This window comes from Halopolyspora algeriensis, assembly GCF_003337235.1.
In the GTDB taxonomy this organism is placed as follows: domain Bacteria; phylum Actinomycetota; class Actinomycetes; order Mycobacteriales; family Pseudonocardiaceae; genus Haloactinomyces; species Haloactinomyces algeriensis.
This window is the reverse complement of the sequence record NZ_QPJC01000012.1, coordinates 1-56,791: the sequence shown is the minus strand read 5'-3', so window position 1 is coordinate 56,791 and position 56,791 is coordinate 1. Positions and strand designations below refer to the sequence as shown.

Genomic DNA, 56,791 nt, shown 5'->3' with positions numbered 1-56,791 from the left:
GACGCGGCCCTGGGAGAAGTCGTATTCCTGCCCGGCGTCGCGTATCCGGGCCTGTTCGGCACTCATGCTGCGCACGGAGTCGCGGAAGCTCCTGTCGTTGACGAGTTCGGCGAGTTCGATCCACGCCTCGACTTGCTCGGTCGAGGGGTTGTCGGGCAGGTGCGGCTTGGCCGAGCGCATCCACGCGACGAACTCCGGGTTCACGTTGAGGCCCTCGGTGACCTCGTCCCAGAACTCGTCGATGATCCGGTCGCGTTCTTCGTCGGACATCTTCGCCAGTTCGTGCATGAGTCTCACCTCTTCGGTCGTACTGTCCTGCTTCACGACCGCCCGCAGCACGGCTCGTCGGGTCGTCAGCTGCCGCAGCTGGTTCTCCACCAGGTCCAGGTGCGTTCGGGCGAGATGCCCGAGCGTGGTCCGGCTGGACAGGACGTGGTGGATGTCGTCGAGTCCGGCTCCCAGCTCACGCAGGGTGCGGACCAGTTCGAGCCGGGTGACGGCCTCGATGTCGTAGAGCCGGTAGCCGGAGTGCGTGCGGTCGGTGGGCGGTACCACGCCGCTGTCGGAGTAGAACCGGATCGTCTTGACCGGCAACCCGGTCCGGTGTGCCAGTTCCCCGATCGTGTAGAGCCGGTCCTGGGGCGGTGCGGTGTCGTCCACGGGGTTCACTCTCGGCCCTCCAGCCGCTGGAGACTCAAGCACGATTTTCGGTTCGGTGTTGCGGTGGCGCTCGATCAACCCGATGCGTCCGGTGGGTCGCGGCCGACGGGATGGGATCCTGGGGTGTGACAGCAGTGTCCGGCACGGAGGGCAGATGACGTATACGAAGTCCCGGCATCTTGCGGCTGCCGGGCTGGTCGCGGCGGTGCTGGTTTATTTCGCGGTGCGCATCGACTATGGCGCCCTGCCCGAAATCCCTCTTCTGGCGGGGGCGACCCTGCTGGTGATCGCCGTGGTGGACGCCGTCCTCGCGTGGACGTTGCGCCCGCGGATCCGGCGCAGGGAAGGCACGGAGCCGGTGGATCCGATGACCGCGACACGGGCAGTGGCCCTGGCGAAGGCGTCGTCGATGGCCGGCGCGATCATGGCGGGTGTGTGGCTGGGACTGCTCGGCTATGTGCTGCCGATGTTCGGCGACATCCAGGCGGCCCGATCCGACACGGGGGCGGCCGTGGTCGGGATGGTCAGTGCCGGAGCGCTGATCGCAGCGGGATTGTGGTTGGAATTCTGCCTGCGCAATCCCGATGAACCGGAATCCGACACCGAGGACGAGGAGTAGAGCACGTCCGCGCCGAAAAAACCGCGGATGACCGATGGCATTGCCGGTGCTCGGCGCGTTCGGCCGGAAGTATTCGACGAATCCCTCCAATGGAGCAGTGATCACCCCTCGAGGGGACAGGAGTGCACTGCCTGGGAGAACAATGCGGCCGGGGAGCCTCCCCGCAGATTTCGAACCGATAAATCCGGGTACCGTGTGTCCATGCCCGACCCGAATGGCTCCGAGCCCGCACCCCAGGGCGGTCGCGCGACGGTGCTGTGGGGCGGTGTGCTCGTTCCGGCTGTGGCCGCCACAGCGGTGCTGGTACTCGGCGACAGCGCACGATTGCTGAGACTGGGGTTGGTTGCCGCGCTGTGGGCGACGCTGATCGCGGCGCTCGCGGTCGTGCGGTTGCGCAACCGGGCCGCGGAGCACGACGAGCGCTTGTCCGAACGGCAACGTCTCTACGAGTTGGAACTCGAACGGGAGGTCGCAGCGCGCAGGGAATTCGAGCTCGAGGTCGAAAACGAGACTCGTCGCCGGGTCGCGGAAGAAGCCGACGGTGAGATGGAGTCGTTGCGCGCCGAACTGCGCCACCTTCGCGAGACACTGGAGAGTCTGGTCGGCGGGGACGTGTTGTACGAACGCGTGGCGCTGCACACGGAGTCCACCCGCGTTCGGTCGCTGCCCGATCCGGGAGCTGCCGGGAACGCGCGCGGGCAGGGATATCCGGCGGAGATCCGGACACACGACACCTCGGGCCGTGCAGTGGTGGGGAGTTCGAGCGCCGGCACCGACAGGCACATTTCCCCGGTGGCCACCGAAGCGTCCGGCCGGACCGGTGAAGTGCCTCGGCCGGAGGCCGTGCAGCCTGCGACACGCCAAGCTCCGCATCCCTCACCCGGTGGCGCTCGAGCGCCGCACCCCCCGCCTCCGCCCCCCGCGCCCTCGCCGCCTTCCCGGCCTCGGACGGGTGACGCGGAGGGTGTGTCGCCTTCCCCGCAGGCGCAGGGCGACTTGCCGGGGGCTTCCTCCGCTGCCGGTCCCGTGCACAACCACCCCGCGGGACAGGAACCTCCCGAAGCAGAGGGGACCTCACAGGCCGCGGACGGTGCGCATGCCGAGGGCACTTCGGTGGTCGACTTGCTGGCCGCCTACGGTTCCGCCCGTGACGGCGGGCGCCGTCGCCGCCGCAGCGGTTGAATCGTTGTGAAGGCGCAAGGTCGGATGGTGTTGCCGGTCGGTGCCGCGTTTTAGAGTGCGCGTGTGTCCGAACCTGATCTTTCGGGGGCGCGCAGGCTCCAGGCGCACAAACACCACGCCGTGGGCTGGCCCGTCGCGGGGCTGATCACGCTCGGTATGTGCGGCCTGACGATGCTCGGCATCGCCACCACACGTGTCGGTTACCTGGCGGCCGTGGTCGGCGCGTTGGCAGCGTTGCTTCCGGTCGGTGTGGTCTTCGCCGCCATCGTGTGGATCGACAGGTGGGAACCGGAGCCGCCGCGGCTGTTGCTCGGCGCCTTTCTGTGGGGAGCCGGTGGTGCCACGGCGTGCGCGCTGCTGCTCAACGACGCCATGACCGGGTTCGGGAGCTTCCTGTTCGGGGGGGACGCCACGGTGGTGTTCACCCTGGTCGTGACGGCGCCGCTGATCGAGGAGGCCGCCAAGGCGCTGTTCGTGATGGCGCTGTGGTTCCGGCGCCGCTCGGAGTTCAACGGACTCGTCGACGGCATCGTCTACGCGGCGCTGGCTGCGGCGGGATTCGCCTTCACCGAGAACATCTTCTACTTCGGCCAGGCTTTCGCGCAGGGCGGTGTGGGCAGTGTCGGCGGTGGTGTGATCGCGGTGTTCATTCTGCGCGGGATCCTTTCCCCGTTCTCGCACCCGCTGTTCAGTGCGATGGTGGGAATCAGCATCGGGCTGGCGACACGAACCCGCCGCAGCGGGATGCGCATTGCCTGGCCCGTCCTCGGCTATGTCACCGCCGCCGTACTGCACGCGGCGTGGAACGGGGCGACGCTGCTGGGGGGCACGGAATTCCTCAACATCTACTTCCTGATCATGGTGCCGATCTTCGTGGGCACCGGTTGGCTGGTGGTCTGGCAGCGCAGGCGGGAGCAACGCATCGTCGCCCAGCAGTTGCCCGCATTGCAGCGTGCCGGGTTGATCGCAGCCAGTGAGGTGGACATGCTCGCGAGCCTGTCCGGCCGTCGCGGGTGGCAGCGCAAGGTACGCAGCAGCGCGGGGCCCGAATCCGCCAAGGCGGTGCGCGATTACCAGATCGCCGTGACCGAGTTGGCGTTCCTGCAGCACCGGGCCGCCGAGGGGCGCACCACCAGCGTCGTTCGGCGGGCACGCCGGGAGAAATTGATCGCCGACCTCAAGTCGGCGCGCCGCTCGGCAAGCGGCTCGCAGCACGCCTTCGAGACCGCCCGCATCAAGCTGGCCGAGCTGACACAGATGCACCCGAAATAGTGAGCCCTTTCGGCCGCGGAGCGCCCGCTCACGCCATGCTCGGCACCGGCTAGTGCCGTGATGCGGCGCCGGAAGGGGAACCGGCCCGAGTGCGTGCCGTGGTTCTCGTCACCCGAGTATCACCCTCGCCCGGTTTTCCGGTTACTCTCGCGCCGCTGTCCGGTACCCGGAAGCTGGGACTGGAACGGTTGGGAGGACGACGTGAGCGTGTCTTCTGGGTCTGATGAGCCATGGAGGCCGAGCGGCCCCGTTGATGGTGCGGTGCGCCAGGGCGCGGGCCCCCGGCTGCGCGTCGGGGTGGTCTCCGCGGGGCGGGTCGGCACCGTGCTGGGGGCTGCGCTACAGCGAGCGGGGCACTCCGTCGCGGCCGTGTCCGCGGTGTCGAAGGCCTCGGTGACGCGTGCGGAGGAACTGCTGCCCGGCGTCGCGGTGTGCCCTCCCGACGAGGTGGCCGGACAGGCGGACCTGGTGCTCCTGGCGGTCCCGGACGACGTGCTGGAAGGCATGGTCCGCGGGCTGGTCGCCACCGGATCGCTGCGCTCCGGTCAGATCGTGGTGCACACCTCCGGTGCACACGGTGTGGAGGTGCTCGCCCCCGCAGCCGAAGCCGGTGTCCTGCCCGTCGCGCTGCACCCGGCCATGACCTTCACCGGCCGTGGAGAGGACGTGGAGCGCCTGGCCAGTGCCTGCGTGGCGGTGACCGCACCCGAGCAGAACGAGGCGGCCTGGAACGTCGCCGAGGTGTTGGCGCTGGAACTCGGTGCCGAACCGGTCCGGGTTCCGGAAAGCGCCCGCAAGCTGTACCACGCCGCGCTCACCCACGGAGCCAACCACCTCATCACGCTGATCAACGAGTGTGCGCAGTTGCTGCGCAATGCCGGTGTCGAAGCGGCCGACCGGGTGATGGCGCCGCTCCTGTCGGCCTCTTTGGACAATGCCCTGCGCTACGGCGATCGCGCGATCACGGGCCCGGTTTCGCGAGGTGATGCCGGCACCGTTCGCACTCATCTCGAGGTGCTGGAGCAGGCGGACCCCGCGGTCGTGCCCGGCTATGTCGAGCTGGCCGCCCGCACCGCCGAACGTGCTGTACGGTCCGGAATCCTGCGTACGGAAGACGCCGCCGAGGTACGCGAGGTACTCGACGAGGAGAGACCATGACATCGGCCACGCCGGACAACGTCGGCGCGGGACCCGGTTACACCCCGGGGTCCCTGACCGTGCACCGCTTCCCCGCGGAACTGGCCAAGGTCACTCGAGCACTGCGCGGAACCGGACGCACGATCACGTTGGTGCCCACGATGGGGGCCCTGCACGAGGGGCACCGCGAACTGATCCGTCGCGCTCGCCGCGTGCCGGGCAGCGTGACGGTGGTGTCGATCTTCGTCAACCCGCTGCAGTTCGGCCCGGGTGAGGATTTCGAGCGCTACCCCCGGCCGTTCGACGCCGATGTCGAGATGTGCCGCGAGGAGGGCGTCGAGTTGGTCCTCGCGCCGGAACGGGAGGACGTCTACGGCTCCGATCCGCAGATCACCGTTCATCCCGGGGAACCGGCCGACCAGCTCGAAGGTGCCAGCAGGCCCGGGCACTTCGCCGGGGTGCTCACGATCGTGGCGAAGCTGTTCAACATCGTACGACCCGACCTGGCGCTGTTCGGGGAGAAGGACTACCAGCAGCTCGCGCTGGTGCGCCGGATGTCGCGGGAGCTGAACTTCGACGTGGCCGTCCAGGGCATCCCGTTGATCCGGGAACCGGACGGTCTCGCGCTGTCGTCCCGCAACGCCTACCTCACCGCCGAGCAACGTGAGGCGGCCCTGAGCCTGTCCGCGGCGCTCACGGCGGGGGCGCATGTCGCGACAGGAGGTGCCGGGGCGAGTGCGGTCCTGTCGGCCGCGCGCGAGGTCCTCGACAGCGAACCGCTCGTGCGCGTGGACTATCTGGAGCTGCGTGATCCCGAATTCGGTCCCGCACCGGCCGAGGGGGAGGCCCGGTTGTTGATCGCCGCCACGGTGGGCGAGACCCGGTTGATCGACAATGCGCTGGTCCTGCTCGGTGGTTCCGGGGACGGGTCCCCGCCGGAGGACCCCGCGGGACCGGAGGCGTCATGAGGTGTGGCCGCATCCGTTCCGCAACCGTCCACAGGCAGCACCGAGCCCACCGGGCACATGGTGTCCGTGGCGGGACACCCTCCACCGCGCCGGTGAATCAGAGGATCGAAAAGGAAACCCGCGATGTTCCGTACGATGTTGAAGTCCAAGATCCATCGCGCCACGGTGACCGAGGCGGACCTGCACTACGTCGGTTCGGTGACGGTGGACGCCGCTCTCATGGAGGCCGCGGATCTGCTCGAGGGCGAGCAGGTCACGATCGTGGACGTGACCAACGGGGCGCGGCTGGAAACGTATGTCATCACCGGGGAGCGAGACTCCGGAGTGATCGGCATCAACGGTGCGGCGGCACATCTCGTGTACCCGGGTGATCTGGTGATCCTGATTTCCTACGGAGTGATGGACGAACTGGAGGCGCGGTCGTCGCGGCCGCGGGTGCTGTTCGTCGATGCCGACAACCGCATCGTCGAGCGAGGAGGGGATCCCGGCCACGCTCCGGCCGGTTCGGGGCTGGCGAGCACGGCGGTGTCGGTGGCCTCCACGGTCGACGAGGACGCGTCCTCCGAGACCGACGATGCCGCGCGACTCGATGCCCTGCTGCAACACCCCGAGGCGTGAACGGACAGGTGCATCCGGTGCCCGGAGACGACAGGGGCGCCAGGAGAGGACGGAAAGGAAGGGGCGACGGTGCTGCTCGCCATCGATGTCGGCAACACCAACATCGTGCTGGGGCTCTACGACGATACCGCCGGCGGTACGGAGTCCGATGCCGGTGCGGCCCGCCGTCCCAAGGCCGAAGCGACCCTGGTCCGGAACTGGCGGATGCGGACCGAACCGCGGATGACCGCCGACGAGCTCGCGTTCACCGTACGGGGGTTGCTCGGCGAGTACGCGGGCAAGATCACCGGTATCGCGGCGCTGTCCACGGTTCCCACCCTGCTGCGCGAGTTGCGCGTGATGCTGGGGCGCTATTGGAGTGATGTGCCGCGCGTGGTCGTCGAACCGGGGGTGCGCACGGGCGTCCCGCTGATGGTGGACAACCCCAAGGAGGTCGGCGCCGACCGCGTGATCAACACCCTGGCCGCGCACCACCTGCATTCCAGCAACTGTGTCGTGGTGGACTTCGGTACGTCCACCAATATCGATGCGATCTCGGCGAAGGGCGAGTTCCTGGGCGGCGCGTTCGCGCCCGGCATCGAGATCTCGCTGGATGCTCTCGCCTCCCGTGCTGCGCAGCTGCGCAAGGTCGAGCTGGCCCGGCCGCGTTCGGTGATCGGCAAGAACACCGTCGAATGCCTGCAGTCGGGCATTCTCTACGGCTTCGCCGGCCAGGTGGACGGCTTGGTGCGGCGCATCGTGGCGGATCTGGAGGAGACGCACGGTGGCTCGACCACGGTGCTGGCCACGGGCGGACTGGCACCGCTGATCGTCACCGAGTCGCAGATGATCTCACACCACGTTCCCGAGCTGACTCTGCTCGGTCTACGCCTGGTGTTCGACCGCAACTTCGGATGAAGGGGTGTGCGGGTCGGCTTGCGTCGCGGTGCCGGTGGCGTGCGTGAGGGAGAGCGGTTGGCGCCGCTCCTCTGACGAGCGCAAGCAGCCGAGCAGCCGGACGATGCCGCTCCGGGCCCGCCTTACGGGGACGGCATGCCCCTCCTGCTCCGAGGTGCCCGGAGGGCGATCCGTACCCTGGACAATCGTGACTGACCAGGATCGATCCACCTCCGTTGACGGTGCCGAAAACCTTCCCGAACAGATGCGGGTGCGCCGGGAGAAGCGGAAACGACTGCTGGACGAGGGTGTGGACCCGTACCCCGTGACCCTGCCGGTCACGCACTCCCTCGCCGAGGTGCGCGCCGCCCACCCGGACTTGCCCGCCGATACCGGTACCGGAGATCGCGTCGGTGTGGCCGGGCGCGTGATGTTCCTGCGCAACACCGGGAAATTGTGCTTCGCGACGTTGCGCGGCGGCGACGGCAGCGAGTTGCAGGCCATGCTGAGCCGCAACGAGGTCGGTGCGGACTCGCTGACCGCGTGGAAGTCGGATGTGGATCTCGGCGACCACGTCTTCGTGCACGGCGAGGTCATCACGTCGCGCCGGGGTGAGCTGTCGGTGCTGGCCGACGAGTGGCGGGTCGCGGCCAAGGCGCTGCGCCCGTTGCCGGTGACGCACAAGGACCTCGCCGAGGAAACTCGGGTGCGGCAGCGCTATGTCGATCTGATCGTGCGTGATCAGGCGGCGGAGACGGTGCGCACGCGTGCCGGCGCGTTGCGGTCGCTGCGCGACTCCTTCCACCGGCGGAACTACATCGAGGTGGAGACTCCCATGCTGCAGACATTGCAGGGTGGAGCCTCCGCACGTCCGTTCGTGACGCATTCGCAGGCCTTCGACATGGATCTCTTCCTGCGAATCGCTCCGGAGCTCTATCTCAAGCGTTGCGTGGTCGGCGGGATCGAGAAGGTATTCGAGATCAATCGCAACTTCCGCAACGAGGGGAGTGATTCTTCCCACTCTCCGGAGTTCGCGATGCTCGAGTTTTACGAGGCTTACTCGGATTATGACTCGATGGCCGAGCTGACCCGCGCATTGATCCAGGAAGCCGCGGACTCTTTGTTCGGAACCCAGGTGGTCACCTGGGCCGACGGCACCGAGTACGACCTGTCCGGCCAATGGTCGACACTGACGATGTACGGATCTCTCTCGGAGGCGCTGGGCTCCGAGGTCACTCCCGAAACCTCGGTGCAAACGCTGCGCAAGCACGCCGAGGATGTCGGTTTGACCCAGCTCGATCCCGGCTATGGGCACGGCAAACTGGTCGAGGAACTGTGGGAGCATCTCGTCGGCGACCATCTCTATGCTCCGACCTTCGTTCGGGATTTCCCGGTGGATACAGCCCCATTGACCCGGCAGCATCGCTCCGAGCCGGGGCTGGCGGAGAAATGGGACCTCTACGTCCGGGGAGTCGAACTCGCCACCGGCTACTCCGAACTGGTCGATCCGGTCACCGAGCGGGCGCGCCTGGAGGAACAGGCCCGGCTGGCCGTCGCAGGCGATGAAGAGGCGATGCCGGTGGACGAGGACTTTCTGCGCGCCCTCGAGTACGGAATGCCGCCTTGCGGCGGAGTGGGTATGGGAATCGACCGGTTGTTGATGGCGTTGACCGGCCTCGGTATCCGCGAGACGATCCTCTTCCCACTGGTGCGCCCGGAATGACCTTCCCCTCTCGGGACTCTTCGCCGATCGGGAACAAAGGACACGGCAGCGGGTAAGAGAGAACCCACTCGAGCGGCAACGTCGGTGGGTTTTCTACCCGGTGAGTGCGCAAAGAGCGTTACTGCGCTAACCTGACCGAGAGAATGGTTCGGTGACAGGTTATTCACCTCTTCGGTGACGCTTCGATGTCGGATGAACGCCGGTCTTGGCGATCCCGGCCTCAGGCCCGATGGCCGGAGGAGCGATGACCGGTCACCGTCCCGCTGTGGGAGTACTCGGGAAGGATTTCGAAGATGGCGCAGAAAGTTACGGTCACCCTGGTCGACGACTTGGACGGAGGACAGGCGGACGAGACCGTCGAGTTCGCGTTGGATGGTGTGTCGTACCAGATCGACCTTTCCAACGACAATGCGGCCGAGCTGCGCGATGCCCTGGGTAACTTCGTGTCCAGCGCCCGCCGTGCGGGTGGCCGCAAGAAGCCGGGCCCGAAGAGCGGGTCCTCCTCGCGTGCTTCCAGTGGGCCGACCAGTGCGGATCGTGAGCAGAATCAGGCGATCCGGGAATGGGCCCGGAAGCGGGGGCTGAAGGTCTCCGACCGCGGTCGCATCCCGGCCGACATCGTCGAGCAGTATCACAAGGCACACTGATTCCCGGCCACAGCGGCTGCCCATCCTGCAGCGGGCCGGACGCCTTCTCCGGGCACGGTGCGCTCGAGACGGAAACCTCGAGGCGCACCGTGCCGCTGTCTCACCGAGCCGGATCGACCCCGAATGTGGTGGCGATGTCATCCAGGATCGCGTGGGCGCCGTGCAATCCCACCGAGGTCATCCAGGTGATGTCGTTGACCGTGTGTTTCTCGCCGGTGAGTTTGTTCCAGAGCGGATTCGACCGGAAGGCGTTCCGCGTCTCGGCGGCGTCGCCGGCCTTGTCCGGGTAGACGGTGATGAAGATGTGGTCGGCATCCAGTTCCAGGATTCTTTCCTGACTCAGGTTCACCGCGATGCCGTCGGTGGTGGGTTGTCCCTCCGGGCGGGCGAGACCGGTGTCGCTTTGTACGATTCCGGGGAACGACTCCTTCGTGTAGAGCCGAACCGTGGGTTCTCCGGCAAATCGAACGATGGACATCGTCGGGTTCCGGCCGAGTGCGTTGCGGACGTTGTCACCGACGGTTTTCGCGCGCTGCTCGTAGGCGTCGAGCTTGCGCTCGGCGAGGCCGGCCTTTCCGAGAGCGCGGCCGGTCAGCAGCAGGTTTTCTTTCCAGGTTCCGCCGGTGGTTTGGCTGAACACGGTAGGGGCAATTTCGGAGAGCTGCTCGTAAAGCTGCTCGTGGCGCACCTTCGCCGACAGGATCAGGTCGGGATCGAGCTGGACGATCTTTTCCAGGTTGGGGTTGGACAGACTGCCGACCCACTGCGCTTGCGCTCCGTATGTCTGTCGGTCCTTCCCGAGGTACTCCGGGAGTTCCTTGCGCCCGCCGAAGGTCGTGTATCCGACGACCTGGCTGTCCAGCGCCATGACGGCACTGGTGAACGTGGCGTCCAGAGTGACGATGCGCTGGGGCTTTCCGGTGATCGGAGTCTTGCCCATCGCGTGTTCGACCACGCGCGTGTCACCACCGGACTGTGCCGGTGCCTGTTCTTCCGTGCCGCACGCGGTGACTCCCAGTGTGGCGAGCCCGCACGCCGCCCCGACCGCCATCGCGCGCGTGGCAGCCCTCCGCAGGCGTCCGAATGTGGACATCCGTGTCCCTCCCTGTTTCCGTAGACCTTAGGTTGTCCTAACCTAGGTGGGGCTAACCTAAGTGAACGACGGTGTCCGGCAAAAGGGAGTGCGGTGTGAGTCGCAGTGTCACGGTGGGCGACCCTCACCGGCCGGATGCTGACCGCGCGGATGCGGATCCGCTCGCGGGAACGCCCGACGAGGACGGGATCGCCGCGCGGCGTCGCAGGAGGTTGGCCGGTCTCGGAGCCCTTGCCGCCCTGCTCGTGCTGAGTGCTCTGCTGAGCCTGCTGATCGGGGCGAAGCTCATCCCGCCCGCCGAGGTGTGGACCGCGCTGTGGCACCCGGACACCGCGAACGGGATCGTCATTCACGATTTGCGTCTTCCGCGGACGTGGGCAGGCGTGCTGGCGGGCGCCGCGCTGGGGCTCGCGGGAGCGCTGCTGCAGGGACACACGCGCAACCCGATCGCCGCTCCGAGCATCCTCGGTATCACGCAGGGTGCGGGCCTGGCCGTGGTGCTGGCGGTGTTCACCCTGGGAATCACCACCATGCTCGGCTTCATCTGGTTCAGTTTCGGTGGGGCACTGCTGGCTGCCCTGGCCGTCTTCGCGGTGGGATCCATCGGTCGGGGCGGGGCCACCCCGGTCGCCCTGGCCCTGGCCGGTGCGGCGATCAGTGCCCTGCTGCAGGCCGTCACTTCCGCGCTGGTGCTGCTCGACCGGCAGAGCCTGGACACCTACCGGTTCTGGAAGGTCGGCTCGATCGCCGTCACCGACACCGCGCTCATCTGGCAGGTCCTGCCGTTCCTGCTGTTCGGTCTCGTGCTGGGGCTGGCCAACGCTGCCGGGCTCAACGCCCTCTCGCTCGGCGAGGACGTCGCGCGCTCGCTGGGCCACCACGTGGGGTGGTCCCGGGCAGCGGGTATCGCGGCGATCGCCGTGCTCGTCGGCAGCGCGGTCGCGATGTGCGGGCCGATCGGCTTCGTCGGTCTCATCGTCCCGCACGTCGCCCGCTTCCTCGCCGGCGCGGACCATCGCTGGCTGCTGCCGTTCTCGGCGTTGATGGGGTCGTGCCTGGTGTTGCTGGCCGACATCGTCGGGCGCATCGTCGCCCGGCCCTCGGAGATCCAGGTGGGCGTCATGCTGGCGATGGTCGGTGCGCCCTTCTTCATCGCGCTCGTGCGCCGGAGGAAGTTGGTGCGGTTGTGACCGGGGTCCTGGACACCGCGAAGGGGAATGGCGAGCGCGTGACGGTGCCCACCCGCGCGCCGCTGCGCCTGGGGCCCGTCTCGGGGGTGTTGCGCCTGCGGCCGCTGCTGGTGCTGCTCGGCGGTCTGGTGGTGCTGCTGGTGGGGTTCACCTGCAACCTGGCCCTCGGGGAGTATCCGATCACCCCGCTCGGGGTGCTACGCACCCTGGTCGGGGGTGGTGACGGTGGCGCGCGGATCGTGATCATGCAGTTGCGGTTGCCCCGCTCGCTGACCGGGTTGTTGGTCGGGGCTGCGCTCGGTCTGGCCGGGGCACTGATGCAGGCCGTCATCCGCAATCCGCTGGCCAGCCCGGACCTGCTCGGCATCACCAGCGGGGCGGGAGCCGCGGCCACGGCCGTGATCGTGCTCGGCGGCACCCTGGGCAGCGTCAGCGGTCTGATCGCCTCGGTCGGACTGCCGGTCGTCGCCCTGCTGGGCGGGGTCCTCTCCGGGCTTCTGCTGCACCTGCTGGCCTACCGCAGCGGTGTGGACTCGTTTCGGCTGGTGCTGGTCGGTGTCGGAGTGAACGCGCTGGCCGTCAATACGACCCTCTGGCTGCTCACGCTCGACAACGTGCAGCAAGCGGGCCGGGCGATGGTGTGGCTGACCGGCAGCCTCAACGCGCGGGGCTGGGAGAATGCCGTGCCGGTGGGGCTGGCACTGGCCGTGCTCGTCCCGGTGGTCCTCGTCGGAGCCCACGCTCTCGGCGCGCTGCAGTTCGACGACGACACGATGCGCGGGCTCGGTGTCCGCGTGACCTTTTCCCGCAGCGTGTTCCTGCTGGCCGCGGCCGTGCTGGCCTCGCTGGCCACGGCGGCGGCCGGCCCGATCGCCTTCGTCGCCCTGGCCACGCCGCAGATCGCGCTGCGACTTTCGGGCACGGCACGGCCGCCCCTGCTGGCGTCGATGGTGCTGGGCGCGACGCTGGTGCTCGGTGCCGATGTCATCTCGCGCACGGCGTTCGGCACCCTCGAACTGCCGGTGGGGGTCATCACGGCGGTTCTCGGCGCGCCATACCTGATCTACCTGCTCGTTCACCGGTACCGGGAGGTTCGCACGTGACCGCATCGCACACGTCGAGGCAGACCGTGGCCACAGAGGGCGACGAAGCTCCGGCAGACCCGGGCCACCCCGTCGGATCCTCGGCTCCGGACGAAGCCGCAGCCACGGCGCGGACCGACGTGATCACCCGCGGCAGGTCGGCCGCGGCCGACGACGTCGAGCAGCAGTCGCAGCGCCTGCGGGCCAGAGACCTCCGCCTGTCCTACGGCGAGCAGGTGGTCGTCGACGGCCTGGACCTCGACGTCGTCGACGGCACCATCACCGGTGTCATCGGCCCGAACGGGTGCGGCAAGTCGACCCTGCTGCGCGCGCTGGGCCGCCTGATGCGGCCGGATCGAGGAAGCGTGCTGCTCGACGGCGGACGGATTCACAAGATGTCGAGCAAGGAGGTCGCCCGCACCCTCGGGTTGCTGCCCCAGTCACCGGCGGCTCCCGAGGGGCTCAGCGTCGCCGACCTCGTCGCGCGCGGAAGACACCCTCATCAGGCCTGGTACCGGCAATGGTCCTCGCGGGACGAGACGGCGGTGGCCGAGGCGCTGGCGATGACGGGGATCACGGAATTGGCCGAGCGGGCGGTCGACGAGCTCTCCGGCGGACAGCGCCAGCGAGCGTGGCTGTCGATGGCGCTGGCCCAGGGCACCGACCTGCTCCTGCTCGACGAACCGACGACCTACCTGGATCTGTCCCACCAGGTGGATGTGCTGGACCTCATCGGACGGTTGCACGACGAAATCGGGCGTACCGTGGTGATGGTGCTGCACGATCTGAACCTTGCCGCCCGCTACGTCGACCGGCTGGTGGCGATGAAGGACGGTGCGGTCGTGGCCGAGGGGCGACCGCACGAGGTGCTCACCGAGGAACTGCTCGCCGACGTGTTCGAGCTGCGTGCGCGTGTGATCGCCGATCCCGTGGTGGGCACGCCCATGGTCGTGCCCGTCGGCGGGCGCCGCACGGGCGGGTCCGCGTAACCGGCGGGCAGTACCGGGCCGCCCGGGGCCGCGCCGACCGCCGCCGCCCCGCCACAGCGACCTTTCGCCGTGCGAATCGGGGAAGCAGCCACCCTGTTCGCGCTGGGCGGACAGGGCCCCCTCAGGCGTTCGACGGCGGAATGTCGCAGGTCAGGGCTTTGTTGCACCCGAAGTAATACAACCACGTGAACAGCAGACTGCCAGCCGGAAAGGCCCGGAAGGCCCCGCAGCTACTACAGTGGGCCACAGAGTGCTGAACCCATCGCGGGCATCGGCGTGATCAGGGGCCGTGCCCGGTACGAGACCGCCGGCGCAGCAGTCAGGGAGTGCGAATGTTCGAGAGGTTCACCGACCGCGCGAGGCGGGTGGTCGTCCTGGCCCAGGAAGAGGCCAGGATGCTCAACCACAACTACATCGGCACCGAGCACATTCTCCTGGGTTTGATCCACGAGGGTGAGGGTGTCGCCGCCAAGGCGCTGGAGTCGCTGGGAATCGCCCTGGAAGGCGTGCGCCAGCAGGTCGAGGAGATCATCGGCCAGGGCCAGCAGGCTCCGAGTGGTCATATCCCATTCACCCCGAGGGCCAAGAAGGTGCTGGAGCTGTCGCTGCGTGAAGCGTTGCAGCTCGGCCACAACTACATCGGTACCGAGCACATCCTGCTCGGCCTGATCCGCGAGGGCGAGGGCGTGGCCGCGCAGGTGCTCGTCAAGCTCGGTGCGGACCTCAACCGCGTGCGTCAGCAGGTACTGCAGCTGCTGTCCGGGTACCAGGGCAAGGAGCCGGCCGAGGCCGGTGGCCGTAGCGAGGGCACTCCGTCGTCGTCGCTGGTTCTCGACCAGTTCGGCCGCAACCTGACTCAAGCCGCCCGCGAGACCAAGCTCGACCCGGTCATCGGCCGGGACCAGGAAATCGAGCGGATCATGCAGGTCCTGTCGCGGCGCACCAAGAACAACCCGGTGCTCATCGGCGAGGCCGGTGTCGGCAAGACCGCCGTCGTGGAGGGGCTGGCCCAGAAGGTCGTCAAGGGCGAGGTGCCCGAGACGCTGAAGGAAAAGCAGCTCTACACCCTCGACCTCGGCTCGCTGGTCGCCGGTTCCCGCTACCGCGGTGATTTCGAGGAGCGCCTCAAGAAGGTCCTCAAGGAGATCAAGACCCGCGGTGACATCATCCTGTTCATCGACGAGATCCACACGCTGGTCGGTGCGGGTGCCGCCGAGGGAGCCATCGACGCCGCGAGCATCCTCAAGCCCATGCTGGCCCGTGGTGAGTTGCAGACCATCGGTGCCACCACGCTGGAGGAGTACCGCAAGCACGTCGAGAAGGACGCCGCGCTGGAACGTCGGTTCCAGCCGATCCAGGTGGGTGAGCCCTCCCTGGAGCACGCCATCGAGATCCTCAAGGGTCTGCGGGACCGCTACGAGGCACACCACCGGGTGTCGATCACCGACTCGGCACTGGCGGCCTCGGCGTCGCTGGCGGACCGCTACATCAACGACCGGTACCTGCCGGACAAGGCGATCGACCTGCTCGACGAGGCGGGCGCGCGGATGCGGATCCGTCGGATGACCGCGCCGCCGGACCTGCGCGAGTTCGACGAGAAGATCGCCGAGGTGCGCCGGGACAAGGAATCCTCCATAGACGGGCAGGACTTCGAGCGGGCCGCGCGTCTCCGGGACGAGGAGAAGCAGCTTCTCAACCAGAAGGAGGAGCGCGAGACCCAGTGGAAGGCCGGTGACCTCGACGTCGTCGCCGAGGTCGACGACGAGCAGATCGCCGAGGTGCTGGCGAACTGGACCGGTATTCCGGTGTTCAAGCTCACCGAGGAGGAAACCTCCAGGCTGCTGCGCATGGAGGACGAGCTGCACAAGCGGGTCATCGGCCAGGAGGATGCGGTCAAGGCCGTGTCCCAGGCGATCCGCCGTACGCGTGCGGGCTTGAAGGACCCGAAGCGTCCCTCCGGCTCGTTCATCTTCGCCGGGCCGTCCGGTGTCGGCAAGACCGAGCTGTCCAAGTCGCTGGCGGAGTTCCTGTTCGGTGACGACGACGCGCTCGTGCAGATCGACATGGGTGAGTTCCACGACCGCTATACCGCTTCGCGGCTGTTCGGTGCCCCTCCGGGGTACGTCGGCTACGAAGAGGGTGGCCAGCTCACCGAGAAGGTGCGGCGCAAGCCGTTCTCCGTCGTCCTGTTCGACGAGATCGAGAAGGCGCACCACGAGATCTACAACACGCTTCTGCAGGTGCTGGAGGACGGTCGCCTGACCGATGGTCAGGGCCGTGTCGTGGACTTCAAGAACACGGTGTTGATCTTCACCTCCAACCTCGGCACGGCCGACATCTCGAAGGCCGTGGGTCTGGGCTTCTCCGCGGGTAACGACGCCGAGTCGAACTACGAGCGGATGAAGTCCAAGGTCAACGAGGAGATGAAGAAGCACTTCCGGCCCGAGTTCCTCAACCGGATCGACGACGTCATCGTCTTCCACCAGCTGACCCAGGAAGAGATCGTCCGGATGGTGGACCTGCTCGCCGGGCGTGTGGAGACCGCGCTCAAGAGCAAGGACATGTCCATCGAGCTGACCGACAAGGCCAAGCGCCTGCTGGCCAAGCGGGGCTTCGACCCGGTGCTGGGTGCCCGGCCGCTGCGTCGCACCATCCAGCGGGAGGTCGAGGACAGGCTGTCCGAGAAGATCCTGTTCGGCGAGGTCGAGGCCGGCCAGATCGTCATCGTCGACGTCGAGGGCTGGGAGAACGAGGAAGGCTCGGACGACCAGGCCCAGTTCGTCTTCCGCAGCGAGAGCAAGCCGTCGGTCGTGCCGGACTCGCCGCCGGTCGACCTGGCCGGTTCCTCCGGTGCCTCCGGTTCGGCGGGCTCGGACGAGACGCCGGAGAACCCCGACTCGGAGTGATCCGAACGGGCTGAGCCCCGGTACGTCGGTCGTACGACACAGTGGCCCCCGCATCCCTCGGGTGCGGGGGCCCACTGCTGTTCCGGCGCTGCAGGCACTCCCGTGGCGGATGTTCTCCGGTGCCGGGATGTACCCGAGCCGGTCTCTGCGAAGCTGGTGAGCGTGTCGATGGGCCTGCTGTGGTGATGGAGCTGCCGTGTTGATAGGGGTGCTGGGGCCGTTCCGGCTGCAGACCGGTGACCGCAGCCCGGTGCGCATCGGCGGGCAGCGGGTGCGGATGCTGCTGGCCCGACTCGCCCTGGAACCCAACCGCACCGTGCCCACCGAGGTGCTCATCGAGGAGCTGTGGAGCGGTGATCGGCCCTCGCGGGCACTCAACGCCTTGCAGTCGCTGGTCTCCCGGGCCCGCCGTGCCCTGCCCGAGAAATCCGGGCCTGCTCTGCACTCCGACGGTGCCGGGTATGTGTTGGCGGTGCCGCCCGACGAGATCGATCTGCACCGCTTCGAGCGACTCGCCGCCGAGGGGCATCGCCTGCTGCACGAGGGTGAGACGGGCTCGGCCGCCGCAACCCTGCGCGAGGCACTGGACCTGTGGCGCGGCGCCGCACTGGTCGACTTCGCCGAGGCGCCGTTCGCCGAAGCGGCCTCGGCTCGGCTCGAGGAGCTGCGCCTGTCGGCCTGGGAAGGCCGCATCGAAGCAGACCTGCTGCTCGGGAACGATCACGTGCTCGTGCCCGAACTCGATGCGCTCTGCACGCGGTATCCGCTTCGCGAGCGCTTCACGGCGCTGCGCATCCGCGCGTTGGCCGCCTGTGGCAGGCAGGCCGATGCGCTCACCGCCTACGACGATCTGCGCCGTCGGCTCGCCGAGGAGCTCGGGATGGACCCGTCGCAGCAGCTGCAGGACCTGCATCTGGCGGTGCTGCGCGGAGACCTCGGGACGGATCCCCAGCACATCTCACAGCACTCTCCTCCTCGTGCCCGGCAGGAACAGCACCCCACACCCGCGTGCGGAGTGCCGACGCGATTGAGCAGCTTCATCGGGCGTGAAGCCGAAATCGATCAGACGCGGCAGGCCCTGCGTGGTTCCAGGCTGGTGACTCTGTTCGGTCCCGGTGGCGCGGGCAAGACCCGCCTGGCGACCGAGAGCGCGGCGTGCCTCGAGGGTCTCCGCGTCCTGTTCGTGGAGCTCGCGCCGGTGCGCGAGGATCACGACCTTCCCGCAGCGGTTCTCGGTGCGCTCGGAATTCGGGAGGCGCGGCTGCTGGATGCGCAGCCCACGATCACGGACGTGACCGCGCGGCTGGTCGATGCCCTCTCGCTCGAGCCGACCCTGCTGGTGTTGGACAACTGCGAGCACGTGATCGCAGCGGCAGCCGGGCTGGTCGGTGACCTGGTGTCGCGCTGCCCGCAGTTGCGTGTGCTGGCCACCAGTCGGGAGCCGCTGGCGCTGACCGGTGAGAAAGTGCTTGCCGTGGGTCCGCTGGGCTTGCCCGAAGCCGGTGGGGATCCCGGCGAGGCCGCCGCCGTGCGGCTCTTCGTCGAACGGGCGGCAGCTGTGCGCCCCGATTTCGCCCTCGACGAGCGCAGCACCGATGACGTGGTGGAGGTCTGTCGCCGGCTGGACGGAATGCCCCTGGCGATCGAGCTCGCCGCCGCACGTCTGCGGGCGATGAGCGTGCGCCAGATCGCCGATCGCCTCGAGGACCGGTTCCGGTTGCTGAGCAGCGGCAACCGGGCCGCCATGCCCCGGCACCGCACGCTGCGGGCGGTGGTGGAGTGGAGCTGGGAGCTGCTCGACGAGCCGGAGCGGGCACTGGCCCGGCGCTTGTCGGTGTTCGCCGGTGCCGTGGACGTGGACTCGATCACCGCCGTGTGTGCCGGTGCCGGTCTGGTGGCCGAGGAAGTCGTCTACGTTCTCGCCGCGCTGGTGGAGAAGTCCCTGGTGGAGGCGGTCACCGACGACCGCGGGATGCGGTACCGGATGCTGGAGACGGTGCGTGCCTATTGTGCCGAGCGGCTCGACGAGGCAGGCGAGCATCCCGGAACTCGCCTGGCGCACGCGGAGCACTTCCTGGACCTGGCCGAGGCAGGTGGGGACCGGATCCATCTGGACGACCAGGTGGAGTGGATCACCCGGCTCGACACCGAGCACGACAACATCCTGGCCGCGCTGCACTGGACCGTTGTCTCCGGTGACGCGGACCGCGGTGTCCGGTTCGTCGCCGCGCTGGGGTGGTACTGGTCGATGACCACCCAGCACACCGAGGTGATCACTCGCCTGGACGAGGTGATGGTGCTGCCCGGGCAGGCACCGCCCGAGAGCCGTGCGGTCGTCGACCTGATGCGGGGCTTCTTCAGCACCTCACCGGAATGGGCGAGCGAGCTGCGCCGGGCGGCCGCTCGGGTGCGCGAGACCGACGCGATGAGCCGCTACCGCTATGTCGCGATCATGGAGCCGATGGCGTGGTTGCTGTCCGGCCTGCCGGGCGAGGTCGAATGCAGCGTGCAACGCGCGCGGGCGCACCCGGATCCCTGGGTGAATGCGGCCGGCCTCCATGCGCACGCCGTCAGCGCCGAGCGCAGCGGTGATCCGGTCGGTGGTGAGCGCCGTGCACGGGCGGCGGCGGAAGCGTTCGACAGGGTCGGGGACCGCTGGGGGGTCGCCCAGACCATGACCAGCCTGGCCGGTTTCCGATCGCTGCGGGGCGATCACGCGGGAGCGATCGAAGTGCTCGGGAAAGCGATGACCTCGATCCGGCAGCTGCGCTCCACCGAGGACCTCGTTCCTCTGCTGGCACGGACCGGGTTGGAAAAGCTTCGGGCGGGTGATCTCGAGGGGGCTCGAGAGGGACTGGCCGAGGCCGGTGAGGTCGCGAAGAGCTCGTTTCCGTACCACCGGGTCACCGTGTGGTGCGGACTCGCCGAAATCGCCCGGATCGGCGGGGATCTCGACCGGGCCCGCGAAGACCTGGGGCGAGCCCACGAGGTGGTGGAGGAGTCGTGGCTCGCGCCGCGACCGATGCGGCAGATGCTGCTGGCCTTCGAGGCGCGGTTGTGTCTGGACGAAGGGCGGCTCGACCGGGCACGTGAACGACTCGCCACGGCCGTGGAGATGGGCAGCGGGGCCGGTGACATGCCGATCGCGGCGATGCTGGCCGAGCAGTCGGCGCGGCTGCTGCTCGCCTCCGGCGAGGCCGAGCGGGCGGTCCGCACACTCGGCCTGGCCGTGGCGATGCGCGGGATGCTCGATCACGGCGATCCCGAAGTCCGCGCGCTGCTCGCCGATCTCGATGTCGCTGTCGACCCGCAGGTGTACCGACGCGCCTTCGACAGCGGTTCTGCCCTGGCCGGCGAACACGCACACACGGAACTCGCCCGCACTGTCGGTGTGTGACGGCTACCGCCCGGATCGATTCCGGCGGGATCGTTGACATCCGGCTGTGATCGGCTACCGTCCGGCTCGATCATCGATCGACTCTTCTTGCGGCTGTCCGCGGTCTTGCCGATGCCGGAGAAGAGTCGGACCATCACGGTGGAGCGATTGTCGAGGTATCGGCGCCATGGACGAAGGCCGCAGGGACGGCGACAGCGGAGACGACGTGGGCCCCTCGGGGGTGCCTCCCGAAGAGCCGGGCACGCGCACCGCCGAGCCCGAAAGCGGCGAGGTCGAGGAGCGGACCCGGGTGTCGCGGCGGGCCTGGATCGGTCGCTTCCTCGGGCCGGCGCTGGCCATCGCGGTGTACTTCCTGCTGCCCGGCGGCGAGGGCGGGGTGCCTCCCGAGGCGCGCGGTGTGGCCGCCGTGGGTGCGCTGATGGCGGTCTGGTGGGTGACCGAGGCGCTGCCGCTGGCCGCCACCGCCCTGCTGCCGATCGCACTGTTCCCTCTGCTGGGAGTCGGTGGCATCGAGGACGCCACCGCCCCCTACGCCAACGACATCGTCTTTTTGTTCATGGGCGGGTTCATGCTCGCGCTGGCGATGCAGCGCTGGGGTCTGCACCGCAGGATCGCTCTGCGCACCGTGCTGGCCGTGGGCACCAAACCGGTCCGCGTGATCGGCGGCTTCATGCTGGCCACCGGATTCCTGTCCATGTGGGTCAGCAACACCGCCACCACCGTGGTGATGCTGCCGATCGGGCTGTCGGTGCTGACCCTGGTGTTCGAACGTATGCGCGGCGGCGAGCGAGCGGCCGAGGAGGAACACGTCGCCGACGCCGTGGAAAAGGTCTCCGACCGCGGCGCCGCCAACTTCGCGACCTGCCTGATGCTGGCGATCGCCTACGCGGCCAGCATCGGTTCGCTGGCCACGTTGATCGGCACGCCCCCCAACCTGTTCATGGCCGGATTCCTGTCCGAAACCTACGGCATCGAGATCGGCTTCGGGCAGTGGATGCTGTTCGGTCTGCCGCTGGCGGTCGTGCTGATGGTGGTGGCGTGGCTGCTGCTGACCAAGGTCGTCTACCCCACGACGATGACCGACATTCCCGGCGGCCGGGAACTGTTCCGCAGCGAGCTGGCCAAGCTGGGCCCGATGAGCCGGGGTGAGCGGATCGTGGGAATCGTGTTCATCTGCACGGCACTGCTGTGGATCACGCGGGAACCGATCAGCAACTACGTCCCCGGGTTTTCGGAGCTCTCCGACGCCGGGATCGCCATCCTCGCCGCCCTGGTGCTGTTCGCGGTCCCGGTCGACGCCCGGCGTGGCGTGTTCACGCTCGACTGGACGTCGGCGGCGAAGCTGCCGTGGGGTGTGCTGCTGCTGTTCGGGGGTGGTCTGTCGCTGGCCTCGGCGATCGGCGACAGCGGCCTGGACGCCTTCATCGGCAGGCAGGTGGGCGCGCTGGGCGGTGTCCCGTCCCTGGTGCTCGTCCTGGTCGCCGTCGTCTCGGTGATCTTTTTGACCGAGATGACCAGCAACACCGCCACGGCAGCGACCTTCCTGCCGATCCTGGCGGGGGTGGCGCTGGGCCTCAATGCCGATGTGCTGCTGCTGGTGGTGCCCGCGGCCGTGGCGGCGACCTGCGCGTTCATGCTGCCGGTGGCCACCCCGCCGAACGCGATCGTGTTCGGCTCCGGACATGTCACCATCCCGCAGATGGTCAAGGCCGGATGGTGGCTCAACCTCACCGCGATCGTGCTGATCCCACTGGCCGTCTACACCCTCGGCGGCTGGGCACTGGGCATCGCCCTGAGCTGAGGGAAGCCGGCAACCGAGCGATGAGTCCCCTCGAATGAGCGCCGGTCCCTCCCGCCCCCGACGCGGGAGGGACCGGCGCTCATCTTCGTGCCGCCCGAGTGCTCGACCGGGGGGCAAGCCGGCCATCCGTCTGTTCGGGTCCTGAATTCCCTCAGACGCGGCGACGGTAGGCCCACATCGCCAGCGGGAAGAATACCGCCACGATCACCACCATCCAGATCAGCGTCGCAACCAGTGGCCCGGCCACCGGCCCGCCGATCATGAGACCTCGCGCGGTGTCGGCGAGATGGGACACCGGGTTGACGTTGACCCAGGCCTGCAACCACCCGGGCATGGTCTCGGTCGGGGCGAACACGTTACTGCCCATCGTCAGCGGGAACATGAACGCCATCGCCACGCCCGGCAGTGCCTGCTGGCTGGCCACCAGCATCCCGAGCAGCACCGAGATCCAGCACATGCACAGCGCGAAGGCGACCACGAGCACGATCGCCAGGGCCGTGGGAACCGGCCCGGTCTGGATCCGGAAGCCCATGAGCGCGGCCACGGCCAGCAGGACCGCGATCGAGACGAGGTAGCGGACGACGTCACCGAGCACGGCCCCGATCAGCGGCGCCGACCGGGCCACCGGCAGGCTGCGGAACCGGTCGAACACGCCCTTGGTGACATCGTTGTTGAGCTGCATCCCGGTGCCGAGACTGCCGAAGACCATGTTCATCGCCATCACACCGGGCAATGTGCGCTGCAGGTACTCCCCGGTGTCCCCGGAGATGGCCCCACCGAGCAGGTAGACGAACATGGCCAGGAAGAGAATGGGCTGCAGGGTGACGTCGAGCAGCCCTTCCGGCGACTTGCGGATCTTGAGGATGCTGCGCCCGGCCAGCGTCAACCCGTGCTTGAGCGTGCGTATCGGCCCGATGTGCTCCGGCGCTGCCGCCGCCGGAGTCGGCGGTGTGTCCGAGGGGCGTTCGACTGTCGTGGTGCTCATGCTGCGGTGTCCTCCTCGGGCGTGTCCGCCGGAGCGGCGCCGGCCTTGCCGGTGATGGCCAGGAAGGCCTCGTCGAGACTGGGCAGCCGCAGCGAGAGCTCGTCGGCGGTGATGCCCGCGTCGTCGAGGCGGCGCACCAGTGCCGACATGAGCACCGGATCGTCGACAGGCACCGTCAACAGACCGGTCTCGGTGTTGGTGGTCGGTTGTGTGTCGGTGAGCTCGGTCAGAATCCGGGCCACCTCGGTGACCCGGTCCGGTTCGCTGGGCCGGATCTGCAGGGTCTGCCCGCCGGTGCGGCGCTTGAGCTCGTCGGCGCGCCCCTCGGCCACGACCCGGCCGTGGTCGATCACGCTGATCCGGTCGGCGAGCTGGTCGGCCTCCTCCAGGTACTGGGTGGTCAACAGCACGGTCACGCCCTCGTCGGTCAGTGTGCGCACCATGTCCCACACCTGGTTGCGACTGCGCGGATCCAATCCGGTGGTCGGCTCGTCGAGGTACAGCACCTCGGGACGGCCCATCAGGCTGGCCGCCAGATCCAGCCTGCGTCGCATGCCGCCGGAATACGTCTTGATCGCCCTGTCGCCGGCATCGGCGAGGTCGAACCGCTGCAGCAGCTCCGCCCCGCGTGCCTTCGCACTGCGCCGCGACATCTCCAGCAGCCGCCCGATGAGCAGCAGGTTCTCCGCCCCGGTCAGTTCCTCGTCCACCGAGGCGTACTGGCCGGTCAGGCCGATGCGGCTGCGCACGGCGACGGGCTGGCGCAGGATGTCGTAACCGGCCACCGTGGCCTGTCCGGCGTCGGGCCGCAGCAGTGTGGCCAGGATGCGCACCGACGTCGTCTTGCCCGCGCCGTTGGGGCCGAGAACGCCGAGAATGGAGCCGGTGGGCGCGGCGAGATCGACACCGTCCAGTGCGGTGGTCGATCCGAAGTGTTTGACCAGGCCCTGTGCCTGGACCGCGAGCGACATGCAACCTCCCTCGATGCTTCCTCACCCACCCTCGGGGAAAGCGCTGACAGGCTGCGCACAGCACACTGTCAGGGGCGGTGACCCGGCCGACAGCGACCGGCCGTGCTTGTGGTGTGCTTGCTCCGGGAGCTCTCCCGGGTGGTGCGAGGGATGGGGATGCACGAAGCGACCGAAGTATCGAGAACCGATGCGGCCGAGCCGGCCGGGGAGCGCAGGCATCGCCGACCGGGCGGAACCACGGTGACCGTCCTGCTCTCGCTGTGCGCACTGCCCTACCTCGCGTGGGCGTCACTGCGCCTGGTCGGCCTGGACACCAACCGCTACACGGCCGCCCTGGTGGCGCTGACCCAGTACGCCGTGCCGGTCGGCGCGATCCTTTTCGTGGCCGCGCTGCTGCTGCGCCGGTGGTTGACCACGGTGGCGCTCGGTGTGGTCACCGCGATCCTGGCGTTGTCGGTGGCGCCGAGAGCGATTCCCGACGAGCCGGTCCCGGTACGGGGCGAGCCGGTCACGGTGCTGTCGGTGAACGTGTACTTCGGGAAGGCCGATCCCGCCCGGATCGTGGAACTGGTGCGGCGCCACGGCGTCGACGTGCTCGGCCTGCAGGAACTGACACCGCAACTGGTCACGGCGCTGGACGAGGCCGGGCTGGCGGAGGTGCTGCCGCACCGGGTGTTCGAGATCCGTCCGGACGCGGCCGGCGCAGGCATCGTCTCCCGGTATCCGCTGCGGGAGCTGTCGCTGGTGCGCCGGACCACCATGAGTCAGCCGTCCACGCGAGTGGATCTGCCGGGGCCGCGGGACATGGAGTTCGTGGCCGCGCATCCGACCATCCCGGTCGGCGATGGCACGGCCTCGACGTGGAGACGGGAGATCGCCGCGCTGCCGCCGCCGGTGAGCGGCAGACAGGAACCGGCACGGGTGCTCGCCGGGGACTTCAATGCCACCCTCGATCACAGCCCGCTGCGCAACCTGCTCGGGCGCGGGTACGCCGACGCCGCCGAGGTCACCGGCAACGGCCTGCAGCCGACCTGGCCCATGAACGGGCGCCCGCTCGTGCCGCCGGTGACCATCGATCACGTGCTGGTCAGCGGTGGCACCGTTGTTCGGGGATACCGCACCTTCGCCGTGGACGGCACCGACCACCGCGCGGTGCTGGCCCACCTCGTCGTGCCCCGGTGACGGCGGTATGCCCCCGTCACCGGGCGCTCACGTGGAACCGGACCGCTCACCGCCGCGGGGAGATCACCGATCCCCGCTCGGCCCGGTCACTTCTCCGGCTGGGACCCCAGAACGACCTCGAATTCCATCAGGCTGGCGCCGCTCGAGACCGGCTGCTGGTTCTCCTGCGCGTGGGCTTCCTTGGCCGGGCCGTTGGCCCAGTTGCGGAAGTCCTCCTCCGTTTCCCATCGGGTGTACACGAAATACCGGTTCTCGCCGTTGACCGGGCGCAGGAGTTCGAAACCGAGAAAGCCCGGGGCGTTGTCCACCGCGCCGTGCCGCTGAGCGAACCGCTTCTCGAGTTCCTCACCCTTGCCTTCGGGAACCTCGATCGCATTGATCTTCACAACCGCCATGGCGCCAGCCTACCCACGGTGTGGGATTCGGGGGTGCGGTCGTCGTCACTCGACCTGGGGATGCAGGCGCCGTACGGTCCAGGTGCGTCTGCGCCGTACGGTCAGGCTGGTCAAGACCAGCGCCGCGAGCAGGAAGCCGCCCAGCACAGCCGCGTCCCGGACGAGGTGCTCGGCCGGACCACCCGAGATCGTGATCCGCAACCCGTCCACCAGGTAGGTCATCGGCAGCAGCGGATGGAGCGCCTGGAACGGCACCGGCGTGGTCTCCATCGGGTACAGCCCGCCCGAGGCTGTGAGCTGCACGACCAACAGCACCAGGGACAGGTATCCGCCCGCTGCTGCCAGCCAGGTGCGCAGGAAGTGGGTGATGGCCACGAATGCCGATGCCGCCAGCGCCAGCAGGCCGATGGTGGCCCACAGGTGCCGCGGATCGAGTCCGAGCCCGAGGTCGGCAACGGCGAGCAGGACGAGCGCACCGAGGACACCGAGAACGGCGACCGGCAGCCAGCCGGCGAGCGCGATGGTGGGAGCACTGACCCGCCCGGCCAGTGCGCGCAGGTTGACGGGCTTGAACAGCGGGTAGGCCAGCAACCCGAACAGCCACAGTGCGACGGCGAACCAGAACGGGGCGAGGCCGCGCCCGTAGACGTGCGCGGGGTTGAGGTTGCGTTCGTCGATCGAGGCGGGAGAGCCGAGCACCTCGGCTGCTCGGGCCGCCCGGGTCGGGTCGGTAGGGGGGATCCCGGCGCGGCTGTCGTCGATCAGACCCGCCAGTTGCCGCGCTCCGTCGGTGAGTTGCCCGGACCCGGTCCGCAGTGTCTCGCTGGTGCCGAGCAGCGCGTCCAGCCCACTGGTCAGCGTCTGCGTGCCGCTGGTGAGCTGGGAGGAGCCGTCGCGGAGGGACTCGGCGGACGTGGTGACCGTGCTGATCCGGCTGCGCAGCGCCCCGAGAGTGTCCCGCAGACCCACCGCGCGGCTGTTGGCCTGCCGGGCGGCGCTCAGCGCGCGCTGCGCATCGCGGTCGGCGTCGGCGGCCGCCTCGGCCAGTGCTCGGGCATCACCGAGGACCTGCCGATACACGGGGTCCCGAGTGAGTTCCGGATGTCTGCGTCCGAGCTCGTTCAGCCCGTCGACATTGCCGGTGGCGCGTTCGGCGATGGCCTCGGCCGCGGTACCGGCCGAACGCATGCCGTCCATCGCGGACTCGGTGGCCTCGACCAGGGCGCCTGCGGTCTCGGGCAGTGTCCGGGCGGTGTCGGCGAGGGTATCGAGCCGACTGTCGAGCTGCGCGGCCGTCTCGGTGACCTGCTGCACGCTGCCGGAGATCCGGCGCGAGCTGTCCCGGAGGCCGGCCAGTCCCTCGGTGAGGTTGTCGAGTCCCTGCTCGTTGAGCTCGGTGTCGCGGATCAGCTGCTCGGCCGTGTCGGAGGCGCGTTGCAGTTTCTCCCGGATGGCGTCCACCCCGCTGTAGAACGCACGGGCGTAGGCGGCGTGCGCGGCGGAGTCGACCTGGTTCTGCAGTTCGGCCCGCGCGGTGTCGGCCATGATGCCGGCGAGATAACCGTTGGCGTCGTTCTTGGTGATCGTCAGCGTCGCGCGTTCCGGTGTCCGTTGCGTGGCGGTGGCCAGCTTGGCGCTGAAGTCGGCGGGAATCGAGATCGCGAAGTAGTAGCTCCCCTCGCGCAGGCCGCTGCGGGCTTCGGCGGGGTTCACGAAATGCCAGTCGAACAGTTCGGTGGTCTTGAGCTGCTGTACGAACTGCTCGCCCGCGTTGATGTAGCGCCCCCCGGCGGTGACCGGGCGGTCGGAATTGGTCACGGCCACCGGGACCTCGTGCAGGTTCCCGTAGGGGTTCCAGTGCGACCACAGCCACAGCGAGCCGTACAGCAGCGGGGTCAGCGCGAGAACCACGGGTATCAGCAGCCGTATCCCCCCGCCGCGAAAGCGGCGCAATTCCAGCAGGGCCAGCCTGATCGCCTTCAACGGGAATCCTCGCCCTGCTCGGAGTCCGGTTCGTCCGGCAGTTCGCCGAACGTCAGTGTGGTTTCCCGGGTGTCCTGCCGCGCGTCGGACGGGGTGGCGTCGACCACCGTGAACTGCTCGGTCGTGTTCTGATCGACGCCTTCGACGACCCTGTGCTCGACGGTTTCCGGTTCGGTGCCGCCCGGGGTGGGCAGCCGGATCACCGTCGTGCCGGGGTCGGGGCCGGGCGGGTCCGACGAGCCGGCCACGACGGTCATGCCGGTGCGGGCCACCGTCCGCAGAGCGGTCCAGGCGCGTTTGCGTGCCGCCTGCGGGAGGCCGAGTTCGACGTCGTCGACGAGCAGGCCTGCCGGAGCTCGGGCCGCCCCGAGTGCCACGGCCAGCAGCAATTGCTCACCCGGGTGCAGTTCGTGAACGAGTGTGTCCGGCTTCGGGTCGATACCGACCAGCGCGAATGCCTCTTCGACATCGTTGCGGGTGATGCCGGTGGTGATGCGTCGTTCGGTGACCGTTTCCCGGACCGTCATGCGTCGCTCCAGTTCGAATCCGGGGCGCAATCGGGCCGGAGCCATCAGGCGGCGCACTGCCTTGCCCTGGGCGGGCAAGGTAAGCCCGGACACGGTCAGGTGGCCGGTGATCAACCGCAGCCGCCCGGACAGAGCCAGCAGCAGCGAGGTTCTTCCTGAGCCGGAAGGGCCGGTCACCGCGACGAGGTCGCCGGGATCGACCCGCGCGTGCACGTTTTCGAACACCGTGCCCTCCGGCCCTCGGGCGGTGATGCCGCGTGCGACGATGCCGGCCCCGTCGATGTTCATCGGCCCCCCTCGCGCGGATCGGCTGCTGATCCAACGTGGCCCTTCGCGGGTGCTCGGGCAACTCGAAGGGGCGATGCGCAAGTCGGCGCCGGAGGATCACCGGCGGAAACGCTCACGCGTGGCTGTCGAGCAGCACGTCGATCTCGCCGGTGCGGGTGTCGGTGACCCCGACCGCGGTGACCGCCGCGCGGACCGGTTCGGCCGGGTGCAGCGCCGCGAACCCCGCGGAGAGCTCGCTGCGTGTGATGCCTCGTGCGAGCGTGCAGTGCGGTATCCACGCACCCGGCAGGTAGTACGCGGACGGCTGGGTGACCTTCCCGGTCAGCGCGTCGTGCGCGGCGGAATGCACGGCGAGTATCTCGGTGTCGGTGATCGCACCCAGCAGCAGGACCGACTCCTCAGCGGGGAAGGTTCCCAGTGTGTACAGCCACAGGTCCGGAAGGGACAGTGCTTCGAGTTCGGTGCGTACAGCCTTGCGCGCCGAGGGCGGTATCGACGCACCCATCGCCAGGGTCACGTGCGGGCGGTGCCGCCGGTGTGTGCGGGCGGCCATGCTCGGGATGCCGGCATCGTCCAGCCGCTGCCACAGCGCCCGCACCGCCGCGTCGGCCTCCGCGTCGAAGAAGAGGTCCAGTGCCTGCGCCATGAAGATTCTTCCTGCACATGCCGATCCGTTTGGTTTCTACGACTCGCCGGGGAGGGCGAACCGGCCGTCCTGCGTCTGCTCCATCAGCCCGTCCGTCAGCAAGGAGTCCAGGCACTGATCGCGTTGGCCGGCATCGTTCCAGACCGCATCCAGCTGCTCCCGCGTCACCGGACCGTCGGCACCGCGGAGTACGTCGAGCAGTCGGCCCCGGACCTGCCGGTCGGTACCGGCGAATCGTTGCACCTTCTTCGGCGGCCCCGCATAGGCGGGGCGACCGGCATGCTGCCAGGCACAGTCGTGCGAGATCGGGCAGGCTTCGCAGGCAGGCGAGCGCACGGTGCACACGGTCTGCCCGAGCTCCATCAGTGCGGCCGACATCTTCGCGGCGCGGGCATCGTCGGCGGGTAACAGTGCCTCGACGTCGGCAAGGTCGCGTTTCGGTGCGGGAGGTCCCGCATCTCCCGCACCGTGTACGGCCCGTGCGACGACGCGGCGCACATTGGTGTCGACGACCGGCGCGCGCCTGCCGTAGGCGAAAGCCGCGACCGCGCGGGCGGTGTAGGTGCCGACTCCGGGCAAGGCGAGCAGCGCATCCACCTCGGCCGGGACAACGTCGCCGTGCTCGGTGGCGATGACCGAGGCGGCCTCGTGCAGGCGCAGCGCGCGCCTCGGGTAGCCCAGCTTGCCCCAGGCGCGCAGGACCTCGGCCTGGGTGGCCGCGGCCAGGTCGGACGGCCGTGGCCACCGGGCCATCCACTCTTCCCAGACCGGCTGTACGCGGCGCACCGGTGTCTGCTGCAGCATCGTCTCGCTGACCAGCACACCCCAGCCGGTCGTCGTGGGGGCGCGCCAGGGCAGGTCACGGGCGTGCGCGTCGAACCAGGCGGTCAGCTCGGCGGGGTCCGGTGCCGATGTGCCGGGCATCGAAGTCGTGGTGTTCGTTTCCGAGGAGGTCATGGCGCCGCCGATCCTGCCAGGCGTGGTCGTCCGGCGGTGCGGGAGGGCTGTGCGAGGGACCCGCGAGGTCTTTTTCCCGGCTGCTGTCAGACGTAGCGCTCCGCGAGGGAGGATTCGGCCAGGCGCGACAGCCCTTCCCGGACGAGCCGTGCACGGGGCTCGCCGACCGTGTCGACCTCGCACAGATCGTCGGCGGTGGCGGCCAGCAGATTCTGCAGGGACCCGAAATGCTCGACCAGTTGCCTGCGCACTGTGGCCGGCAGTCGCGGGACCCGTGCGAGCAGTCGGTACCCGCGCGGGGCGAGGTGCCGTTCCAGCGCTTCCGGAGTACCCGGGTAGCCGAACGATTCCGCGATCGTGGTGAGGTCCAGCAGGTCGGTGCTGTTCAGGGTGTCCAGCGCCGCGGCGATCTGATCTCCCGTGGGCATCCCTCCCTGGGTCGGCAGGTACTCCTGCACGATCAATTCGCGGTCCACGGCAATGCCGCCGACCAGTTCGTCGAGCTGGAGCTCGATCAGGCGCCCGTCCACACCGAGCTCCACGACACAGCCCTCGATCTCGTCGGCGATCCGACGCACCATCTCCAGTCGTTGCACGACGGTCAGGACATCCCGCAGCGTCACGTAGTCCTCGATCTCCAGCGCCGACAGTGTCTGGGCCACTTCGGACAACCGGGTGGTGTAGCGGCTCAGGGTGGCCAGCGCCTGGTTCGCGCGGGACAACAGTTCCGGCGAGCCGGTCAGCACGTGCCGGTGCCCTTCGATGTACACGCTGGCGATGCTCATCGACTGGCTGACCGACACCACCGGATACCCCGTGTGGATGGCGGTGCGCTCGGCGGAGCGGTGGCGGGTGCCGGACTCGTCGGTGGGGATGCGGGCGTCGGGGACGAGTTGCACGTTGGCCCGCACGATGTGGCTCGCGTCGGTGGACAGCACAACGGCGCCATCCATCTTGGACAGCTCTCGCAGCCGGGTGGCACTGAACTCGACATCGAGGGAAAAGCCGCCGTCGCAGAGGGACTCGACCGTCTCGTCGTGGCCCAGCACGATCAGCGCCCCGGTGCGCCCGCGCAGGATGCGTTCGAGGGCATCGCGCAGTGCGGTGCCCGGAGCGAGCCACGCGAGTGTGGCTCGCAGCTTTTCGGGATGTGCCCGCTCACTCACCCTTCCTCCCCTTCGGAGAAACTTCTCGGCTCGATGCGGTGCGCGGTCGGCAGGCGGAGCCGGTTACCGCTCGCGAAGCGCTCGCAGCGCCGAACGGAGGTCGCGCACCTCGGTGGCCCGGATCCCCTGGGGAACGGGGCCACAGTCCGGCGGTATCAGGGCACGGTCGAAGCCGAGCCGTGCTGCCTCGGCAAGCCTGCGGCCGACGGCGTTGACCCGGCGGATCTCACCCGCCAGGCCGACCTCACCGACCGCGATCACGTTCGACGGCAACGGTAAATCCATCTTGGACGAAGCTACGGCCAGTGCGATCGCGAGGTCCGCGGCGGGCTCGGTGACCTTCATACCCCCTACGGTCGCCGCGAAGACCTCCTGGTCCCCGGTGGTGATGTTGCCGCGCTTGTCCAGTACCGCCAGCATCATCGAGACCCTGGCCGAGTCCAGGCCGCTCACGGCGCGGCGGGGGATGGTCATCTGCGTCGGGGTCACCAGGGCCTGCACCTCGGCCAGCAGCGGGCGCTTGCCCTCCACCATGACCGTCACCGCGGTACCGGGTACCTGCGTTTCCTGCCGATTGACGAACAGGCCCGACGGGTCGGTGATCTCGATGATGCCCTCGTCGCCCTGCTCGAAGCAGCCGACCTCGTCGGCGGGGCCGAAACGGTTCTTGATGCCGCGCAGCATGCGCAGGGACGAATGGCGGTCGCCTTCGAACTGCAGCACCACGTCCACGAGATGCTCGAGCACCCGAGGGCCTGCCACCGCGCCGTCCTTGGTCACGTGACCGACGAGGACCACGGGCAGGCCGCGCTCCTTGGCCAGCGCCACCAGCGCGGTCGTCACGGCTCGAACCTGGGTGACCCCGCCCGGGCTGCCCTCTGCCTCGGCCGACTGCACCGTCTGCACCGAGTCGACGATCAGCAGACCGGGCTTCACCGCGTCGACATGGCCGAGCACGGAGGGCAGGTCGCTTTCGGCGCCCAGGTACAGCTCGGGATGCAGCGAGTCGGTGCGCTCGGCACGCAACCGGACCTGGCCTGCCGACTCCTCGCCGGTGACGTACAGCGACGGCCCTCCGGAACCGCCCGCAGCCCAGCGATGTGCGACTTCCAGCAGCAACGTCGACTTGCCGACTCCCGGTTCACCGGCGAGCAGGGCGACCGCGCCGGGCACGATTCCGCCGCCCAGGACGCGATCGAGTTCGTCGATGCCGGTGGAGATCGCCCGGGCGGAGTCCAGGTCCACCTCGGCGATCGGGCGTGCCGGGGTGGCAGGAGCTCCCGCGGCGACCTTGGACAGTGCGGGGCGAGCCGGGGCGGCTTCCTCGACGGTGTTCCATGCCTGGCACGACGGGCACTTGCCGACCCATTTGGCGACCTCGTGACCGCATTCGGTGCAGCGGTAACCGGGCCGGTTCGCCGTTCGTGCGGTGCGGGCGTTCTTCTGAGGCACAGCGTGAGGCTATCCGGCCACGGTGACACTGCCGGCCGTGGTGACCCCTGCCGCCGCGCGTGTCGGCTCACCCGCGCGGGGTGGAAGATCAGCCGCCGTGGCCCTGCCCCGAGCCCTGGCCCGGCTCCTGGATCTGTTCCGCGGTGTCGGGGCTGCCCTGCTCGGGGCGCGGTTCGGGGCTGGGGCCGATCGGCACCTGCGCCGTCACCGAGCCGGCCTGGGCGAAGGTGAAGGTGACCGGGATGGTCACACCCGGACGGATGGGCTGGGTGAAGCCGACCAGCCGGATCTCGACCCGCTTCTTCTGAACCGGCCCGTTCTGCGCGAACTGGGTCTGCGTGTCGGGCTGCCCAGTGGTGGCTGTCTCCCTGCCCACGTACAGCCTGGTTCCGCCGGGGATCACCGTGGGTTCACCGATCTCGGTGGAGTTGGCGTAGGGGCTGCTGACGCTGAGCAACCGGTCCTGCTGGGGTTTCTGGTTGATCAGGACGGCCTGCACCGGAGCTGTCGACCCCGCGGGATAGACCGGCTCACCTTCGGGATAGGCCAGCGTGGCATCGCGAACGTACATGTTCTGCGTGCTGACGTTGTCGCCGTAGACGGTGGCGGTTTCGTCGGCGGTCTCTGCCTGCTTGCCTGCGGCGCAACCGGTCAGTGTGACGACGGCGCCGAGCGCGATCGCGACCGGTGCCAACCGCAGGCGACCTGCCTTGCTGTGCTGTGGGCGGCTCACGGTTGCAGTGTCCTTCCTGATTGCCGGACAACCGGTCATGAGCCTAATGGGTCCGCATGCAGGTTCGTGCCGGACCCCTGGCGTGCTCCGCTCGCCACTCCACCGAACGGGCGATACCGCGTCTACAGTGGAGTCCACTGATCGGGTGGCAGGGCGAGGTGATCCCTCGCCGCGCGTCTTCTCCATGGCATGGACGTATTGGTTTGTCAACCCCCAGTCTGCCCTCTGACCTGCGACGAAGGGGAGAGCCTCTCGAGATTGCGCTGTGGGCCATGCTAGAGTGGAAGGCAGCGAAAGGGGCAGAGGACACATGGTTTTCAAGGTCGGAGAGACCGTCGTCTACCCGCATCACGGCGCAGCGCTCATCGAGGCGATCGAGACTCGCGTGATCAAGGGTGAGGAAAAACAGTACCTCGTCCTTCGGGTTGCGCAAGGTGACCTGACCGTGCGCGTTCCCGCCGACAATGCCGAGCGCGTCGGGGTTCGGGACGTCGTCGGCCAAGAGGGTCTTGATCACGTTTTCGACGTGCTGCGTTCGTCCCACACCGAGGAGCCGACGAACTGGTCCCGGCGGTACAAGGCCAACCTGGAAAAACTCGCCTCGGGCGATGTGAACAAGGTGGCCGAAGTGGTGCGTGATCTCTGGCGGCGCGAGCAGGATCGTGGTCTGTCCGCAGGTGAGAAGCGCATGCTGGCCAAGGCGCGGCAAATACTGGTCAGCGAACTTGCGCTCGCGGAAGGCACCGACGAGGACAAAGCGGAGACCCTGCTGGACGAGGTCCTCGCAACGACGGTCTGACCGGCGCGAACCGAGAACGTGGACGTCGTTGCGCTCGTTCCCGCCGCCGGGCGCGGGGAGCGGTTGGGTTACGGCATGCCCAAGGCACTGGTTCCGGTCCTGGGTGAGCCGCTGCTGCTGCGGGCTGTCCGTGGGCTGATCGGCTCGGGCTGTGTGCACCACGCCATCGTTGCCGCGCCGCCGGACGCGGTCGAGGAAGTCCGTGCCGCGGTCGCTCCCGCAGGCGGTGCGGTGCATGTGGTCCCCGGTGGCTCACAGCGTACGGAATCGGTCCGCTGCGCGCTGGCCGAGTCCGCGCGCGTGGTCCCGGACGCCGCCGTCGTCCTCGTGCACGATGCCGCCCGCGCGTTCACCCCGGCTTCCGTGATTCGCGAAGTGGTGTGCGCCGTGCGCGACGGTGCGGATGCCGTGGTGCCGGTGCTTCCGGTCGCCGACACGATCAAGCAGGTCGATGCCGATGACCGGGTGACGGTGACGGTGGACCGTGCCCGGCTGCGGAGCGTGCAGACACCGCAGGGTTTCACCCCGGAGGTGCTGCACGAGGCCTATGCGGCGGTGGGGGACGCGGCCACCGATGATGCCGGACTCGTGGAGCGCCTCGGCAGGACGGTGGCCACCGTGTCCGGTCACCCGCAGGCGCTGAAGATCACGACGGCGTTCGATCTGGCCATTGCCGAAGCGGTTCTGGCCGAGCCCTTCCCCGGACGTGACCGCCCATGAGCGGAATCGAGTTGCCTCGCGTGGGCCAAGGGGTGGACGTGCACCCGGTGCGTTCGGGACGCGACTGCTGGATGGCGGGTCTGTACTGGCCCGGCCTCGACGGGTGCGCCGGGCATTCGGACGGCGATGTGGCCGCGCACGCCTTGTGCGATGCCCTCCTGGCCGCGGCGGGCCTGGGTGATCTGGGCGGGCTCTTCGGTACCGGCGACGAGCGCTGGTCGGGGGCGCACGGCGTGGACTTCCTCGCGGAGGTGCGTGCGCGCGTCGTGGCGGCCGGGTTCCGGGTCGGCAATGCCTCGGTGCAGGTGATCGGTAACGCCCCTCGAATCGGTACTCGCCGTGACGAGGCGCAGCGGGTCCTGTCCGAGCCCCTCGGGGCGCCGGTGTCGGTGTCCGGCACGACCAGCGACGGGCTCGGGCTCACCGGCCGCGGTGAGGGGATCGCCGCGATCGCCACGGCACTGGTGGCGGCAGCGGACTGAGCCGCCGGACGGGGAGTCGTCAGACACCGAGTACCGTCACCGCGGTTTCCAGCCCGACGAAGTCCTTCGGGTTCCGGGTGATCAACGGAAGCTGATTCACTCCGGCGACGGCGGCGATCATCAGGTCCATTCGACGTGGTCTCGGGTCACGCCCGAGCTTGCGGACCAGGCCCGCCAGGGCTCCGTAGAGATGGGCGCAGTGCTCGTCGAACGGCAGGATGTCGAAGGTCGAACGTACTTGGACGTACCGCTCCTGGCGCCGGCTGTTCTCGACGACGTCGGGCGTATGCATCCCGTAAGCCAGCTCGGCCAGCGTGACCGACGAGATCGAGTGGGCGGCGGCGTGCTCGTTCACAGCCTCGGCGGGAAAGTCGATGACCACAGATGTGTCCAGCAGGGACGTCGAATAGTGGCTCATGAGTCGTCCCGGCTTTCCCGTTCCCGCTCGGCCTTTTTGTACGTCTCTCGTTCCCAGGGATCCGCGATGTCGTCATCATCGCCGAACCACGCGTCCATCTCGGCGATGTTGCGCTTCCAGGCTTCGGCGTCGACCGGTGTCCGGGCGAACATGTCGGCGATCTCGGCGGTGGGTACTGCGCGCCGCTTGGTGGAGGGACGGTGCGGCACCAGGTCCGCGACCGGTTCCCCGTTGCGGGTGACGATGAAGCTCTCGCCCGCCTCGACACGGCGAACGATCTCCGCGTTGTCGTTGCGGAGCTCTCGCTGTCCGATGGTCTGCATAGCACAACTGTAGCGCAAGTGGAGCACCTGTGGTATCGCTCGAACGAGAGTTTCCCGTTGGTGAGCTTCACCGCAGGGCCACGACGGAAAGATCCGATCCCCGTACTGTGGTGGACGTGACCGTGCGCGCCGTACTCTTCGACTTCTCCGGCACCCTTTTCCGACTCGAACAGGACGAATCCTGGCTCGACGACCTCACCGACGACTTCGGGTACGGGTGGGACCCGGAGGCCCAGGCCGAGCTGATGCGCCGGATGACCGCTCCGGTGGGGCAGGTCGCCGAGTTGCCCGCCGAGTACCAGGACGCCTGGGAGCGGCGCGATCTCGATCCCCGCCTGCACCGCAAGGTCTACCTCGAGGTCCTGCGTCGGTCCGGCGTCACCGAGCAGCAGGCCGAGAGCCTGTACGGGCGGTTGGTCGACCCGGACTGCTGGACGCCGTATCCCGACACCGTCGAGGTGCTGCGCCGCCTGCACGCGGCGGGCATCCGGATCGCGGTGATCAGCAACATCGCCTTCGACATCCGCCCGGCCTTCGAGCGCCTGGGGGTGGCCGAGCTGATCGACGAGGTCGTGATGTCCTACGTCGAAGGCGCGATCAAGCCCGATCCGAAGCTGTTCCTGCGGGCCTGCGAGCGGCTGGAGGTGGCCCCCGAGCAGGCCCTCATGGTCGGGGACAGCCGGGAAGCCGACGGCGGAGCCGCCGACGTCGGCTGCCGGGTCGGCATCGTCGACCCGACGCCGACGTCCGAACGTCCCGATGCGCTGCTGTCGGTGCTGGCCGATCACGACATCCGGGTGTGACACGCGGGACGGACCCGACGGTGCGTGCGCGCACACCCGTACCATCGCAGTGTGAGCCTGCACCTGTATGACACCGCGACCCGTACGACGCGTGAATTCCACCCGTCCCGCGACGGCGTGGCCTCGATCTACGTCTGTGGTGCCACCGTGCAGGGGCCGCCGCACGTCGGGCATGTGCGCAGCGGGCTGAACTTCGACGTGCTCCGGCGCTGGCTGCAGCACAGCGGCTACGACGTGCGCCTGATCCGCAACGTCACCGACATCGAGGACAAGATCCTCACCAAGGCCGCCGAGGCCGGGCGCCCCTGGTGGGAATGGGCCGCCACGTACGAGCGCGCCTTCGAGAGCGCCTATGACCGGCTCGGCTGCCTGCCGCCGTCGGCGACGCCGCGCGCCACCGGGCACATCACGCAGATGGTCGAGCTGATCACCCGGCTGATCGAGCGTGGGCACGCCTACGCCGCAGGCGGGGACGTGTACTTCTCGGTTGCCTCGTTCGCCCAGCAGTACGGCCGCCTGTCCGGGCAGCGCCCCGAGGAGGTGCAGCAGGGCGAAGGGGCGTTGGCGGGCAAGCGCGATCCGCGGGACTTCACGTTGTGGAAAGCGGCGAAGCCGGGCGAGCCGAGCTGGCCCACGCCGTGGGGAGAGGGCCGCCCGGGCTGGCACCTGGAGTGCTCGGCGATGGCCACCACGTACCTGGGTGGCGAGTTCGACATCCACGGGGGCGGGCTGGATCTGGTGTTCCCGCACCACGAGAACGAGCGTGCCCAGTCGGCTGCGGCCGGTGACGGCTTCGCCCGGTACTGGATGCACAACGCCTGGGTGACGGCCAGTGGCGAGAAGATGTCGAAGTCGCTGGGCAACACCCTGACGATCGAGTCGCTGCTGCAGCGGGTCCGTCCCGCCGAACTGCGCTACTACCTGGTCACGCCGCACTACCGATCCACGGTGGAGTTCTCCGATGCGGGGATGGACGAGGCGATCGCGACCTACCGGCGCATCGAGTCGTTCCTGCGGCGCGTGGTACAGCGCACCGGCCACGTCGGGTACGGGACGGTGCCCGGGGAGTTCGCCGCGGCGATGGACGACGACCTGTCCACACCCCAGGCGATCGCCGCCGTGCACACCATCGTCCGCGAGGGCAACACCGCGCTCGACGAGGGTGACGACGCGGCCGCTCGAGAAGCGGCGGCGTCGGTGCGGACGATGACCGATCTGTTCGGGCTGGACCCGCTGTCCGAGCAGTGGTCCGAGGAGACGGGGACCGGAGACGCTGCTCATCGGGCGTTGAAGCAGCTGGTGGACAACCTGCTGGAGCAGCGCCAGAAGGCGCGCGCCGAGCGGGACTTCGCCACCGCGGACCTGGTGCGGGACCGGCTGCTGGAAGCCGGCGTCGCCGTCGAGGACACTCCCGACGGCCCGATGTGGACATTGAAGGACGGATAGCACGTGGCGGGCAACGACAGGCGCCGTGGAGCGGTGCGCAAGCAGGGCACCAAGAAGGGCATGACCGTCGGTTCCGGCGGACAGCGGCGCAAGGGCCTGGAGGGCAAGGGGCCGACGCCGAAGGCGGAGAACCGTGTCGCGCACCCGGCCAAGCGCCGTGCGGATGCGCGCAAGCAGGCCGAGGAGCAGCGGCAGAAGCGGCGCAAGGCTGCCGAGAACGCCCCGGAGATGGTGGCCGGACGCAATCCTGTCTCCGAGTGCATTCGGGCGGGTGTGCCCGCCACCGGGATGTACGTGGCGCAGGGCATCGACGCCGACGAGCGCGTCACCGAGGCCGTCGAGCGGGCCACCGATCAGGGGATCTCCGTGGTGGAGGTACCGCGCTCCGAACTCGACCGGATGACCGGTGGCGCCTTGCACCAGGGGATGGCGCTGCAGGTGTCGCCGTACGACTACGCGCATCCGGAAGATGTGCTCACCAAGGCGCACAACTCCGGGATGGCACCGCTGCTGGTGGCACTCGACGGTGTGACGGACCCGCGCAATCTCGGCGCGGTGGTGCGCTCGGCAGCGGCCTTCGGTGCGCACGGGGTGCTGCTTCCCCAGCGCCGCAGCGCCGGGATGACGGCGGTCGCCTGGCGTACGAGTGCCGGTACCGCGGCCAGGATCCCGGTGGCCAGGGCCGCCAACCTGACTCGCACCTTGAGTGACCTGAAGTCGCGAGGACTGATGGTCGTCGGTCTGGATGCCGATTCCGATATCGACTCCGACGATCTCGAACTCGCCACCGAGCCTCTGGTGGTCGTGGTCGGCTCCGAGGGACGCGGCTTGTCCCGGCTGATTCGTCAGACCTGTGATCAGACGGTGTCCATCCCGATGGCCGGCGGGGTCGAGTCGCTGAACGCGTCGGTCGCCGCCGGCGTCGTGCTGTCCGAGGTGGCCCGCAGGCGCCGTCTGCGCTGATTCCGCGGGATCGCGCGGTGCTGTTGCGGGTATGTCGCGTAGGTTCAATCGATCGAGAGGGAGTCATGATTTTCATCACGGCGAAGTTCCGCGTGCGCCCCGAGTACGCCGACCGGTGGATCGAGATCGCCGACGATTTCACCCGGGCCACCCGCGACGAGCCGGGATGCCTGTGGTTCGACTGGTCCCGCAGTGTCACGGATCCGACGGAGTACGTGCTGGTCGAGGCGTTCCGCGATGAGGAGGCCGGGGCCGCGCACGTGCAGTCCGACCACTTCAAGGAGGCGCAGCAGACGCTGCCGCCGCACCTCGTTGAGACACCGCGGGTCGTCAACGCGAACGTCCCGCAGGACGGCTGGTCCGAGCTCGGTGAGATGGCGGTGCCCCAGCAGGGCTGATGCCTGTCGGTGAGTGGTTCGCCGGGCGGCGAACCACTCCCTCGGTGCCGCTTTCTCCCGTATGGCCGGTTCTGCAGACGGATACCCGTCTCGGGAACCCCGCGGAGCAGCCGGGCCGTACGACAGGCTCGCGGGCGTTCAGCGAACGCCGACCAGGACGTGGTCGTTGCCGGACTGCCATACGATACCGACCTCGGCGAACCCGGCCTTGCGCAGGAGTGCGCCGTGGTCGTCGGCGGAGAATCCGTTTTCGTCGCTGTGCCGGATCGCCCGCTGGGACCGTTCGTCCACCAGTGGTGCGAGAACCCGGTCGGCCGACACGGCCTTCCACCGGGTGAAGGCGGCGGCATTCCGCGAGCGCCGCACGACCGGGTCCTGACCGTCACGCGGCGGCAGGCGCCGGGGCCCTGCTGTCGAATCGCCGGAGGCGTGCCGATCCGATAGCGCGGCAGACGAGGTAGATGGCGAACGAGATCACCGTGACGAACGCGCTGACCGGTACTCCCGGTGCCAGTGACAGCACGATCCCGCCCAGAACGGCAGCCTCGGCGAAGATCACCGACAGCACTGTTGCCGTGACCGGGCTCGCCGTCACCCTGCTCGCTGCCGCCCCCGGGGTCACCATCAGCGCCATGACGAGCAAGGCGCCGACGACATGGACACCCAGTGCGGTGGCGATGCCGACCAGCAGGGAGAACACCGGGGCCAGGATGCGAGCGGGGACGCCGCGTGCCGCCGCGACATCCGGGTCGACGCTGGCGAACAGCAACGGCCGGTAGAGGAACGCCATCGCCACGAGCACCAGGGCAGCGCACACGGTCAGCAGTGTGACGTCCGCCGAGTCGACCCCGACGATCTGACCCACCAGCAGGCTGAACTTGTTCGCTGTGCGCTCCGGGTTCATCCACAGCAGCAGCGCGCCGATGCCGAGCCCGAACGACAGGACCGCGCCGATCACCGAGTCCCGCTCGGTGTCCCGCTGCCCGAGCAGGCCCAGCAGCAGTGCCGCCACGACCGCCCCGGCCAGGGCTCCCGCTTCGGCGCTGACGCCGAGCAGGAGTGCTGCGGCTGCCCCGGTGAACGCGAGCTCGGCCGTGCCGTGCACGGCGAAGGACATCTTGCGGGTGACCACAAGCGGTGTGAGTACGCCGGAAACGAGCCCGAGCGCCGCCGCGGCGAGCAGCGCCTGCTGGACGAACGGATAGCCGAGCAGGTCCGCCGTGACCCCGAAGTCGAGCATGTTGCTCAGCGCTTCGATCAGCCGGTTCATGCCTGCTCCCCCTCGTGGACGTGGTGCTCGTGCCCGCTGTCGAACTCGGTGCCTGCGACGACGAGTCGGCCTCCGACGCGGGCGACCTCGACGTCCGTGCCGTACAACTCGGACAGCGTCGCCGAGTTCATCACCTCATCGGGTGTTCCGATCCGGAATCGCCCGTCGACCAGGTAGAGGACCCGGTCGACGAGGGGCAGCACGGGGTTGATCTCGTGGGTGACGAACAACACGGCCGCCTGTGACTCCGCGGCCTGCTGGGCGATCAATCGGCTCACCCGGCGCTGGTGGGAGATGTCCAGCGACAGCAGGGGCTCGTCGCACAGCAGCACGTCGGGATCGCCGACCAGGGCCTGGGCGACACGAAGGCGTTGTTGCTCACCCCCGGAAAGAAGGCCGAGAGGTGTCTTCGCGTAGCCGGTGGCCCCGACGGCCCGGAGGGCCCGCTGGACCCTATGCCTGCGCTCGGAACGCTGCCGGAGCCCGATCCCCCAGTGGTGGCCGTCCAGGCCGAGGCCGACCAGATCGTTGCCCCGCAGGGTGAGGGTGGCTTCCAGGGCACGTTGTTGCGGGATGTAGCCGATCCTGCTGTTGCCGCGGTGCGTGGGTGCTCCTGCGATCTCGACCGTGCCCGCGCTCAGCGGTTGCAGTCCGAGAAGCACGCGTAGCAGGCTCGTCTTGCCCGATCCGTTCGGTCCGAGAATCGCGAGGAACTCGCCCGGATCGACATCGAGGTCCAGGCCGTCCCAGAGCGTGCGCGGGCCGTAGGAGAGACGTGCCCGGCGCAGCCGCACGGCCGGGGAGCGCTGTTGCCACGTCTCGGTGCGCGGTGCTGCGGAGGTGGGGTGCGTGGTCATGGCGGGTCAGTGGTCCTGTCGGTGTCGGCCCGGCGGCGGCTGCCGCCTCGTGGGTTGCTGTCGAGTGCGGTTTCCAGATCCGAGATCTGGGCTCGCATCCACTCGGAATACGTGCGATTCGCGGGCAGCATTCCGGTCATCGTGATCACCGGTATCCCGTTGCGCTGCGCCCGGGTGCGGAGCCATTCGGTCAGTGGGGAGGCGGTCTGCGGATTGTGGATCACCACGGAGGGCTGCCGTGCGTCCACGAGATCCTGAAGCCTGGCGATCGATGCCGCCGCGGGGGCATTGCCCGATTCGACGGCCTGCACGAAGGGCCGTGGCGTGATGTCGTTCAGCCCGGCTCGCTCGATGAGCAGGTCGGCCACCGGGGCGGTGGCGATGACTTTCTCGCCCCGGTGGTTCGCCGCGATCCGGGCGAGGCGTTCCTCCAGGTGGCGGAGCTCGGTGTTGAACTCGGCCGCCGCCTGGAGGAAGACGTGCCGCTTGTCCGGCTGGAGCCGAGTCAACTCGTCGGCGATCCGATCGGCGACGTCGCCGACGGTGGGCAGGTCGTACCAGACGTGCTCGTTGCCGGCGGAGTGGTGCCCGTGGTCGGGATGGTGGTGGTCTCCCCCGGAAGGGGGCTCACCCGGGTGCCGCTCGTGCTCGCCCGCGATCCGGAACGCTTCCACAACCGGCTGGTCCCCGCCGCCTGCGGACAGTATCTGGCGGATGAACGGATCGAATCCGCCACCGTTGAACACCACGAGGTCGGCATTGTCGACCTTCACGGCGTCGCGCGGGGTGCTCTCGTAGGAGTGCGGGTCGGCTTCGGCATTGTCGATGATGGCTTCGACATCGATGGAGTCACCGCCGACGGCCCGCGCGACGCTGCCCCACACGCTCGTGGAAGCGACCACCGTCGGCTTTCCCGTGGCGCTGCCGGACTCCGGCCTCTCGCCGATACCGCATGCGGTCACCACCAGGGCTGCCGCGAGGAGCCCGGCCGTGGCGACCGCGGTCCTGCCGCGGTGGAGACGCCGATGACGGTGAGCCCTCACGAGGCCTCCTCCCAGGCAGGATCGCATCGCTCGGAAGGGCGATCTCGATCGAGAATGGTAATCATTGTCGAGAGTAGTATACGCACCGCGCACACCGGATTGCACTCGACCGGGGGACTCGTCTCTCGGATGCGCGGATGCCTGTTCGCGCGGGCAAGCGTGGGATCCGTGACATTCGGGCTTCACCCCGGCCTACTGAACCGTTACGGTTCCTGCATGGTGCGGTCAATGAACGTGCGGCGGCCCGCGACCCTCGCTTCGCTCGCGGCGGAGTTGGGGGTTTCCCGGACGACCGTGTCGAATGCATACAACCGGCCGGATCAGCTCTCCCCCGAGCTGCGCAAGAGAGTGCTCGACACCGCTCGCAGACTCGGCTATCCGGGCCCGGACCCGGTGGCGCGGTCCTTGCGGACCCGCAAGGCGGGTGCCGTCGGCCTCCTGCTCACGGAGAACCTCTCCTACGCGTTCCGGGACCCCGCCGCGGTGGGATTCCTGGAAGGGCTCGCACTGGCGTGCGAGGACGCGGGCAGTGGTCTGTTGCTCATCCCGGCGAACCCCGAACGCGAGGACGTGGCCTCGGTGCACCGTGCGGGGGTCGACGGCTTCGTCGTCTACTCGGTCCCCGACGACGACCCCCACCTGGCTGCGGTGCTGGAGCGGCCGGTGCCCGCAGTGGTGTGCGACCAGCCGAGCATCGAAAACCTCGATCGCGTCGGCATCGACGACTCCCGGGCCATCAAGACCATGGCCGAGCACCTGATCGGGCTCGGGCATCGCAAGATCGGTGTGCTGTGCATGCGGCTGGCCCGGGCCCGCAACGACGGGCCTGCCTCGGTGCAGCGGCAGGAGAACGCGAGTTTCCACGTGCAGAAGAAGCGGTTGACCGCACTGGCCGAGGCTTTCGAGGCCATCGGGATCGATTGGGAACAGGTTCCCGTCGTCGAGCGCTTCGACCACACGATCGCCTCGGGTGAATCGGCCGCGGGCCAGCTCCTGGAGTCCAACCCCGAGATCACGGCGATCATGTGCACCTCGGACATTCTCGCGCTGGGCGCGTTGAACGAGACACGCAATCGTGGTCGCCGCGTTCCCGAGGACCTGTCGATCACCGGATTCGACGGCATCACCGAAGCCGAGCGGGTCGGGCTGACCACGGTGCGCCAGCCGATGCTGGAGAAGGGCCGCGCAGCCGGGAGGCTGCTGCTGGACGCCGGCGAGCCGGGGCGCCCACGTGAGGTCCGGTTGGATACGCAGCTGGTGACGGGGTCGACAGCGGCTTCCCCGCGCTCCGTGGAGGAGCGGTGGTTCGGGCCGTGATGCGGCTGCTCGGCTCTTCGGCTGCGAGGCGCAGCCGGAGGTTTCGCCACCGCACCGCTACGCGAGCCGGCTCGAAAGCACTCCTCAGTAGTTCCGCCAGGCACCGCGGGAGTACTCCAGGATCGTCGGGTGCATGAGGGTGGAAGCCTCCACTCCCGGGATTCGATCCCGGTCCGGCGGAAATACCGCCGCCGCCCGCAGCGTGGCCGGATCCAGCGAGCGCAGCGGGGGAGCGTCCGCGGGCAGCCGCAACGCGGGAGGAGACGCTCCCTTCCGGGCCAGCTGGAAGCCCCACTGCCCGAAACTGGGCACCGATACGGAATACGGCACCGTGGCCAGGCCCGCCCGGCGCATCGTCGCCTCGATGCACCAGAAGGCCTCCGGGGCGAAGTAGGGCGAACCCGACTGCACGATGAGGCGGGCCCCTTCGGCCATCACGTGGCCGACGAGGGCGTAGAACTCCGTCGAGTACAGCTTGGCCGTCGCGGTCGAGTCCGGATCGGGCATGTCGACCAGCACGACGTCGTAGCGCTGCTTGCTCTGCCGCAGCCAGCTGAACGCGTCCGCTGCGATCGTGTTCACCCGGGGATCGTCGAAGGCGTTCTCGTTCAGCGAGGTCAGCAGCGGGTTCGTGCGGGCCAGTTTCAGCACCGCCGGGTCCATCTCGACGAGAGTGACCTGCTCGACGTCGGGGTACCGCAGGACCTCGCGCAGGGCGAGCCCGTCGCCGCCGCCGAGAATCAGTACGCGGGAGTGCTCACCGGCCATCGCCGGATGCACCAGTGCCTCGTGGTAGCGGGGCTCGTCCACGGAACTGAACTGCAGGTCCCCGTTGAGGAACAGGCGGGTGTCCGCAGTGCCCGTCAGAGACATCGACCGCGTGAGCACGATCTCCTGATACTGGGTGCGCTGTGCATACACGACCGGATCGGCGTACAGCGCCTGCCGGGCGGTCACCTCGAACTCGTCGGCGAGTGCATAGGCGCCGCCCAAGGTCCCGCCCGCCAGCAGCGAGGCCACCACGAGCAGCAGCGTGATCCGCTTGGTCAGTTCGCGGCGGTAGACCGTGAGCACCAGGCCGAGCCCGGCGGCGGCGTTGAGCATGCCGACCAACAGCGCGCCCTGGATCTGGCCGAACAGCGGCAGCAGCAGGAACGGGAAGGCCAGCCCGCCGATCAGCGCCCCCACGTAGTCGGCGGCGAACAGGTCGGCGACCGCGGAGCCCGCTTCCTGCCGCCGGATCCGCTGCAGCAGCACCATCAGCAGCGGAATCTCGGCACCGATCAGCGTGCCCAGCACGAGCGCCGTGACGATCAGTGCGGGCATGTACAGACTCAGCCACGCGAACGCGGCGTAGAGCCCCAGGACGCTGAGTCCGCCCAGGAGTGCCAGGAGGATCTCGACGGCGGCGAACGCGGTGGCCGCCCACCGCTGGAGAGGTTTGGCGGCCAGCGCCCCGATCCCCATCGCGAACACCATCAGGGACAGCACGATCGAGGCCTGGCCCACGGTGTCACCGATCAGATAGCTGCCGAGGGCGACCAGGGCGAGTTCGTACACCAGTCCACAGGCGGCGCAGACGAACACCGCCACCAGGACCGTGGCCCGAGCCAACCGCCTGCGCGGTGCCGTGGAGCCCGCGCTGTCGCTGCCCGGCGGTGTGGCGGTGCTCGTTTCCTGCTCCGGGCCACGATGCTGCCCCGGCTCCTCGGTGCTGGTGGACATGGTGGGCAGTGTTCAGGTTGTGGGTGCGGGGACGGGAAGCGGGTCCTTTCGGCGGGCGGCGACCGTCACCAGATGGCAGCGGCGATGATCGTGGCGATCACCACGTGCGCGCCCGCCGACACCCAGGTTCCCGGGTGCACCTGCGGGGCGGACAGTTCATCGCCCAGCTTGCCGGGGGTGAACGCGTCGATGAGCAGGAACGACACGCTCATCAGGATGAGACCGAGCAGTCCGTAGGCGAGTGTGCCGATCAGGCCGGCGACCAGATCGTTGGAGCTCGCGGCGATCGCCGTGGTCAGGATGATGCCCACACCGGTCAGACCGGACACGAGCAGGAGTGCGGCATTCGGATTGCGATGTACCCAGATCAGCTCGCTGAGCTTTCCGGGTGTGGCGAGGTCGACCAGGATGTAGCCGAGGACCATCATTCCCACGCCGATCACGCCATAGGCGACTGCGGCGGACAGACCGATGAGCAATTGCAGGAACAAGGTGGGTGCCTTTCGGAGAGGTCGCGAGTCGGGCTGGACGGGTCAGTGCCGGCCGGGTGTGGGTGGTGCGCCCGGCTGTGGCGGTTGCCGAGGGGGCGGCCCCGGCGGGAAGCCCTGAGGTGGCGAGCTGCCGGGTGGGGGACCCGGTGGTGGCCCCGGGGGCCCGGCAGGCGTGGTCGGCACGGGTTTGCGGTGTGCACGCGCACGGAATCCCAGGACGGTGGCGGAGACGGTCAGCAGGCCGAGGAAGCCGAGCCAGAGCCAGGTCCCCAGGCCCCTCATACCACTGCTCGCAGGGGGGAGTGGCTGTGGCGGAGCATCGGAGCTTGCCCGAACCGGTTTCGGGTCGAGCGTGCCGTTCTCCGTCATCAGCAGCGGCAGGGCCAGAGCAGCATGCCCGGTGGTGGTGACCGGCTGGTCGATGAACGTCTCGGCGTCGATGCCCAGATCGGCGAAGCTGTTGTTGTCGAACGGCAGTTCGTAGGATTCGAAATTGTCGGAACCCGCCACTTCGAGCTCGACGCCGCTCCAGTCCTCGCTGGACTCGGAGGTGTAGGCGACGGTGACCCGTGCCTCGACCCACCGTGGGCACGTACTGGCCGGTGTGGTCGGACCCCGGCTGGATCCCCGGTCGAAGCTGGACGGCGGGTCCGACTCGGCTTCCTGGCCGGAGTCGGGATCGTAGCTTCCCGCGGCGTCCTTGCTGCCATCGGTGAGTTTCCAGCCGAAGCAGATCCCGTAGCGCTCCTCGGAGTCGGACAGGGCCTGGGAGAGTCTCCGGGAGTCCGCGGCGCTGAAGCGCGGTATCGGTTGCCCCGTGTAGGTGCGGTACTCGGAATAGCGGTCGCTTTCGTCGCCGTAGAACTGCGTGTCGCTTCCGAGCCCGAAGCCGTCGGTGGCCCCGAAGACGATCACGTAGAGCACGAACATGATGCCGATTGCCAGACCACAGCCGTGCCCGTTCTTCTGCTGGGCGGTCTTGCTCACTTGCCCGACCCCGGCCCTCGTCCGCGGAAATCCTCCCCGCGGGGGCTGCTCCAGCCCCAGAATCCGGCTACCACGCCGTGGTAGTGCCGGTAGGCCTCGTCGATCTCCATCACGTGGATCACCGACCCGTCCCGGCGTGGTTGGATGATCACGCCGTCGTCGGCGTAGCGCAGGTAGACGCCGGAGCCTTCGACGCGCTGGGCGATCGGATCCCAGGCGGAGGTGATCTCCCGGGAGACCACACTGGGTGCTTTCCGGCTCGTGTAGGCACGGTTGTCGTCGTCGCCGCGGATGTCCAGGTGTGCGGCGCGGGTGTAGTTCTTCGCCACGTAGCTGCGGGGACCGGTACCGGTCGAGAAGATCGACACCAGGGCGATGATCAGCGCAAGCGCGGCCGCCATGGCCGCGATGACGAACCAGAATCTGGGTTTCATCGAAGGTCGCTCCGACCCCTCTCGTCAAGCCGAAGCCGGGTAGATACGTACGTCGTAGCGGCTGAGTTCCTCGCCCTGACTGGCCTCCCAGTCGGCGTCGCCGTACGCCTCGAAGCCCAGCAGCGAACCGTCCTCGGCTTCGTAGTCGTGGTAGCGAACCATGCCCTGCGGCTGCAGTCCGGTGGTGGCCTCGCTGCGATAGTGGGCCGAGCCGGATTCCTCCGAGGTGTAGGTACGGCCGCGGAACTCGATCCTCGAGGCGCCGGGTCGGAGCTCGCCGGAGTCGCCGGGAGAGTCCTCCAGCGGCGACCACAGCGACAGGGACAACTCGGGGTCCTCTTCGACACCGAGCCAGACCTGGGTGCCCTTGGCATCGTCGAGGAGGTGTTCGGCCCAGGTCCACCCGCCCTCGGACAGTCGCAGGCTGCCGCGCACCGTGTAGGTCGTGCCGCGCAGTTCGACGATGTCACCGGCCTGGAGACTCCGCGGGTCCCCCCACAGCGAATCCTGGTCACCGGTGTGGAACGGGTCCACGGGTTCCTGCCCGGTCGGTTGCCGATGTTGCGACCGGTACCGCCGTACCAGACTGATCACAATGACAGCGGCCACGATCACCAGCAGCACGACGAGGATGATCGGTACTACGTTGCTCACGCCGTATGCCTCTCACCTGAGCTTGACGATCTCCGGTGAAGCGTATCGGTTACCGCGGCATCGCATGCGGGGAATGGGACACATCACGGTCAAATTCCCGTGACTCCGGCCACGACAACGACCCGTGGCCAGGCGGGGGCGCTCGCCGACGAAGCGCCCCCGCACCCGGCGGGAGAGCGGCCCGGGCAGGTGAAAGCGCTACTCCGACAGCAGCTGCGCGCAGCGGATCAAGCCGAGATGCGAGTACGCCTGCGGATGATTGCCGAGTGAGCGCTCGGCGATCGGGTCGTACTCCTCGGCCAGCAGCCCCGTCGGGCCGGTGTTGTCCACGAGCTGCTGGAACAGCTCCTCGGCCTCGGTGCGCCGGCCGGTCAGCAGGTACGCCTCGACCAGCCATGCCGCACACAGGTGGAAACCGCCCTCGGTGCCGGGCAAGCCGTCGTCGCGCCGATACCGGTACACGGTCGACCCGCTGCGCAATTCGGACTCGATCGCCGTGACGGTCGCCCGGAATCGCTCGTCGGAGGGGTCGATCAGCCCGGACAGTCCGACGTGCAGCGACGCGGCGTCCAGGTCCGATCCCTCGTAGGCGGTGGTGAACGCCTGCACGTCGGCATGCCAACCGTTCTTGATGACGTCCTGGGCGATCTCCTCCCGCAATGGTGCCCAGCTCGACTCGGGAGTGCGCTCGTACGTCTCGGCCAGCTGCAACGCACGGTCCAGCGTGACCCAGCACATCACCTTCGAGTACACGTGGTGGCGCGGTACGTCGCGCTCTTCCCAGATCCCGTGGTCGGGCTCGAACCAGCGCCGGGAAACCGCCTCGGCCATCCCCTTGACCAGTTCCCAATCCCCGTCGCGCAGGACGCCGGTGGCTTGCGACAGGTGCATCGCCAGCTCGACGACCGGGCCGAAGACGTCGAGCTGAACCTGCTGATCGGCGAGGTTGCCGACCCGCACCGGCCGGGAGCCGGCATAGCCGGGCAGGGTGTCGATGACGGCCTCCGGACCGAGGGAGGTACCGGCCAGCGAATACAGCGGGTGCAACCGTTCCGGCCCGGGCAGGTTCTCCATCACCTTGTGCAGCCAGTCCATGAAGGCCTCGGCCTCTGTGGTCGACCCCAGCGACACGAGAGCCCGTGCGCTCATCGCCCCGTCGCGCAACCAGCAGTAGCGGTAGTCCCAGTTGCGCACGCCGCCGATCTCCTCCGGCAGCGAGGTCGTTCCGGCGGCCATGATGCCGCCGGTGTCGGCGTTGCACAGCCCCCGCAGGGTCAGAGCCGAGCGTGCGACCAGATCGGGTGCCACCTCGGGCAGGGTCAGCGTTCCCAGCCATTCCGACCAGTACCTGTTCGCGTTCGAACGGCGCTGCGTCTCGGTCTCCTCGCGCGGCCCGATTTCCTCGGTACCGCACCGCAGTTCGAGCACCACCGGAGAATCCTCGGAAATCTCGACCACGGCACTCGCGGATTCGTGCATGCCGTCCGAGCTGATGTCCCACTGCACGCCGGGGGAGTACAGCACCATCGGCTCCGAGGTCCCCAGCACCCGCAACCCTCCGCGCTCGGGAGCCAGTCGCACCGCGACCTGCCCGAACTCCGGGCGCGGGACGAAGTCGATGTGGGCCCGGGTGCTGCCGGTGATGACCCGGGTGAGGTCGGTGCGGTGCGCCTCGATGTCGTGTTCCAGGTAATCCGTGATCAACAGCCGGGACCATCGCGTCTCGACCGTCATGGTGCCGGGCACGTAGCGCTGCCCGAGCGGCAGGACACTGCGGGACGTCCCGTTGCCGCTGTCGGGATACTCCGGACGGATGGAGAAGTGCCCGGCGCTGGTTCCCCCCAGCAGGTCGGCGAACACGGCGGCCGAGTCCGGGCCGGGATGACACATCCACGTCACCCGGGCATCGGGAGTGAGCAGCGCGATGGTGCGCTCGTTGGAGAGCATGGTCAGCCGCTCGATCGCCGGGGCCTGCTCCCCGTACAGCCAGGTGCGCCGTTCCTCCATGAGCAGCGCCAGTACCGTGGCGACCTCGGTCGTGTCCCGCACACGGTGTGCGGCGAGACTCTCGCCCTCGCCGACCTTGAGTCCCAGGTCCGGTCCCTGCAGCCGGGCGAAAGCCTTCTCGTCGGTGACGTCGTCACCGAGGAAGATCGCCGCGGTCGCCCCGACCTGGTGGCGCAGCGACTCCAGCGCATTGCCCTTGTCGGTTTCCACCACGCCCAGTTCGATGACGGACTTGCCCTCGGTGACCTCGACGCCTTCCCACGTGGCCGGGCCCGAGCGGATCGCGTCGAGCACTTGCTCGCTGACCTGCTGATCGGCGCGGCGGACGTGGATGGCGACGCTGGCCGGTTTGGCCTCCAGCGTGACGCCGGGGTGGTCCCGGGCGATCTCCTGCGCCGTGCGCTGCAGGCGAGTGCGCAGCTGTGTGGCTTCCGGTTCGAGTTCGTGGACGAATCCGACGTCGAGCTCCGAACCGTGGCTGCCCACCAGGTGCACCTCGGAGGGCAATCGGGACAGGGTGGCGAGGTCACGCAGGGCTCTGCCGGAGATCACCGCGGTGGTCGTGGCGGGCAGTGCTGCCAGGGCACGCATCGCATGTACCGATTCCGGCAGCGGCTTGGCCTGACTCGGGTCCGCCACGATCGGTGCGAGCGTCCCGTCGTAGTCACAGGCGACCAGCAGCCGAGGTGTGCGCGCAAGTTGGACGATCATGCGGCGAAGCTCGGCGGGGAGGGCTTCGACGGTCAACGCCATACTCCTGGAGAGGTCGTCGGGATGGTCTTGGCAATCGGCCTTGCGGGTCGTGTCGAGCCGGTCCACGTGGTGTCCGGAGACGTCGACCATAGGCCGATCGGTGCGTCGATGCAGATGTCGGGATTCGCGTCGTCGACGCTAGGCCACCAGAGAGGTACCCAGTGCCTCGAGGAAAGACCGCGCCCAGCGATCGACGTCGTGCGTGAGCACCTGCCTTCGCAATGCGCGCATCCTACGGCGCCCCTCCGCCTCGTCGAGGTCGAGGGCGGCGAGCAAGGAATCCTTCACCCCATCCAGGTTATGCGGATTGACCAGAAATGCACTCGTGAGCTCGGCAGCGGCTCCCGCGAATTCACTGAGGACGAGGGAACCGCCCAGGTCGTTGCGGCAGGCGACGTACTCCTTGGCCACCAGGTTCATTCCGTCGCGCACCGGGGTGACGACCATGACGTCGGCGGCGCAGTAGAAGGCGGCCAGGTCCTTGCGGTCCACCGACGTGTGCAAATAATGCACGGCCGGATGACCGACACGTCCGAACTCGCCGTTGATGCGGCCGACCTCCCGTTCGATCTCCTCGCGCATCTGCTTGTAGTGCTCGACACGTTCCCGGCTGGGTGTGGCGACCTGGATCATGGCCACGTCCTCCACCGTGATCTGCCCATCGGCCAGCAGTTCGTGTATGGCGTTGAGGCGGACGTCGATGCCCTTGGTGTAGTCGAGCCGGTCCACGCCGAGCATGATCCTGCGCGGATTGCCGAGTTCGGAGCGGATCGCCTTGGCACGCTGCTGCACCTCCTTGGTCCGGGCGAGCTGGTCGAGTTCGGCGGAGGCGATCGAGATCGGGAACGCACCGACCCGCACCGTGCGGTCGCCGACTCGCACCACGCCGGGACGGGACCGGACTCCGACCTGGGCACGGCTCGGTTCGAAGCCGGCCAGTCGCCGTGCCAGCCACAGGAAGTTCTGCGCACCTCCGGGCCGGTGGAACCCGACCAGGTCCGCGCCGAGCAGTCCCCGCACGATCTCGGTACGCCACGGCAACTGCATGAACAGCTCCACCGGCGGGAACGGGATGTGCAGGAAGAACCCGATGCGCAGGTCCGGCCGCAGCTCACGCAGCATCGCGGGGACGAGCTGCAACTGGTAGTCCTGCACCCACACGGTCGCGCCTTCGGCACTGACCTCGGCAGCGGCTTCGGCGAATCGCTGGTTCACCCGCCGGTAGTTCTCCCACCAGGAGCGGTCGAATACCGGCGGTGCGACGACGTCGTGGTACAGCGGCCACAGGGTCGCGTTGGCGAACCCCTCGTAGTACTGGCGGATATCGGTCGAGGACAGGTGCACCGGATGCAGGTGCAGATCCCCGTCGCTGAACGGGTCGACGTCGACGTCGGCGACGCCCGGCCAGCCGACCCAGGCCCCTTCACGGGCCCGCAGAAAAGGTTCCAGTGCCGTGACCAGTCCACCCGGGCTGTGCTTCCAGCGCTCGGTGCCATCCTCGAAGCGCTCCAAGTCCACAGGCAGCCGGTTGGCCACGACGACGAAGTCCGCACGTGCCTTACTCACCGGAGTGCCTCCTTGATCGGCCCGAACACTTGCTTACCCGCGGGCGAGGTTAGTCAATCGTGATCGCCTCCGCGTGGTTCGTGTGGTGCAACACAGTCGGGGCTCAGTCCAGGCGGCGGCGGGTGGGCCGCAACGGCCCGGACATGCGCGGCCTGGCCATGCGCCGCTCCAGGCGGCCGAGCCGGGTGCGGACGGGCTGCGTCAGGTATTCGCCGAGCACCACGCCGGCCCCCAGGGCCAGACCGGTGGCCGCGGCCAGCATGAGCGTGGACAGCCCGCCCGGATCACCTTGCACGGACAGCTGGTACAGGCCGCGGTAGGTGGCCAGACCGGGCAGCAGCGGCGCCACACCGGACACGGCGACCACCAGGGCGGGGATACGCAGGCGGCGGGCGATGATCCCGCCGAGAAACCCGACGACCGTGGTCGCCATCGCCGAGGCGAGGATGGTGTTGAGCCCGGCCAGGCTGGTGGCCACCGCGTACACCGAGGCCGTCATCGCCCCGCCCGCACCGGCGACGATCAGCGGCCTCGGTTGCGAATAGCCGGCCAGAGCGAAGCACGCGGCGGCGGAGGCACCGGCGATGGCCTGCACGGGGATGTACAGCACCGAGTAGCCGACTTCCGCGCTGCCGATGTCCTCCACCGCGATACCGCCTCCGATGCTGTCCGCCCCCAGGATCTGTGTGGTCGAGTACAGGGCGAGTACGACTCCGGCGATCAGTCCCGCGGAGGTCAGGGCGATTTCGGCGATGCGTCCCGCGGCCGTCACGTTGTAGCCGGTGATGGCGTCCTGCATGGAACCGACCACGGTCATTCCCGACAGCAGCACGATGATGCTGGCGGCCACGGCCAGGGCCGCATTGGGAAGCCACCCCGCGGCCACGCTGGTCAGTGCGATGCTCGTGGCGATCGCCCCGCCCACCGTCTGCTGGAAGAAGCCGGGCAGCGCACGCTGGTTGAGCAGGCGCCCGACCCGGTCGACCAGTGCCGTGGCTCCGGCCGCGACCAGCGGCAGCATCGGAGGTGCATTACCACCACCGAGCAGTACCGACAGGGAGGCGGCCATGCCCGCCCACGCGAGCGTGGCGACCCACCGTGGGAAGGGGTGCTGGGCAGCGGTGATCCGGTCCAGTTCGGCGTAGGCATCGGAAGCACTGATCGAGCTTTCCGTGATCCGACGGACCAGGGCCTCCACCTCCGCCAGGCGGGTGTAGTCGAGCGAACGATTGCGCACCACGCGCAGCGACGTGATCGGCAGGAACTCGGTTCCGCGATAGCAGGAGACGGTGATGGACGTGTAGATCACGTCCACCTCGCAGTGGGGGATACCGTAGGCGCCGGTGACCGCCGTGATCGTGGCGCTGACGTCGGAAGCGCCCGCGCCGCTGGCCATCTGGACTTCGCCGATGCGCAGGCCGAGGTCCATGACCAGGTGAACTGTTGACTCGTCGGGCAGTTCCGGACCATAGACGACGTTGCGAGTCCCGGCCGTTTCGGTGGAGTCGCGCCGCCGCAGCACACCACGGGCGCGCTGCGTGAATCCCACTGTTGTCCTACCCCCTTGTTTCGCGGTCCGCTTGGCGGGGCCGGATTCTTGGCTCTCTCCCGGGGCATCGGCATTCACATACGCACCGTTGCACCCATGCCCAGTGGCGTCCATCACCACTGCGGCCGTGCCGTGATGCGGAGCGGGCCGGAGTCGCTCCACGGGCCATCCTTGCAGGTGAGTGGGATAGCGAAGAATGCCGAAAGCGTTTCGGGAACGGCCGCCCGTTCGGGGCCGCTTGCCGGACTTCTCGAAAGGAGTGCCGAGGGCGGCGGCACCGATACCCCGGCTGCTTCACAGGGCGCGCGATCGAACGCTTACGATGTCCCCGTGCGCCGAGCAAGGCGCATGCCGCTGTAGCTCAGTTGGTAGAGCGCCCGCCTTGTAAGCGGAAGGTCAGGGGTTCGAGTCCCCTCAGCGGCTCCACGGGTGACCAGGGAAACCCCCGGCGAGCGACCCGCCAGGGATTTGTTCTGCAGCAACGGCTGTAGCAACCGGTTCGTTCAAGGTGGTTCTTCAGCTTGTCGAGGGCTTGCCGTTGTTCCTCCAGCGAGGCATGCGCGTAGATGCCATCGTCACGCGCGTATCCGAGTGCCCGATGATCCGAGTCACGATGTGCGGCGATGCTCCGATGTCGAGCAGCATGCTCACGCACGAGCGCCGGAGATCGTGGAAGCGGGTTTCCTGGTGACCGATCGCCTTCCGCAGGGCGTACCAACTACGCCGCAGGTTGTCCGGCTCGATCGGTGTCCCGATCGTGCTGGTGAACACGAGCCCGGATTCCATCCAAGCCGCGGCCTCTGCCTGTTCCCGCTGCTGTTGAGCCAGGTGGGTTACCAGAGCTCGAACACAAATACCCGGAAGAGGGACAGTGCACTCCGAGGTCCCGGTCTTGGTGGGGACGAACTGGAGTTCGCCCTTGACCCGCTGCAGGGTTTGGGTGAGATGAAACCCGCTGTGCGCAAGGTCCGGGGCATACCCCGCGCCATGCACGATCGCCGCCGTTTCTAGCAGGTCCGCATCGCTGCCTGACACAGCGCTGAGACTGCGTGCCTGACGAGCAACACCCTGCACGTGTGCCCCCCGACGCCCTCTGTGGTGTCCGCATCAGCCCTTCGCTCATTGAGATTTTTACCGGGTCAGGCATGTGAGGACACCGCAGGCCCAGCTCACACTCCGGTTGCCTTCCAGCTGCGCCATGCGCGGTTGGGTTAGTGAAACCTCGACGCGGCAAGTGTGCGGGTCAATTCGCGGAAGGTGCGTTCACCGGGGCCGGTGAAGTCGCGAACCGGTAAGAACCCAGCCCGATGGCACAAGGCCAAGGATCGCGCGTTGAACACTGCGACGGCGCAGCGCAGCGTCGGCGTAACCTGGCTCGCACTGACCTGCGCCACGATGAAGCTGAGCAGCTCGGTGCCAATCCCGAGGCTGGTCAGGTCGGGGCGAACGCCGAGCCCCACGTCGAGAGTGTCGGCTGCTGGTTCTTGCCCACGTACGCGCGCCTCCACGCCGAACACGGCAAATGCGACGAGCGCCCCGTGCTGGTCGACGGCCGGGTAGTAGCCCTCCCCTGCGGCGGTGCGCGTCAGAAACAGCTCGGGATGGTCAGGATTCCCGTTGTAGAGATCGAACGGAGGCGCGTACGACCACGCCGCAACCTCGCGTGCTTCGGCCTTGAAGAAGGTTCTGCTCAGCAACGCCACCGTTGGCTGATCTCCTGACCCTGTCACGGGCACCTGCCTACCACGAACCTGTTTGCTCAACAATTCTCTGTCGCCACGTGGTCAGTCAGTGCACTGCACAAGGAAGTCCACATTGGGTGAAGCCGTCATTTGGGGCGTATCGCGCCGGGTGTGCGAAGTTGAGGACGTGACGAAGGTGGGCCCGTTAGAGTCCTCGCGGCGTGATCCGCACTGAGCTGGAGTCCGTGATGGTCGAACTGGCCGAGAAACCCCGGGTCTACGACCCGGATGAGACCGACGTGCTGCCTGCGCAGCTGTACCTCGCCTGCCGCCCGGACGAGGCGAGCGGCGGGCTGATGCTGGAGACCAGGGAGTTGTCCGGACAATTGGTGGTGCTGGGGTATTCGACGTTGGACACGTTCCTCGCCGGATGTGGAGCGGACCAGCCGTGGACCCTGCTTCCCACCACCAAGGTTCGCGAGATCGCCTGCGTCCGAGAGGGCTCGGCGATGGCACCACCGACTTTCCGGTTCAGCGTGGCGGTCGATGCACCGGTACCACCTGAGATGAATGATTCCGTGAAGCTGGTGTTAGTGGTCGTAGGCGATTAGTGATCGTTTGCGGGGTGTGTCGGTGGCCCAGTTGTGCCAGATGCCGGC

At 68.6% G+C, this 56,791-nt stretch carries 53 protein-coding genes and 1 tRNA gene (1 of these 54 cut by a window edge); 26 read left to right on the top strand and 28 right to left on the bottom strand.

The features are described from left to right. Positions 1 to 660, bottom strand: partial view of a MerR family transcriptional regulator gene (locus tag DFQ14_RS16920; protein WP_114454375.1) — the 5' portion only. The gene continues 300 nt to the left of window position 1, outside the view; 660 of the gene's 960 nt are visible here — the first part of the coding sequence; the start codon lies at positions 658 to 660; the stop codon falls past the left edge of the window. Positions 661 to 814: 154 nt separating this feature from the next. Between DFQ14_RS16920 and DFQ14_RS16915 the strand changes: the two genes are divergently transcribed. The 9 genes from DFQ14_RS16915 to DFQ14_RS16875 all read left to right on the top strand — a co-directional run bounded on the left by DFQ14_RS16915 (position 815) and on the right by DFQ14_RS16875 (position 9,702). Then, positions 815 to 1,279, top strand: coding sequence for a DUF3180 domain-containing protein (locus tag DFQ14_RS16915; protein ID WP_114454284.1), 465 nt, complete (start codon positions 815 to 817; stop codon positions 1,277 to 1,279). 201 nt (positions 1,280 to 1,480) lie between these two features. Further along, positions 1,481 to 2,461 carry a DUF6779 domain-containing protein gene (locus DFQ14_RS16910; protein ID WP_114454283.1) on the top strand — a complete coding sequence of 327 codons (981 nt, stop codon included), beginning with the start codon at positions 1,481 to 1,483 and terminating at the stop codon, positions 2,459 to 2,461. Positions 2,462 to 2,524: 63 nt separating this feature from the next. Then, complete coding sequence (locus tag DFQ14_RS16905; RefSeq protein ID WP_246195852.1) at positions 2,525 to 3,733, top strand: PrsW family intramembrane metalloprotease; 1,209 nt, start codon at positions 2,525 to 2,527, stop codon at positions 3,731 to 3,733. 261 nt (positions 3,734 to 3,994) lie between these two features. Continuing rightward, complete coding sequence (locus DFQ14_RS16900; protein ID WP_246195853.1) at positions 3,995 to 4,891, top strand: Rossmann-like and DUF2520 domain-containing protein; 897 nt, start codon at positions 3,995 to 3,997, stop codon at positions 4,889 to 4,891. Continuing rightward, on the top strand, positions 4,888 to 5,838 hold the full coding sequence (gene panC / locus DFQ14_RS16895) for a pantoate--beta-alanine ligase (RefSeq protein ID WP_114454281.1): 951 nt from the start codon (positions 4,888 to 4,890) through the stop codon (positions 5,836 to 5,838). Before DFQ14_RS16900 ends, panC begins: the two co-directional genes overlap by 4 nt. A gap of 123 nt (positions 5,839 to 5,961) precedes the next feature. After that, positions 5,962 to 6,456 (top strand): aspartate 1-decarboxylase, encoded by a 495-nt coding sequence (panD, locus tag DFQ14_RS16890; RefSeq protein ID WP_114454280.1) that lies wholly within the window; start codon positions 5,962 to 5,964, stop codon positions 6,454 to 6,456. A 69-nt stretch (positions 6,457 to 6,525) separates the two neighbouring features. After that, positions 6,526 to 7,353 (top strand): type III pantothenate kinase, encoded by an 828-nt coding sequence (locus tag DFQ14_RS16885; RefSeq protein ID WP_114454279.1) that lies wholly within the window; start codon positions 6,526 to 6,528, stop codon positions 7,351 to 7,353. Positions 7,354 to 7,597: 244 nt separating this feature from the next. Continuing rightward, positions 7,598 to 9,055, top strand: a complete 1,458-nt coding sequence (gene lysS / locus DFQ14_RS16880) for a lysine--tRNA ligase (RefSeq protein ID WP_246195862.1) — start codon at positions 7,598 to 7,600, stop codon at positions 9,053 to 9,055. A 293-nt stretch (positions 9,056 to 9,348) separates the two neighbouring features. Further along, positions 9,349 to 9,702 carry a histone-like nucleoid-structuring protein Lsr2 gene (locus DFQ14_RS16875; RefSeq protein WP_114454277.1) on the top strand — a complete coding sequence of 118 codons (354 nt, stop codon included), beginning with the start codon at positions 9,349 to 9,351 and terminating at the stop codon, positions 9,700 to 9,702. A gap of 100 nt (positions 9,703 to 9,802) precedes the next feature. Here the strand turns inward: DFQ14_RS16875 and DFQ14_RS16870 are convergent, their stop codons facing one another. Then, positions 9,803 to 10,795 carry an ABC transporter substrate-binding protein gene (locus tag DFQ14_RS16870; RefSeq protein WP_114454276.1) on the bottom strand — a complete coding sequence of 331 codons (993 nt, stop codon included), beginning with the start codon at positions 10,793 to 10,795 and terminating at the stop codon, positions 9,803 to 9,805. A 95-nt stretch (positions 10,796 to 10,890) separates the two neighbouring features. Between DFQ14_RS16870 and DFQ14_RS16865 the strand changes: the two genes are divergently transcribed. The 6 genes from DFQ14_RS16865 (at position 10,891) to DFQ14_RS16840 (ending at position 22,160) form a co-directional block, all read left to right on the top strand. After that, a complete protein-coding gene (locus DFQ14_RS16865; RefSeq protein ID WP_246195854.1) occupies positions 10,891 to 11,985 on the top strand; it encodes a FecCD family ABC transporter permease in 1,095 nt (364 codons plus the stop codon). Next, positions 11,982 to 13,088, top strand: a complete 1,107-nt coding sequence (locus DFQ14_RS16860) for a FecCD family ABC transporter permease (protein WP_114454275.1) — start codon at positions 11,982 to 11,984, stop codon at positions 13,086 to 13,088. Before DFQ14_RS16865 ends, DFQ14_RS16860 begins: the two co-directional genes overlap by 4 nt. Before the next feature lie 119 nt (positions 13,089 to 13,207). Beyond that, positions 13,208 to 14,056, top strand: a complete 849-nt coding sequence (locus DFQ14_RS16855; protein ID WP_114454372.1) for an ABC transporter ATP-binding protein — start codon at positions 13,208 to 13,210, stop codon at positions 14,054 to 14,056. Between the two features lie 332 nt (positions 14,057 to 14,388). Beyond that, positions 14,389 to 16,962 (top strand): ATP-dependent Clp protease ATP-binding subunit, encoded by a 2,574-nt coding sequence (locus tag DFQ14_RS16850; RefSeq protein WP_114454274.1) that lies wholly within the window; start codon positions 14,389 to 14,391, stop codon positions 16,960 to 16,962. Between the two features lie 196 nt (positions 16,963 to 17,158). After that, positions 17,159 to 20,359, top strand: coding sequence for an ATP-binding protein (locus DFQ14_RS16845; RefSeq protein WP_141921412.1), 3,201 nt, complete (start codon positions 17,159 to 17,161; stop codon positions 20,357 to 20,359). A gap of 166 nt (positions 20,360 to 20,525) precedes the next feature. Continuing rightward, entirely contained in the window at positions 20,526 to 22,160 is a 1,635-nt protein-coding gene (locus DFQ14_RS16840; RefSeq protein ID WP_114454272.1) for an SLC13 family permease, read from the top strand. 151 nt (positions 22,161 to 22,311) lie between these two features. Here the strand turns inward: DFQ14_RS16840 and DFQ14_RS16835 are convergent, their stop codons facing one another. Both DFQ14_RS16835 and DFQ14_RS16830 read right to left on the bottom strand, forming a co-directional pair. Continuing rightward, positions 22,312 to 23,145: an ABC transporter permease gene (locus tag DFQ14_RS16835; RefSeq protein WP_114454271.1), complete on the bottom strand. Its 834-nt coding sequence runs from the start codon at positions 23,143 to 23,145 to the stop codon at positions 22,312 to 22,314. Further along, positions 23,142 to 24,116, bottom strand: a complete 975-nt coding sequence (locus DFQ14_RS16830) for an ATP-binding cassette domain-containing protein (protein ID WP_114454270.1) — start codon at positions 24,114 to 24,116, stop codon at positions 23,142 to 23,144. Before DFQ14_RS16830 ends, DFQ14_RS16835 begins: the two co-directional genes overlap by 4 nt. A gap of 156 nt (positions 24,117 to 24,272) precedes the next feature. Between DFQ14_RS16830 and DFQ14_RS16825 the strand changes: the two genes are divergently transcribed. Next, on the top strand, positions 24,273 to 25,298 hold the full coding sequence (locus DFQ14_RS16825; protein WP_114454269.1) for an endonuclease/exonuclease/phosphatase family protein: 1,026 nt from the start codon (positions 24,273 to 24,275) through the stop codon (positions 25,296 to 25,298). An 86-nt stretch (positions 25,299 to 25,384) separates the two neighbouring features. Here the strand turns inward: DFQ14_RS16825 and DFQ14_RS16820 are convergent, their stop codons facing one another. The 8 genes from DFQ14_RS16820 to DFQ14_RS16785 all read right to left on the bottom strand — a co-directional run bounded on the left by DFQ14_RS16820 (position 25,385) and on the right by DFQ14_RS16785 (position 33,445). Beyond that, positions 25,385 to 25,693 carry an antibiotic biosynthesis monooxygenase family protein gene (locus DFQ14_RS16820; protein WP_114454268.1) on the bottom strand — a complete coding sequence of 103 codons (309 nt, stop codon included), beginning with the start codon at positions 25,691 to 25,693 and terminating at the stop codon, positions 25,385 to 25,387. A 45-nt stretch (positions 25,694 to 25,738) separates the two neighbouring features. Next, positions 25,739 to 27,676 (bottom strand): YhgE/Pip domain-containing protein, encoded by a 1,938-nt coding sequence (locus DFQ14_RS16815; protein ID WP_114454267.1) that lies wholly within the window; start codon positions 27,674 to 27,676, stop codon positions 25,739 to 25,741. Next, complete coding sequence (locus DFQ14_RS16810) at positions 27,673 to 28,491, bottom strand: ATP-binding cassette domain-containing protein (RefSeq protein ID WP_114454266.1); 819 nt, start codon at positions 28,489 to 28,491, stop codon at positions 27,673 to 27,675. Before DFQ14_RS16810 ends, DFQ14_RS16815 begins: the two co-directional genes overlap by 4 nt. Positions 28,492 to 28,603: 112 nt before the next feature. Continuing rightward, complete coding sequence (locus DFQ14_RS16805; RefSeq protein WP_114454265.1) at positions 28,604 to 29,137, bottom strand: 2'-5' RNA ligase family protein; 534 nt, start codon at positions 29,135 to 29,137, stop codon at positions 28,604 to 28,606. Between the two features lie 36 nt (positions 29,138 to 29,173). After that, entirely contained in the window at positions 29,174 to 30,061 is an 888-nt protein-coding gene (locus DFQ14_RS16800) for an HhH-GPD family protein (protein WP_114454371.1), read from the bottom strand. A gap of 119 nt (positions 30,062 to 30,180) precedes the next feature. Further along, complete coding sequence (gene disA, locus DFQ14_RS16795) at positions 30,181 to 31,260, bottom strand: DNA integrity scanning diadenylate cyclase DisA (RefSeq protein ID WP_114454264.1); 1,080 nt, start codon at positions 31,258 to 31,260, stop codon at positions 30,181 to 30,183. A 63-nt stretch (positions 31,261 to 31,323) separates the two neighbouring features. Further along, a complete protein-coding gene (gene radA / locus DFQ14_RS16790) occupies positions 31,324 to 32,712 on the bottom strand; it encodes a DNA repair protein RadA (RefSeq protein WP_114454263.1) in 1,389 nt (462 codons plus the stop codon). A gap of 88 nt (positions 32,713 to 32,800) precedes the next feature. Further along, positions 32,801 to 33,445, bottom strand: a complete 645-nt coding sequence (locus DFQ14_RS16785) for a copper chaperone PCu(A)C domain-containing protein (protein WP_114454262.1) — start codon at positions 33,443 to 33,445, stop codon at positions 32,801 to 32,803. A 310-nt stretch (positions 33,446 to 33,755) separates the two neighbouring features. On the opposite strand from DFQ14_RS16785, the gene DFQ14_RS16780 reads away from it, so the two are divergent. Genes DFQ14_RS16780 through ispF form a run of 3 tightly spaced genes read left to right on the top strand, consistent with a single transcriptional unit; the run spans position 33,756 to position 35,446 of the window. After that, on the top strand, positions 33,756 to 34,244 hold the full coding sequence (locus DFQ14_RS16780; RefSeq protein WP_114454261.1) for a CarD family transcriptional regulator: 489 nt from the start codon (positions 33,756 to 33,758) through the stop codon (positions 34,242 to 34,244). Positions 34,245 to 34,262: 18 nt separating this feature from the next. Further along, positions 34,263 to 34,964 (top strand): 2-C-methyl-D-erythritol 4-phosphate cytidylyltransferase, encoded by a 702-nt coding sequence (gene ispD / locus DFQ14_RS16775; protein WP_114454260.1) that lies wholly within the window; start codon positions 34,263 to 34,265, stop codon positions 34,962 to 34,964. Beyond that, positions 34,961 to 35,446 carry a 2-C-methyl-D-erythritol 2,4-cyclodiphosphate synthase gene (gene ispF / locus DFQ14_RS16770; RefSeq protein ID WP_114454259.1) on the top strand — a complete coding sequence of 162 codons (486 nt, stop codon included), beginning with the start codon at positions 34,961 to 34,963 and terminating at the stop codon, positions 35,444 to 35,446. The genes ispD and ispF overlap by 4 nt, the downstream gene beginning before the upstream one ends. 19 nt (positions 35,447 to 35,465) lie before the next feature. Here ispF and DFQ14_RS16765 read toward each other — a convergent pair whose 3' ends face one another. Beyond that, entirely contained in the window at positions 35,466 to 35,864 is a 399-nt protein-coding gene (locus DFQ14_RS16765) for a type II toxin-antitoxin system VapC family toxin (protein ID WP_114454258.1), read from the bottom strand. Then, positions 35,861 to 36,187: a type II toxin-antitoxin system Phd/YefM family antitoxin gene (locus tag DFQ14_RS16760; RefSeq protein WP_114454257.1), complete on the bottom strand. Its 327-nt coding sequence runs from the start codon at positions 36,185 to 36,187 to the stop codon at positions 35,861 to 35,863. Before DFQ14_RS16760 ends, DFQ14_RS16765 begins: the two co-directional genes overlap by 4 nt. Positions 36,188 to 36,303: 116 nt before the next feature. Between DFQ14_RS16760 and DFQ14_RS16755 the strand changes: the two genes are divergently transcribed. From DFQ14_RS16755 to DFQ14_RS16740, 4 genes are all read left to right on the top strand, one after another. Further along, a complete protein-coding gene (locus tag DFQ14_RS16755; protein WP_114454370.1) occupies positions 36,304 to 36,990 on the top strand; it encodes an HAD family hydrolase in 687 nt (228 codons plus the stop codon). Positions 36,991 to 37,041: 51 nt separating this feature from the next. Next, entirely contained in the window at positions 37,042 to 38,436 is a 1,395-nt protein-coding gene (cysS, locus tag DFQ14_RS16750; protein WP_114454256.1) for a cysteine--tRNA ligase, read from the top strand. A 3-nt stretch (positions 38,437 to 38,439) separates the two neighbouring features. Continuing rightward, entirely contained in the window at positions 38,440 to 39,399 is a 960-nt protein-coding gene (gene rlmB / locus DFQ14_RS16745) for a 23S rRNA (guanosine(2251)-2'-O)-methyltransferase RlmB (protein WP_114454255.1), read from the top strand. A 65-nt stretch (positions 39,400 to 39,464) separates the two neighbouring features. Continuing rightward, the gene (locus tag DFQ14_RS16740) at positions 39,465 to 39,797 is read left to right on the top strand and encodes a putative quinol monooxygenase (RefSeq protein WP_114454254.1); all 333 of its coding nucleotides are present in this window, start codon (positions 39,465 to 39,467) and stop codon (positions 39,795 to 39,797) included. Positions 39,798 to 39,935: 138 nt separating this feature from the next. Here DFQ14_RS16740 and DFQ14_RS16735 read toward each other — a convergent pair whose 3' ends face one another. The 4 genes from DFQ14_RS16735 to DFQ14_RS16720 are packed head-to-tail and all read right to left on the bottom strand — an operon-like array spanning position 39,936 to position 42,967. Further along, positions 39,936 to 40,163 (bottom strand): hypothetical protein, encoded by a 228-nt coding sequence (locus tag DFQ14_RS16735; RefSeq protein ID WP_114454253.1) that lies wholly within the window; start codon positions 40,161 to 40,163, stop codon positions 39,936 to 39,938. Between the two features lie 16 nt (positions 40,164 to 40,179). Then, entirely contained in the window at positions 40,180 to 41,067 is an 888-nt protein-coding gene (locus tag DFQ14_RS16730) for a metal ABC transporter permease (protein ID WP_114454252.1), read from the bottom strand. Continuing rightward, on the bottom strand, positions 41,064 to 41,924 hold the full coding sequence (locus DFQ14_RS16725) for a metal ABC transporter ATP-binding protein (RefSeq protein ID WP_114454251.1): 861 nt from the start codon (positions 41,922 to 41,924) through the stop codon (positions 41,064 to 41,066). The genes DFQ14_RS16730 and DFQ14_RS16725 overlap by 4 nt, the downstream gene beginning before the upstream one ends. Beyond that, positions 41,921 to 42,967 (bottom strand): metal ABC transporter solute-binding protein, Zn/Mn family, encoded by a 1,047-nt coding sequence (locus tag DFQ14_RS16720; RefSeq protein WP_246195855.1) that lies wholly within the window; start codon positions 42,965 to 42,967, stop codon positions 41,921 to 41,923. Before DFQ14_RS16720 ends, DFQ14_RS16725 begins: the two co-directional genes overlap by 4 nt. A gap of 216 nt (positions 42,968 to 43,183) precedes the next feature. On the opposite strand from DFQ14_RS16720, the gene DFQ14_RS16715 reads away from it, so the two are divergent. Next, positions 43,184 to 44,284, top strand: coding sequence for a LacI family DNA-binding transcriptional regulator (locus tag DFQ14_RS16715; RefSeq protein ID WP_114454249.1), 1,101 nt, complete (start codon positions 43,184 to 43,186; stop codon positions 44,282 to 44,284). Positions 44,285 to 44,368: 84 nt separating this feature from the next. Here the strand turns inward: DFQ14_RS16715 and DFQ14_RS16710 are convergent, their stop codons facing one another. The 8 genes from DFQ14_RS16710 to DFQ14_RS16675 form a co-directional block, all read right to left on the bottom strand. Beyond that, a complete protein-coding gene (locus DFQ14_RS16710; protein WP_114454248.1) occupies positions 44,369 to 46,009 on the bottom strand; it encodes a polyamine aminopropyltransferase in 1,641 nt (546 codons plus the stop codon). Positions 46,010 to 46,074: 65 nt separating this feature from the next. Further along, a complete protein-coding gene (locus tag DFQ14_RS16705; RefSeq protein WP_114454247.1) occupies positions 46,075 to 46,500 on the bottom strand; it encodes a DUF350 domain-containing protein in 426 nt (141 codons plus the stop codon). 42 nt (positions 46,501 to 46,542) lie between these two features. After that, complete coding sequence (locus tag DFQ14_RS16700) at positions 46,543 to 47,487, bottom strand: hypothetical protein (protein ID WP_114454246.1); 945 nt, start codon at positions 47,485 to 47,487, stop codon at positions 46,543 to 46,545. After that, positions 47,484 to 47,921, bottom strand: coding sequence for a DUF4247 domain-containing protein (locus DFQ14_RS16695; RefSeq protein WP_114454245.1), 438 nt, complete (start codon positions 47,919 to 47,921; stop codon positions 47,484 to 47,486). Before DFQ14_RS16695 ends, DFQ14_RS16700 begins: the two co-directional genes overlap by 4 nt. Positions 47,922 to 47,945: 24 nt before the next feature. Further along, positions 47,946 to 48,575, bottom strand: a complete 630-nt coding sequence (locus DFQ14_RS16690) for a DUF4178 domain-containing protein (protein WP_114454244.1) — start codon at positions 48,573 to 48,575, stop codon at positions 47,946 to 47,948. Positions 48,576 to 48,773: 198 nt separating this feature from the next. Further along, on the bottom strand, positions 48,774 to 51,335 hold the full coding sequence (gene otsB, locus DFQ14_RS16685) for a trehalose-phosphatase (protein WP_179951605.1): 2,562 nt from the start codon (positions 51,333 to 51,335) through the stop codon (positions 48,774 to 48,776). A 138-nt stretch (positions 51,336 to 51,473) separates the two neighbouring features. Next, complete coding sequence (locus DFQ14_RS16680) at positions 51,474 to 52,901, bottom strand: alpha,alpha-trehalose-phosphate synthase (UDP-forming) (protein ID WP_114454243.1); 1,428 nt, start codon at positions 52,899 to 52,901, stop codon at positions 51,474 to 51,476. A 103-nt stretch (positions 52,902 to 53,004) separates the two neighbouring features. Continuing rightward, complete coding sequence (locus tag DFQ14_RS16675; RefSeq protein WP_246195856.1) at positions 53,005 to 54,450, bottom strand: threonine/serine exporter family protein; 1,446 nt, start codon at positions 54,448 to 54,450, stop codon at positions 53,005 to 53,007. Between the two features lie 350 nt (positions 54,451 to 54,800). Between DFQ14_RS16675 and DFQ14_RS16670 the strand changes: the two genes are divergently transcribed. Continuing rightward, positions 54,801 to 54,876, top strand: a tRNA-Thr gene (locus DFQ14_RS16670). 90 nt (positions 54,877 to 54,966) lie between these two features. Here the strand turns inward: DFQ14_RS16670 and DFQ14_RS16665 are convergent. After that, positions 54,967 to 55,485, bottom strand: coding sequence for a tyrosine-type recombinase/integrase (locus DFQ14_RS16665; RefSeq protein WP_158546714.1), 519 nt, complete (start codon positions 55,483 to 55,485; stop codon positions 54,967 to 54,969). 176 nt (positions 55,486 to 55,661) lie between these two features. Continuing rightward, entirely contained in the window at positions 55,662 to 56,153 is a 492-nt protein-coding gene (locus DFQ14_RS16660; RefSeq protein ID WP_158546713.1) for a GNAT family N-acetyltransferase, read from the bottom strand. A gap of 200 nt (positions 56,154 to 56,353) precedes the next feature. Between DFQ14_RS16660 and DFQ14_RS16655 the strand changes: the two genes are divergently transcribed. Next, positions 56,354 to 56,743 carry an SAV_915 family protein gene (locus tag DFQ14_RS16655; RefSeq protein ID WP_114454240.1) on the top strand — a complete coding sequence of 130 codons (390 nt, stop codon included), beginning with the start codon at positions 56,354 to 56,356 and terminating at the stop codon, positions 56,741 to 56,743. Positions 56,744 to 56,791: the final 48 nt, after the last annotated feature.

Excerpts from the sequence above, each read along its gene's own strand:
- DFQ14_RS16910 (WP_114454283.1), top strand. The coding sequence starts at position 1,481 with ATGCCCGACCCGAATGGCTCCGAGCCCGCACCCCAGGGCGGTCGCGCG.
- ispF (WP_114454259.1), top strand. The coding sequence starts at position 34,961 with ATGAGCGGAATCGAGTTGCCTCGCGTGGGCCAAGGGGTGGACGTGCAC.
- DFQ14_RS16810 (WP_114454266.1), bottom strand. The coding sequence starts at position 28,491 with ATGAACATCGACGGGGCCGGCATCGTCGCACGCGGCATCACCGCCCGA.
- DFQ14_RS16830 (WP_114454270.1), bottom strand. The coding sequence starts at position 24,116 with ATGTCGCTCGCGGTCCAGGCACAGGGCCTGGTCAAACACTTCGGATCG.
- panD (WP_114454280.1), top strand. The coding sequence starts at position 5,962 with ATGTTCCGTACGATGTTGAAGTCCAAGATCCATCGCGCCACGGTGACC.
- DFQ14_RS16765 (WP_114454258.1), bottom strand. The coding sequence starts at position 35,864 with ATGAGCCACTATTCGACGTCCCTGCTGGACACATCTGTGGTCATCGAC.
- DFQ14_RS16850 (WP_114454274.1), top strand. The coding sequence starts at position 14,389 with ATGTTCGAGAGGTTCACCGACCGCGCGAGGCGGGTGGTCGTCCTGGCC.
- DFQ14_RS16730 (WP_114454252.1), bottom strand. The coding sequence starts at position 41,067 with ATGAACCGGCTGATCGAAGCGCTGAGCAACATGCTCGACTTCGGGGTC.
- DFQ14_RS16800 (WP_114454371.1), bottom strand. The coding sequence starts at position 30,061 with ATGCCCGGCACATCGGCACCGGACCCCGCCGAGCTGACCGCCTGGTTC.
- DFQ14_RS16840 (WP_114454272.1), top strand. The coding sequence starts at position 20,526 with ATGGACGAAGGCCGCAGGGACGGCGACAGCGGAGACGACGTGGGCCCC.
- DFQ14_RS16760 (WP_114454257.1), bottom strand. The coding sequence starts at position 36,187 with ATGCAGACCATCGGACAGCGAGAGCTCCGCAACGACAACGCGGAGATC.
- DFQ14_RS16710 (WP_114454248.1), bottom strand. The coding sequence starts at position 46,009 with ATGTCCACCAGCACCGAGGAGCCGGGGCAGCATCGTGGCCCGGAGCAG.
- DFQ14_RS16825 (WP_114454269.1), top strand. The coding sequence starts at position 24,273 with ATGCACGAAGCGACCGAAGTATCGAGAACCGATGCGGCCGAGCCGGCC.
- DFQ14_RS16725 (WP_114454251.1), bottom strand. The coding sequence starts at position 41,924 with ATGACCACGCACCCCACCTCCGCAGCACCGCGCACCGAGACGTGGCAA.
- DFQ14_RS16740 (WP_114454254.1), top strand. The coding sequence starts at position 39,465 with ATGATTTTCATCACGGCGAAGTTCCGCGTGCGCCCCGAGTACGCCGAC.
- DFQ14_RS16870 (WP_114454276.1), bottom strand. The coding sequence starts at position 10,795 with ATGTCCACATTCGGACGCCTGCGGAGGGCTGCCACGCGCGCGATGGCG.
- otsB (WP_179951605.1), bottom strand. The coding sequence starts at position 51,335 with ATGGCGTTGACCGTCGAAGCCCTCCCCGCCGAGCTTCGCCGCATGATC.
- lysS (WP_246195862.1), top strand. The coding sequence starts at position 7,598 with ATGCGGGTGCGCCGGGAGAAGCGGAAACGACTGCTGGACGAGGGTGTG.
- DFQ14_RS16835 (WP_114454271.1), bottom strand. The coding sequence starts at position 23,145 with ATGAGCACCACGACAGTCGAACGCCCCTCGGACACACCGCCGACTCCG.
- DFQ14_RS16780 (WP_114454261.1), top strand. The coding sequence starts at position 33,756 with ATGGTTTTCAAGGTCGGAGAGACCGTCGTCTACCCGCATCACGGCGCA.
- DFQ14_RS16715 (WP_114454249.1), top strand. The coding sequence starts at position 43,184 with ATGGTGCGGTCAATGAACGTGCGGCGGCCCGCGACCCTCGCTTCGCTC.
- DFQ14_RS16695 (WP_114454245.1), bottom strand. The coding sequence starts at position 47,921 with ATGAAACCCAGATTCTGGTTCGTCATCGCGGCCATGGCGGCCGCGCTT.
- DFQ14_RS16805 (WP_114454265.1), bottom strand. The coding sequence starts at position 29,137 with ATGGCGCAGGCACTGGACCTCTTCTTCGACGCGGAGGCCGACGCGGCG.
- DFQ14_RS16915 (WP_114454284.1), top strand. The coding sequence starts at position 815 with ATGACGTATACGAAGTCCCGGCATCTTGCGGCTGCCGGGCTGGTCGCG.
- panC (WP_114454281.1), top strand. The coding sequence starts at position 4,888 with ATGACATCGGCCACGCCGGACAACGTCGGCGCGGGACCCGGTTACACC.
- DFQ14_RS16875 (WP_114454277.1), top strand. The coding sequence starts at position 9,349 with ATGGCGCAGAAAGTTACGGTCACCCTGGTCGACGACTTGGACGGAGGA.
- DFQ14_RS16820 (WP_114454268.1), bottom strand. The coding sequence starts at position 25,693 with ATGGCGGTTGTGAAGATCAATGCGATCGAGGTTCCCGAAGGCAAGGGT.